This window comes from Streptomyces sp. M-16 (genome assembly GCF_052114405.1).
In the GTDB taxonomy this organism is placed as follows: Bacteria; Actinomycetota; Actinomycetes; order Streptomycetales; family Streptomycetaceae; genus Streptomyces.
Genome location: NZ_JBFRER010000067.1, coordinates 1 through 52,893, shown reverse-complemented (window position 1 = coordinate 52,893; position 52,893 = coordinate 1). Strand labels below are relative to the sequence as shown.

At 73.7% G+C, this 52,893-nt stretch carries 50 protein-coding genes and 1 riboswitch; of the genes, 18 read left to right on the top strand and 32 right to left on the bottom strand.

Annotated features, from left to right (window positions below; translation table 11 throughout):
- Positions 1 to 88 precede the first annotated feature (88 nt).
- Positions 89 to 1,594 (bottom strand): hypothetical protein, encoded by a 1,506-nt coding sequence (locus AB4039_RS26855; RefSeq protein WP_371679560.1) that lies wholly within the window; start codon positions 1,592 to 1,594, stop codon positions 89 to 91.
- 117 nt (positions 1,595 to 1,711) lie between these two features.
- Between AB4039_RS26855 and AB4039_RS26850 the strand changes: the two genes are divergently transcribed.
- Genes AB4039_RS26850 through AB4039_RS26840 form a run of 3 tightly spaced genes read left to right on the top strand, consistent with a single transcriptional unit; the run spans position 1,712 to position 3,986 of the window.
- The gene (locus tag AB4039_RS26850; protein ID WP_266841488.1) at positions 1,712 to 2,491 is read left to right on the top strand and encodes a 5-oxoprolinase subunit PxpA; all 780 of its coding nucleotides are present in this window, start codon (positions 1,712 to 1,714) and stop codon (positions 2,489 to 2,491) included.
- Positions 2,488 to 3,105 carry a 5-oxoprolinase subunit B family protein gene (locus AB4039_RS26845; protein WP_442272000.1) on the top strand — a complete coding sequence of 206 codons (618 nt, stop codon included), beginning with the start codon at positions 2,488 to 2,490 and terminating at the stop codon, positions 3,103 to 3,105. Before AB4039_RS26850 ends, AB4039_RS26845 begins: the two co-directional genes overlap by 4 nt.
- A complete protein-coding gene (locus tag AB4039_RS26840; RefSeq protein ID WP_442271999.1) occupies positions 3,102 to 3,986 on the top strand; it encodes a biotin-dependent carboxyltransferase family protein in 885 nt (294 codons plus the stop codon). Before AB4039_RS26845 ends, AB4039_RS26840 begins: the two co-directional genes overlap by 4 nt.
- Before the next feature lie 14 nt (positions 3,987 to 4,000).
- On the opposite strand, the gene AB4039_RS26835 is transcribed toward AB4039_RS26840, so the two are convergent.
- The 4 genes from AB4039_RS26835 to AB4039_RS26820 form a co-directional block, all read right to left on the bottom strand.
- Complete coding sequence (locus AB4039_RS26835) at positions 4,001 to 4,537, bottom strand: GNAT family N-acetyltransferase (protein ID WP_266837714.1); 537 nt, start codon at positions 4,535 to 4,537, stop codon at positions 4,001 to 4,003.
- A 587-nt stretch (positions 4,538 to 5,124) separates the two neighbouring features.
- Positions 5,125 to 5,595 (bottom strand): DUF2867 domain-containing protein, encoded by a 471-nt coding sequence (locus AB4039_RS26830; protein ID WP_266837716.1) that lies wholly within the window; start codon positions 5,593 to 5,595, stop codon positions 5,125 to 5,127.
- A 667-nt stretch (positions 5,596 to 6,262) separates the two neighbouring features.
- Complete coding sequence (locus AB4039_RS26825; protein WP_266837718.1) at positions 6,263 to 7,660, bottom strand: HEAT repeat domain-containing protein; 1,398 nt, start codon at positions 7,658 to 7,660, stop codon at positions 6,263 to 6,265.
- Between the two features lie 342 nt (positions 7,661 to 8,002).
- Positions 8,003 to 8,470: an ankyrin repeat domain-containing protein gene (locus AB4039_RS26820; protein WP_266837720.1), complete on the bottom strand. Its 468-nt coding sequence runs from the start codon at positions 8,468 to 8,470 to the stop codon at positions 8,003 to 8,005.
- Between the two features lie 329 nt (positions 8,471 to 8,799).
- Between AB4039_RS26820 and AB4039_RS26815 the strand changes: the two genes are divergently transcribed.
- Positions 8,800 to 8,994 carry a hypothetical protein gene (locus AB4039_RS26815; RefSeq protein WP_007262923.1) on the top strand — a complete coding sequence of 65 codons (195 nt, stop codon included), beginning with the start codon at positions 8,800 to 8,802 and terminating at the stop codon, positions 8,992 to 8,994.
- A 50-nt stretch (positions 8,995 to 9,044) separates the two neighbouring features.
- A complete protein-coding gene (locus tag AB4039_RS26810; RefSeq protein ID WP_266837722.1) occupies positions 9,045 to 10,682 on the top strand; it encodes a hypothetical protein in 1,638 nt (545 codons plus the stop codon).
- Between the two features lie 24 nt (positions 10,683 to 10,706).
- Here the strand turns inward: AB4039_RS26810 and AB4039_RS26805 are convergent, their stop codons facing one another.
- Positions 10,707 to 12,209 carry an SCO1417 family MocR-like transcription factor gene (locus AB4039_RS26805; RefSeq protein ID WP_266837724.1) on the bottom strand — a complete coding sequence of 501 codons (1,503 nt, stop codon included), beginning with the start codon at positions 12,207 to 12,209 and terminating at the stop codon, positions 10,707 to 10,709.
- A gap of 205 nt (positions 12,210 to 12,414) precedes the next feature.
- On the opposite strand from AB4039_RS26805, the gene AB4039_RS26800 reads away from it, so the two are divergent.
- The 3 genes from AB4039_RS26800 to AB4039_RS26790 all read left to right on the top strand — a co-directional run bounded on the left by AB4039_RS26800 (position 12,415) and on the right by AB4039_RS26790 (position 15,350).
- Positions 12,415 to 13,185: a glycerophosphodiester phosphodiesterase family protein gene (locus tag AB4039_RS26800; RefSeq protein ID WP_266837726.1), complete on the top strand. Its 771-nt coding sequence runs from the start codon at positions 12,415 to 12,417 to the stop codon at positions 13,183 to 13,185.
- A 66-nt stretch (positions 13,186 to 13,251) separates the two neighbouring features.
- On the top strand, positions 13,252 to 14,619 hold the full coding sequence (locus AB4039_RS26795; RefSeq protein ID WP_442271998.1) for an MFS transporter: 1,368 nt from the start codon (positions 13,252 to 13,254) through the stop codon (positions 14,617 to 14,619).
- 323 nt (positions 14,620 to 14,942) lie between these two features.
- Positions 14,943 to 15,350: an RNA polymerase-binding protein RbpA gene (locus AB4039_RS26790; RefSeq protein WP_442271997.1), complete on the top strand. Its 408-nt coding sequence runs from the start codon at positions 14,943 to 14,945 to the stop codon at positions 15,348 to 15,350.
- Here the strand turns inward: AB4039_RS26790 and fxsA are convergent.
- From fxsA to AB4039_RS26770, 4 genes are all read right to left on the bottom strand, one after another.
- Entirely contained in the window at positions 15,340 to 15,942 is a 603-nt protein-coding gene (fxsA, locus tag AB4039_RS26785; RefSeq protein ID WP_442271996.1) for an FxsA family membrane protein, read from the bottom strand. The genes AB4039_RS26790 and fxsA overlap by 11 nt on opposite strands.
- An 83-nt stretch (positions 15,943 to 16,025) precedes the next feature.
- A complete protein-coding gene (locus tag AB4039_RS26780) occupies positions 16,026 to 16,808 on the bottom strand; it encodes a polyprenol monophosphomannose synthase (protein WP_266837732.1) in 783 nt (260 codons plus the stop codon).
- 351 nt (positions 16,809 to 17,159) lie between these two features.
- Positions 17,160 to 18,800 (bottom strand): amidohydrolase, encoded by a 1,641-nt coding sequence (locus AB4039_RS26775; RefSeq protein WP_442271995.1) that lies wholly within the window; start codon positions 18,798 to 18,800, stop codon positions 17,160 to 17,162.
- A 172-nt stretch (positions 18,801 to 18,972) separates the two neighbouring features.
- Complete coding sequence (locus tag AB4039_RS26770) at positions 18,973 to 19,413, bottom strand: Lrp/AsnC family transcriptional regulator (RefSeq protein ID WP_162793337.1); 441 nt, start codon at positions 19,411 to 19,413, stop codon at positions 18,973 to 18,975.
- 229 nt (positions 19,414 to 19,642) lie between these two features.
- Between AB4039_RS26770 and AB4039_RS26765 the strand changes: the two genes are divergently transcribed.
- Entirely contained in the window at positions 19,643 to 20,083 is a 441-nt protein-coding gene (locus tag AB4039_RS26765) for a hypothetical protein (RefSeq protein WP_266837736.1), read from the top strand.
- An 8-nt stretch (positions 20,084 to 20,091) separates the two neighbouring features.
- Here the strand turns inward: AB4039_RS26765 and AB4039_RS26760 are convergent, their stop codons facing one another.
- Complete coding sequence (locus tag AB4039_RS26760) at positions 20,092 to 21,183, bottom strand: phosphotransferase family protein (protein ID WP_266837738.1); 1,092 nt, start codon at positions 21,181 to 21,183, stop codon at positions 20,092 to 20,094.
- Positions 21,184 to 21,195: 12 nt separating this feature from the next.
- A complete protein-coding gene (locus AB4039_RS26755; protein ID WP_442272002.1) occupies positions 21,196 to 22,272 on the bottom strand; it encodes a hypothetical protein in 1,077 nt (358 codons plus the stop codon).
- Between the two features lie 433 nt (positions 22,273 to 22,705).
- Here AB4039_RS26755 and AB4039_RS26750 point away from each other — a divergent pair, with 433 nt between their 5' ends.
- The gene (locus tag AB4039_RS26750; RefSeq protein ID WP_266837742.1) at positions 22,706 to 22,999 is read left to right on the top strand and encodes a hypothetical protein; all 294 of its coding nucleotides are present in this window, start codon (positions 22,706 to 22,708) and stop codon (positions 22,997 to 22,999) included.
- Between the two features lie 6 nt (positions 23,000 to 23,005).
- Here the strand turns inward: AB4039_RS26750 and AB4039_RS26745 are convergent, their stop codons facing one another.
- From AB4039_RS26745 to AB4039_RS26720, 6 genes are all read right to left on the bottom strand, one after another.
- Entirely contained in the window at positions 23,006 to 23,386 is a 381-nt protein-coding gene (locus tag AB4039_RS26745) for a GNAT family N-acetyltransferase (protein ID WP_266837744.1), read from the bottom strand.
- A 10-nt stretch (positions 23,387 to 23,396) separates the two neighbouring features.
- Positions 23,397 to 24,569 carry an acyl-CoA dehydrogenase family protein gene (locus tag AB4039_RS26740; RefSeq protein ID WP_266837746.1) on the bottom strand — a complete coding sequence of 391 codons (1,173 nt, stop codon included), beginning with the start codon at positions 24,567 to 24,569 and terminating at the stop codon, positions 23,397 to 23,399.
- A gap of 145 nt (positions 24,570 to 24,714) precedes the next feature.
- A complete protein-coding gene (locus AB4039_RS26735) occupies positions 24,715 to 25,416 on the bottom strand; it encodes a TetR/AcrR family transcriptional regulator (protein ID WP_266837748.1) in 702 nt (233 codons plus the stop codon).
- 136 nt (positions 25,417 to 25,552) lie between these two features.
- On the bottom strand, positions 25,553 to 25,711 hold the full coding sequence (locus AB4039_RS26730; protein ID WP_266837750.1) for an SCO1431 family membrane protein: 159 nt from the start codon (positions 25,709 to 25,711) through the stop codon (positions 25,553 to 25,555).
- A gap of 138 nt (positions 25,712 to 25,849) precedes the next feature.
- The gene (locus AB4039_RS26725; protein WP_266837752.1) at positions 25,850 to 26,281 is read right to left on the bottom strand and encodes an SPW repeat protein; all 432 of its coding nucleotides are present in this window, start codon (positions 26,279 to 26,281) and stop codon (positions 25,850 to 25,852) included.
- Between the two features lie 82 nt (positions 26,282 to 26,363).
- On the bottom strand, positions 26,364 to 27,749 hold the full coding sequence (locus AB4039_RS26720; protein WP_442271994.1) for a peptidase C39 family protein: 1,386 nt from the start codon (positions 27,747 to 27,749) through the stop codon (positions 26,364 to 26,366).
- A 125-nt stretch (positions 27,750 to 27,874) separates the two neighbouring features.
- Here AB4039_RS26720 and AB4039_RS26715 point away from each other — a divergent pair, with 125 nt between their 5' ends.
- Together AB4039_RS26715 and AB4039_RS26710 are read left to right on the top strand one after the other, a co-directional pair.
- A complete protein-coding gene (locus tag AB4039_RS26715) occupies positions 27,875 to 28,510 on the top strand; it encodes a uridine kinase family protein (RefSeq protein WP_442271993.1) in 636 nt (211 codons plus the stop codon).
- A gap of 377 nt (positions 28,511 to 28,887) precedes the next feature.
- Positions 28,888 to 30,846, top strand: a complete 1,959-nt coding sequence (locus tag AB4039_RS26710) for an AAA family ATPase (RefSeq protein WP_442271992.1) — start codon at positions 28,888 to 28,890, stop codon at positions 30,844 to 30,846.
- A 41-nt stretch (positions 30,847 to 30,887) separates the two neighbouring features.
- Here AB4039_RS26710 and AB4039_RS26705 read toward each other — a convergent pair whose 3' ends face one another.
- The 10 genes from AB4039_RS26705 to ribD form a co-directional block, all read right to left on the bottom strand.
- Positions 30,888 to 31,931, bottom strand: coding sequence for a hemolysin family protein (locus AB4039_RS26705; RefSeq protein ID WP_442271991.1), 1,044 nt, complete (start codon positions 31,929 to 31,931; stop codon positions 30,888 to 30,890).
- Positions 31,928 to 33,289 carry a hemolysin family protein gene (locus AB4039_RS26700; RefSeq protein ID WP_442271990.1) on the bottom strand — a complete coding sequence of 454 codons (1,362 nt, stop codon included), beginning with the start codon at positions 33,287 to 33,289 and terminating at the stop codon, positions 31,928 to 31,930. The genes AB4039_RS26705 and AB4039_RS26700 overlap by 4 nt, the downstream gene beginning before the upstream one ends.
- Positions 33,290 to 33,489: 200 nt before the next feature.
- Positions 33,490 to 33,954 (bottom strand): PH domain-containing protein, encoded by a 465-nt coding sequence (locus tag AB4039_RS26695; protein ID WP_266837764.1) that lies wholly within the window; start codon positions 33,952 to 33,954, stop codon positions 33,490 to 33,492.
- A gap of 52 nt (positions 33,955 to 34,006) precedes the next feature.
- Positions 34,007 to 34,855 carry an ATP phosphoribosyltransferase gene (gene hisG, locus AB4039_RS26690; RefSeq protein WP_266837766.1) on the bottom strand — a complete coding sequence of 283 codons (849 nt, stop codon included), beginning with the start codon at positions 34,853 to 34,855 and terminating at the stop codon, positions 34,007 to 34,009.
- An 82-nt stretch (positions 34,856 to 34,937) separates the two neighbouring features.
- Positions 34,938 to 35,216: a phosphoribosyl-ATP diphosphatase gene (locus AB4039_RS26685; RefSeq protein WP_030234197.1), complete on the bottom strand. Its 279-nt coding sequence runs from the start codon at positions 35,214 to 35,216 to the stop codon at positions 34,938 to 34,940.
- A gap of 35 nt (positions 35,217 to 35,251) precedes the next feature.
- Positions 35,252 to 35,737, bottom strand: coding sequence for a 6,7-dimethyl-8-ribityllumazine synthase (gene ribH / locus AB4039_RS26680; RefSeq protein WP_007262951.1), 486 nt, complete (start codon positions 35,735 to 35,737; stop codon positions 35,252 to 35,254).
- A gap of 64 nt (positions 35,738 to 35,801) precedes the next feature.
- Entirely contained in the window at positions 35,802 to 37,103 is a 1,302-nt protein-coding gene (locus AB4039_RS26675; RefSeq protein WP_266837769.1) for a bifunctional 3,4-dihydroxy-2-butanone-4-phosphate synthase/GTP cyclohydrolase II, read from the bottom strand.
- Positions 37,100 to 37,753: a nicotinamide mononucleotide transporter family protein gene (locus tag AB4039_RS26670; protein ID WP_266837771.1), complete on the bottom strand. Its 654-nt coding sequence runs from the start codon at positions 37,751 to 37,753 to the stop codon at positions 37,100 to 37,102. Before AB4039_RS26670 ends, AB4039_RS26675 begins: the two co-directional genes overlap by 4 nt.
- The gene (locus AB4039_RS26665; RefSeq protein ID WP_266837773.1) at positions 37,750 to 38,388 is read right to left on the bottom strand and encodes a riboflavin synthase; all 639 of its coding nucleotides are present in this window, start codon (positions 38,386 to 38,388) and stop codon (positions 37,750 to 37,752) included. Before AB4039_RS26665 ends, AB4039_RS26670 begins: the two co-directional genes overlap by 4 nt.
- Positions 38,389 to 39,528 carry a bifunctional diaminohydroxyphosphoribosylaminopyrimidine deaminase/5-amino-6-(5-phosphoribosylamino)uracil reductase RibD gene (ribD, locus tag AB4039_RS26660; protein ID WP_442271989.1) on the bottom strand — a complete coding sequence of 380 codons (1,140 nt, stop codon included), beginning with the start codon at positions 39,526 to 39,528 and terminating at the stop codon, positions 38,389 to 38,391.
- 152 nt (positions 39,529 to 39,680) lie between these two features.
- Positions 39,681 to 39,810, bottom strand: a riboswitch (FMN riboswitch).
- A 301-nt stretch (positions 39,811 to 40,111) separates the two neighbouring features.
- On the opposite strand from ribD, the gene AB4039_RS26655 reads away from it, so the two are divergent.
- Both AB4039_RS26655 and AB4039_RS26650 read left to right on the top strand, forming a co-directional pair.
- Positions 40,112 to 42,493, top strand: coding sequence for a chitinase C-terminal domain-containing protein (locus AB4039_RS26655; protein ID WP_442271988.1), 2,382 nt, complete (start codon positions 40,112 to 40,114; stop codon positions 42,491 to 42,493).
- A gap of 150 nt (positions 42,494 to 42,643) precedes the next feature.
- Positions 42,644 to 43,393, top strand: coding sequence for an SDR family oxidoreductase (locus AB4039_RS26650; protein ID WP_442271987.1), 750 nt, complete (start codon positions 42,644 to 42,646; stop codon positions 43,391 to 43,393).
- 59 nt (positions 43,394 to 43,452) lie between these two features.
- On the opposite strand, the gene AB4039_RS26645 is transcribed toward AB4039_RS26650, so the two are convergent.
- Positions 43,453 to 44,616 carry an ROK family transcriptional regulator gene (locus AB4039_RS26645; protein ID WP_266837779.1) on the bottom strand — a complete coding sequence of 388 codons (1,164 nt, stop codon included), beginning with the start codon at positions 44,614 to 44,616 and terminating at the stop codon, positions 43,453 to 43,455.
- A 54-nt stretch (positions 44,617 to 44,670) separates the two neighbouring features.
- On the opposite strand from AB4039_RS26645, the gene AB4039_RS26640 reads away from it, so the two are divergent.
- The 4 genes from AB4039_RS26640 (at position 44,671) to AB4039_RS26625 (ending at position 48,773) form a co-directional block, all read left to right on the top strand.
- On the top strand, positions 44,671 to 45,897 hold the full coding sequence (locus AB4039_RS26640; protein WP_442271986.1) for an MFS transporter: 1,227 nt from the start codon (positions 44,671 to 44,673) through the stop codon (positions 45,895 to 45,897).
- Positions 45,898 to 45,975: 78 nt separating this feature from the next.
- The gene (locus tag AB4039_RS26635; protein WP_442272001.1) at positions 45,976 to 47,373 is read left to right on the top strand and encodes a uracil-xanthine permease family protein; all 1,398 of its coding nucleotides are present in this window, start codon (positions 45,976 to 45,978) and stop codon (positions 47,371 to 47,373) included.
- Between the two features lie 77 nt (positions 47,374 to 47,450).
- Complete coding sequence (locus AB4039_RS26630; protein ID WP_266837783.1) at positions 47,451 to 48,128, top strand: DUF5995 family protein; 678 nt, start codon at positions 47,451 to 47,453, stop codon at positions 48,126 to 48,128.
- A gap of 9 nt (positions 48,129 to 48,137) precedes the next feature.
- Complete coding sequence (locus AB4039_RS26625; protein ID WP_266837785.1) at positions 48,138 to 48,773, top strand: hypothetical protein; 636 nt, start codon at positions 48,138 to 48,140, stop codon at positions 48,771 to 48,773.
- A gap of 61 nt (positions 48,774 to 48,834) precedes the next feature.
- Here AB4039_RS26625 and AB4039_RS26620 read toward each other — a convergent pair whose 3' ends face one another.
- The 3 genes from AB4039_RS26620 to AB4039_RS26610 all read right to left on the bottom strand — a co-directional run bounded on the left by AB4039_RS26620 (position 48,835) and on the right by AB4039_RS26610 (position 52,151).
- Positions 48,835 to 50,532, bottom strand: coding sequence for an NAD(P)/FAD-dependent oxidoreductase (locus AB4039_RS26620; protein ID WP_266837787.1), 1,698 nt, complete (start codon positions 50,530 to 50,532; stop codon positions 48,835 to 48,837).
- Between the two features lie 59 nt (positions 50,533 to 50,591).
- Entirely contained in the window at positions 50,592 to 51,392 is an 801-nt protein-coding gene (locus AB4039_RS26615) for a carbon-nitrogen hydrolase family protein (RefSeq protein WP_266837789.1), read from the bottom strand.
- 144 nt (positions 51,393 to 51,536) lie between these two features.
- On the bottom strand, positions 51,537 to 52,151 hold the full coding sequence (locus AB4039_RS26610) for a glutathione S-transferase C-terminal domain-containing protein (RefSeq protein ID WP_266837791.1): 615 nt from the start codon (positions 52,149 to 52,151) through the stop codon (positions 51,537 to 51,539).
- Positions 52,152 to 52,893: the final 742 nt, after the last annotated feature.

Sequence of the window (52,893 nt, the reverse complement as noted above, 5' to 3'; positions counted from 1 at the left end):
GGCCCGTCCTCGGCCTGGGCCAGATCCGGGGCCTGGGCCAGGGACGGAGCCAGGGCCGGGCCCCGGACCTCGGCCGGAGCCGGAGGGGTCACGACGCCTCCGCGCGGTCGGCCGCCATGCCGGCGGCGTCCAGGAGGGCCGTGCCGACGATGAGGTCAGCACCGCCGAACTCCGGGTCGTCGAGCTCGGTGCCGTCGTCCACCGCGAACAGCATCCGCTCCTCGCCCTGGCGGTACGCCGTGCCCACCGCCGGGCTCGCGGCGTGGACGGCCAGCAGGGCCACCAGGTAGGGCAGGTCCGGGTCGTCGCGCCGGGCCTCGGCGAGCAGCCCGGACAGCCGGCGCGGGGCGTCGTGCGGGAGGTCCAGGAGCCGGGTCGCGCGGGCGAGCTGCTCCTCGCTGAAGCGGCTGTCGTCGGGGGTGGCGATCAGGTCGGGCTCCGGCATCTCCACGCCGAGGTGCTCCCGCTCCACTGGCGGGGTCAGCAGGATCTCCACCAGGTCGGCGACCCGGACCGAGACGGGGGTGCGCAGCCCGGTGCCCGCGGCGAAGAAGGCGTCGGTGACCCGGGTGGCCCGCTCCAGCGGCAGCGGCAGCAGGGGGGCCACGAGCTGCCCGTAGAGGTCGATGCCGGAGCGCGGGGCGGGCGCGGCGAAGGCCTGGCGGTCCTGTTCGGCGCGGAAGAGCGGGCCGGCGTCGAGCAGCCGGGACTGGAGCTGGGTGTGCCGGCGGATGCAGTCCTTGACGATGTCGACGAGCTCGGCCGCGCGCCGCTTGTTGTCGGGGTCCTCCGCCTCGTCGCGCGCCTTGCGGATGTTGGTGAGGATCGCGTTCTCGTGCCGGTAGCGGTCGGCGACGTGGTCGAGGGCCTCGGCGATCATGTCCGGGACGGCCTGGAGCCAGTCCACGGCGCGGACGTTGCGCCGGGTCGCGTCGAGGGTGCGGCGCAGCGTCTCCGCGTACTGGACGGTGCGGTAGCGGGCCTGCTCGGCGGCGAGCTGCGCGTCCGCGAGCCGGCCGCGGCTGATCAGCACCTCCAGCTTGACCTCGGCGGCGATCTGCGCGCTGGTGACGTCCGTGTCGAGCGCGCCGACGAGGACGTTGACCGCCTCGTCGGTGGTGCGCAGGTACACCGCGCCGCCGTAGCCCGGGACCTCCTCGATCAGCTTGAAGTCGTAGTCGCGCCGGACGTACACGCCGTCCGGGCCGAAGGTGCCGTAGATCGCGCGGAAGCCGCGGTCCACACTGCCCACGTTGATCAGGTTCTCCAGCACCCAGCGCGCGACGCGCTCGTGCTCGGCCGCCGGGCGCGCGGGGGCCTGGGCGGCGACGCGCGGCAGCAGGCGGGCCACTATCTGCTCGTGGTCGGCCCCGGTGTCGAAGTCCATGTTGAGCGTGACCAGGTCGATCGCCGACAGCGCCACCTCAGCCATGGCGTAGACCCCGTACTCGCCGGCCAGATTGGCCTTGCGGACGTCGAGGTCGTGCAGCGGGGCGGTGCAGGCGAGGGCGCGCAGCCGACGGGCCAGGCCCTCGTCGGCGGCGGGGCCCGGCGCCGGGGACGCGAGGGTCTTCGCCGGGGCAGGGAGAGTCACGACGGAAAGACTAGGCGGTGTCACGGACAACATCCCAAACGGCATGGTTCGGCCGGATCGTCCCCGCCGTCGTGGAGGGACGCGCGTGCCCTGTTCTACGCTCGCCGCATGGCTTCCATGATCACATCTCCCGCGGCCCCGATCGACCTCAACGCCGACCTGGGCGAGGGCTTCGGACGGTGGACGCTGACCGACGACGCGGCCCTGCTGTCCGTGGTCACGAGCGCCAACGTGGCCTGCGGCTTCCACGCCGGCGATCCCTCGATCATGCACCGGGTCTGCGAGCTGGCCGCCGAACGCGGCGTACGCATCGGCGCGCAGGTCTCGTACCGCGATCTGGCGGGCTTCGGACGGCGTTCGATGGACGTGCCGCCGGGGGAGCTGGCGGACGAGGTCGCCTACCAGATCGGGGCCCTGGAGGTGTTCGCCCGCGCCGCCGGGTCCCGGGTGTCGTACGTGAAACCGCACGGCGCCCTCTACAACCGGACCGTCCACGACGCGGCCCAGGCGGGCGCGGTCGTCGCCGGGGTCCGGCTCGCGGCCGGGGAGGCCGGGCTGCCGGTGCTGGGGCTGCCCGGGTCGCTGCTCCTCGCCGCCGCCGGGGAGGCCGGGCTGGAGCCCGTACCGGAGGCCTTCGCCGACCGGGCGTACACGACCGGCGGGACGCTGGTCCCGCGCGGCGAGCCGGGGGCGGTGGTCCAGGACCCGGACGCGGTGGTCGCGCGGGCGGTGGGGATGGCCGCCGAGGGCTCCGTGACCGCCGCCGACGGGAGCCGGATCGCCGTGGCCGCCCGCTCGCTGTGCGTGCACGGGGACACCCCGGGGGCGGCGGAGCTGGCCCGGCGGGTCCGGGACGCGCTGGTCGCGGCCGGGGTGCGGGTGGAGGCCTTCGCGTGAGGGCCCTGGTGGTGGGGGCGCGGGCCCTGCTGGTCGAGGTGGACTCGGCGAACGAGGTCGCCGCGCTCCACGCCGAGCTGCTGCGCCGGCGGGACGCGGGCGAGCTGGACGGCGTACGGGAGGTGGTGCCGGCCGCCCGGACCGTGCTCCTGGACGGCGTGCGGCGGCCGGCCGCGCTGGCGGCCCGGATCGCGGGCTGGGAGGTGCCGCCGCTCGCCGAGACCGAGGGGCCGCTGGTCACCGTCCCCGTACGGTACGACGGCCCGGACCTCGCGGAGGTGGCCGCGGCCTGGGGCGTGGCGCGGGACGAGGTCGCGGGGCTGGTCGGCGGCACCGTCTTCCGGGTGGCCTTCTGCGGGTTCGCGCCCGGCTTCGGCTACCTGACGGGGCTGCCGGAGCGGCTGTGGCTGCCCCGGCGCGCCACGCCCCGGACGGCCGTCCCGGCGGGTTCGCTGGCGCTGGCCGGGGAGTACGCGGGGGTCTACCCGCGCTCCTCCCCCGGCGGCTGGCAGCTGATCGGGTCGGCCGACGCGGTGCTGTGGGACCCGGCGCGGGAGCCCGCGGCGCTGTTCGCGCCCGGGGTACGGGTGCGGTTCACGGAGGCGGGGGCATGACGGAGCTGCTGGTGCTGCGGGCGGGCGCCCTGACCACCCTCCAGGACCTGGGCCGCCCGGGGTACGCCCACCTGGGCGTACCCCGCTCGGGCGCCCTGGACACCGCCGCGCACGCCCTGGCCAACCGGCTGCTGGGCAACCCGGCCGGTGCCGCGACGCTGGAGACCACCCTCGACGGGGTCACGCTGCGCGCCCTGTCCCCGGTCACGGTGGCCGTGACCGGGGCTCCCTGCGCGGTACGGGTCTGCGGGCGCCCGGCGGCCTGGGGTGCGCCGGTCCGGCTGCGGGCGGGGGCGGAGCTTGACGTGGGCCGGGCGGAGTCCGGGCTGCGCGGCTACGTCGCGGTACGGGGCGGGTTCGCCGTCCCGCCGGTGCTGGGCAGCCGCGCGACGGACCTGCTCTCGGGGCTGGGCCCGCCGGTGCTGACGGCCGGGACGGTGCTGCCGGTGGGACCCCCGGGGCCCGGCCCGGTGTCCGGGGCGGACGCCCTGCGGGTGCCGGCGGCCCCCGGGGCCCCGGGGGTCCCGGGCGAGCTGGTGCTCCCGCTGCGGCCGGGGCCGCGCGCCGACTGGTTCACGGGGGCTTCGCTTGCCCGGCTGCTGACCGCGCGCTACCGGGTCTCGGCGGCGTCCAACCGCATCGGCCTGCGCACCGAGGCGGGCCCGCCGCTCGCCCGCGCCCGGGGCGGGGAGCTGCCGAGCGAGGGGATGGTGCTGGGCGCGGTGCAGGTGCCCCCGGACGGCCTGCCGGTGGTGTTCCTGGCCGACCACCCGGTGACCGGGGGCTACCCGGTAGTCGGCGTGGTCCCGGAGGGCCCTGCCCTGGACGCTGCGGCCCAGGCGCGTCCGGGGGTGGGGGTGCGGTTCGTGGGAATGGGGTGAGGGGCGGGGAGGGGCTACCGGGGGGCGCCGGCCAGCCGGTAGAGCACGTTGCGGCGCAGCGGGCCCTCGGGGACATCGGGGTCGTCGAAGTCCCCGGCCGGGTCGTACGTCATCCCGACGCGCCGCATCACCGCCTGTGAGGGGAGATTGGTGGCCGCCGTCACCGCGAGGACCTCGGGCAGGGCGAGGACGTCCAGCCCGAAGGACACGACGGCCAGGCCGGCTTCGGTGGCGAACCCCTGCCCCCAGGCGGAACGGGCCAGCCGCCAGCCGGCCTCCACCCCGGTGAAGGGCATGCGCTCGTCGACGGGGTCCAGCCCGGCGAGTCCGATGAACTCCCCGGTGGCCACCACCTCGACGGCCCACCAGCCCCAGCCCCGCCCTTCCAGGCCCGCCTGGAAGCGGGCGGCGGACGCCGCGCTCTGCTCGGGCGTGAGCACGCCGGAAAAGTACCTGCGGACCTCCGGATCGGCGTTCATCGCGGCCCAGGGCCCGATGTCGGACTCCCGCCACCCACGCAGCACCAGACGCTCGGTCTTCAGCTCGTACATCCGGCCAACGTAGCGGGGCGGGTCGGGGGCGGGGGCGGGGGGACTCGACCTGGTCCGGGTCAGGAAGGCTTTGGGGTTTCCCGTCAGTCTCATCGTCCTTCCGTGGCGGGACGGGCCGTCAAGGGCGCTCCTTCGTCGCGTCGCTTCGCGATGGCCTTCGGCCACCCTTGACAGCCCGTCCCGCCACGGAATGCCAAAGACTGTCGGGAAACCCCCAAAAGAACGGTCCACGGGGAAGTGAGGGAGGGGCGGGCATCCCAGAGATGCGCGACCCCTCCCCGCCCGGTCCCGCATCCGGCCCCGAACGGCCATCGGTCCACGGCCCGGGGAATCCAGACCGCATGAAAGGGCGACCAGACCGCCCGGCCACTCCCACACGCACCGGATCGCTACGCGCTTCGCATGTCTCAGCGTCCGGCGGCCGTCCTGGGCCGATACCCGCACCGAAGGACGATCGGATGAGCCTGGAGGCCCGACAGGCGCGTCGGATCGCTACGCGCTTCGCACGGCATGGCGTCCGCCGGCCGTCTGGGGCTGGTACTCGCACGGAGGGACGACCGGATGGACCGCACTCGGCAGGTGAACGGCTAGGAAGCCGCCCGGGCGAGCATGGAGGCGACGATGAGGTGGTGGAAGGGCTCGATGAGCCTGAAGTAGAGGCGGCCGACCGGTCGGTTGAAGCGGACGACCGTGGTGCAGACGCCTTCCAGGCCCGATCCATCGGGCTTGGGCCGCACCGCGAACGAGGCGCGGAAGTTCAAGTGCTTGTCGTCGTCGCCGCAGAGGATCTCGTCCTCGCCGACCTCCAGGACTCTGAAGGGCCCCTTCTTGACTCCCGGCTCGATGCGGGTGTCCTGTGCCGGGCCGCGGTCCTGTGCCCGCAGCCCGAAGGGGGCGACGAGCCTGTCGCGTACGGCCATCAGCCGGCCCGCCCACCGTGGAGAGTTCGACAGCAACAACCGGGTGAAGCCTTCGGCGTTCGTGCCCGGGGGGAGGTCGACGGCCACCGCGTCGACGTGGTCGTACGACCCGAGACTGGCGCCTGCCGCTTGCACCACGGGTACGACATTCCTGCGAACTGCCTTGGTCATGAGCCCATTGGCTCACACGTCTCCCGACCCGCTCACCCCGGGGCTGTTCGCGACCGTTCGCAGTCGGGCAGCTCATGTCCAGCCCCAGACGGGCGGCGGACGCCAAGCCGGGAGAAGCGCGTAGCGATCCGACGCGCCTGCCGGGCCTCCAGGCTCATCCGATCGTCCTTCGGTTCGGGTATCGGCCCAGGACGGCCGCCGGACGCTGAGACGTGCGAAGCGCGTAGCGATCTGACGCGTCAGGGCCTGGGAACGGGTCTGCCGGACGGTCAGGTCGCCCTGTCGGGTGGTCTGGCGGCACCCGGCCCGGAATCCGATGGATATCGGCCCGCATCTCGGGTCTGCCCAGGCGGGGAGGGCTCGCGCATCTCTGGCTGGCCCCCATGCCATTGCTTCCCTCCCGGCCGTTTCCCTGGGGGCTTCCCGGCAGTCTTTGGCATTCCGTGGCGGGACGGTCGGTCAAGGGTGGCCGAAGGCCATCGCGAAGCGACGCGACGAAGGAGCGCCCTTGAGGGACCGTCCCGACACGGAAGGACAGTGGACTGGCGGGACGCCCCCAGCACTCTTCCGACCCGGGCCGAGGGAGCACCGCCCACCCCACCCCGCCCCCCCCGGGGCCAGTCCCCGACCGCCCCTACACCGCCGACTCCGGGGCGATGCGGCTGCGGACCGCCGACTGGACGTCCTCTTCCTCCGCCGGGTCCGCCGCGAGGCGGCGCAGGCGGGGGGCGACGCGGGCGTCGGCCGTCTCCGCGTGGCGGGCGGCCACCTCGCGGGTGGTCTCCTCGCAGTCCCAGAGGCACTCGACGGCGAAGCCGGCCGCGAAGGACGGGTCCGTGCTGGCCAGGGCGCGGGCGGCACGCCCGCGCAGGTGGGAGGAGGCCGTCTCGCGGTAGACGTGCCGCAGTACCGGGGCCGCGCAGCCGATGGAGAGCCGGCCCGCGCCGTCGACGAGGGCGAACAGCCGGACGGTGTCGGGGCCCGAGCCCCGCACGGTGGAGCGCAGGGCGCCGAGGACGAGGCCGGCGTCGTCGGCTCCGCCGCGGGCGGCCAGGAGGGCCGCGGCGGCCGCTCCCAGGGCGTCGGGGCGGTGTACCCAGAGCCGGGCCCGGTCGAGGGCGGCGGGGCCGCACATGCGCTCGTAGGCGGCCACGGCGGGCTCGTCCCCGGCGGCTTCGATGAGGTCCAGGACGGCCGGGTTCTCCGGTTCGGCGAGGACCAGGTGGTGCAGGGCGGTCGCGCGGGCGGCCTCGCCGTCGGCTCCGGCGGCGGCCGCGAGGACGGCGGGGCGGTCCTCGGGTGCGGCCACGGCGGCGAGGCAGCGCGCGGCGGGCACGTGCAACGGGGTGCCGCGGCGCAGGCCGTCGGCCGCCCAGTCGAAGACGGCCTGTACGCCCCAGCCGGGGCGGGGCCCGCTCGGGGTCAGCTGGCGCTGCCAGCGGTCGAAGGAGCCCTGCTGGCGGGCGGCGCGCAGGCGCTCCCCGTACAGCGGGGACTCCTCCCACAGGCACCACGGGCGCGGCTCGTAGGCGTCGCGGACGGCGGCGGCGAGCCGGGCTTCGCCCTCGGGGGTGGAGGGGAACCGGGCGAGGACGGGGTCGGCGAGGGAGCGCAGCCCCTCGTCGTCGTCGCGCAGGGCGAGCTCGTCCAGGGCCCACGCCCAGTTGGCGCCGGAGGCGGCGTAGCGGCGCAGCAGCGCGATCGCGTCGTCGCGGCCGTACGAGGCCAGGTGGCCGAGGACGGACAGGGCGAGGCCGGTGCGGTGGTCCTCTTCGTCGACGAGGTCGTCGGGGCTGAAGAGGTGGGCCTCGATCGCGCCGAGGGGGCCGTCGAGGTCCAGGTACAGGCGGGCGTAGTACAGGGAGCGGTTCTCGACCTGCCAGTCCTGGCGCGGGTCGCGGAGCACGCACTGGTCCAGGGCCGCGAGGGCCTCGGACCGGGGCGCCGCGAGCGCGTGCAGCGTGCCGTCGCCGCGGCCCCGCTGGAGGAGCCCGAGCAGGGTGCCGCTTGGCGCTATGACTGGTTCGAACATGGGAATGGCCTCAAATCAAGCTGGGGACGCAACCGGGAATCGGGATTCACAGAGCCGCGTAACAGCATGTGAGGACGTCCGCCGTCATGTTCCGCTCGATGTAGACCATTGCCTTCTCACTCTCGTCGGTGCTTCGCGACCCTGGCGGCCGGTGCGGCAGGGGGTGGGTGTGGACACCCTTCGTGTCCAGCCCGCTCCTGCCCGTCCGTCATGTCCGCGAATCGAATCCGACGCCATGATGACCCAGGCGGTTTGTGTGCCGCGACCACATTTAAGGCCGCCGTGACCAAGCCGTGAGGTCTCGGCCCGGTCCTGGCCGGGCGCGGCCCGGAAAAAACCGGATTACCGGGCTCCGAAGAGTTCCAGCAGGTCGGCCTTGGCGAACATGCGGGCGGTGTCCACGGCGGAGGGGGTTCCGGCGTGCGGGTCGGCCCCGCCGGCGAGCAGTGCGCGGATGACCGCCTCCTCGCCCTTGAAGACCGCTCCGGCGAGGGGGGTCTGGCCGCGGTCGTTGGCGCGGTCGGCCTCGGCGCCGCGGGCCAGCAGCACCGTGACGGCGTCGGCGTGGCCGTGGTAGGCGGCGAGCATCACGAGGGTGTCGCCGCGGTCGTTGGTGAGGTTCGCGGGCACCCCGGCGTCGAGGTAGGCGGTCAGCGTCCCGGTCTCGCCCTGGCGGGCGAGGTCGAAGATCTTGGTGGCCAGCTCGATGACGTCCGCGTCGGGAACGCCGGCCGCGTCGGCCGCCTGCGCCGCGCCGTCCGCGTTGGCCGCATCGGCCGCGTTGGCCGCGTTTTCGTCGGTGCTGCTCATCACTCGTGCCGCCTTTCACTCGCTACTTGTCGCTCGCCGCTTCGGCAAGAGTTTCCCCAGGCCGGGCGGGCCGTGGGGTGCACGGCACTGCGTCCGTACGGGTGAATCGTCAGGGTAGCGCCCGGTGCGGGACATGAGGGGGCCGGTCCGAGGCAAGGATGCCGGTCGGCGGCGTGCGCACACCCTGCGCGGCGGACGCGCCAGTCAGGGTGGGCCGGTCCGGTGAAAAAGATCAGGATTCACCCGTATGCACCTTTTGTCGCATTGATACTTCCTGTGAGCCTGGAAGAACTGATGGTGACCGTCCCCACCCACCAGGAGAACGTCTCATGGTCCTGTCCATCTCAGGTGTCGTCCTGCTCGGCATCATCTGCTTCCTCTTCTTCAAGAAGGACGGGATGAAGCTGACGCACGCCTTCGTCTGCGCCCTCTTCGGCTTCTTCCTCGCCGGCTCCGCCATCGCCCCCAGCATCACGGCGAGCACTGCGAGCCTCGCGAGCCTGCTCGGCGGGATCAAGCTCTAGACCGCCCCGACCCGCACCGTCCCGCACCACCACAACTCCAGGAGACGACCGTGGCACGGCGCCCACTCCCCCGAATCATCAGCAGCGGCACCGCGTCGCTCGCCCGGGGCCGCGACTTCGCTCGCACGGCCGCCGACAGCGCCACGGACGTCCTCCATCCGCTCCTCACCATCGGGCGCGGTCTGCGCATCCTGGCCGCGGCCGGCCGGCGGAAGTGGACCGCGACCCCCAAGGACAAGCGGGGTCCCGCGCTCTTCCTGGGAGCCGCCTGCGTCCTCGTGGTCGCGCTCCTCCCCTACGGCCCCCTCGCCGCCCTGATCTCCCTCATGGCGGCGGCGGCCTGGCAGGGACGCGACCGCACCCCGGTGAAGACCGGGCCCAGTGACGCCGAGACCGAACGGCTCGGAGCCCTCTACGAGGCCCTCGTGCCGTACTTCTCCCTCCCCGATGACCCGAGTCCGCTCTTCGCCCACGGCGGGAACTGGGACGAGGCCTTCAGCGAATACGCCTTCGACGAGGCCGGCCGGGTCACCCGGCTCCGCATCCGCTACCCCGCCTACTTCACCGACGGCGAGGCCGCCTCCCGGGCCCGGATCGAGGCCCTGCTGCACGCCAAGTCCGGGCGCGGGCGGGAGTACCGCTTCGACTGGGACGAGGAGGCCAACCAGCTCGACCTGCGCGTACTGGCCGCGCTGCCCACCGGTATCGCGGCCCAGCCCTTCGTGACCTCCCCGGGCGAGACCGTCCTCGGCTTCACCGACCCGGCGGGGGTCCGGCGCACCCTGCCCGTGGTCGTGGACGACGACCCCCGCGACGAGCCGCCCGTGGTCTGGCGCACCGGCCCCCGCTCCGCCGAACCGCACCTGCTGGCCGTCGGCCAGCCCGGCAGCGGCACTTCCAGCCTGCTGCGCTCGATCGCCCTCCAGGCCCTGCGCCACGGCGGCGACGTCATGATCGTCGAGGGCGGCGGCAGCGGCGAGTACTCCTGCCTGTCCGGCCGCGCGGGCGTACTGGCCGTCGAGTGCGGGCCGAGCGGGGCGCTGGCCACCGTCGAGTGGGCCGCGCACGAGACCGAACGGCGCCTGATCGCCACCCACCGGGCCCACGAGGCGGGCCTGCCGGCCCCCGAGGACACCCGGCGCCCGCTGTGGATCCTGCTGGACCGGCCCAGCGTGCTCGGACACCTCGCGGCCGCCGAGGGCCGCCCCGACCCCCTGGCGCAGCTCCAGGTGCCGCTGCGGCACGGGCGCGCCGCGCACGTCACGGTGGTGGTGGCCGAGCAGTTCGACCACCTGGAGCTGCTGAACGACGCCGTCTGGCAGCACACCCGGGCCCGCGTGGTCCTGGGGCCCGCCTCCGTCCAGCAGATCACCGACGTCCTCGGGCTGCCCCCGCACACCACCCCGCCGGCGCAGCCGCCGCCTGGCCGCGGGTACGCCCGGCTCGGTACGGGGCCGGTGCACCGGCTCCAGGTGCCCGCGACGCCGGACCCGTACGACGACGGCACGCACCCGGGCCACCGTCAGGCGGTCATGGAGCTGCTCCCGGAGCGGCAGGCGCCGGGTGCGGGCGGCGGGGAGGACCACGTGACCCTGTCCAAGGCGCTCCGGCTCCAGCCCCCCGCGCAGGCGCCGGGTCCGTCGATCGACGCCTCGGAGATCCCGGAGGTGGCGGCGGAGGCCCCGTAGGCCGACACCGACACCCCCGGGCCGCTACGCGACGAACGTGCGCGGGGGCTCCGCGCCGCTGCCGCCCGCTCCGGTGCCGACCAGGTGGGCCGCCGCGGCGAGCCGGGCGGCGGCCTCCTCGGCCACCGGGCCGCCCACGGTGAACGGCAGCCGTACGTACCCCTCGAAGGCCCCGTCCACCCCGAACCGGGGGCCGGAGGGGACGCGGACCCCGACCCGCTCCCCCACCTCGGCCAGCCGGGAGCCGGACAGGCCGCCCGCGCGGGCCCACAGGGTCAGCCCGCCCCGCGGTACCTCGAACTCCCACTCCGGCAGCTCCCGGCGGACCGCGGCGACGAGCGCGTCCCGGTTGTCCCGGGCCTGCTCCCGGCGGATTCCGACGGCCTCCTCCCAGCCGCCGGTCCGCATCAGCCAGTTCACGGCGAGCTGCTCCAGCACCGGCGTGCCGAGATCGGCGTAGGCGCGCGCGGCGACGAGGCTGCGGATCACGTCCGGGGCCGCGCGGACCCAGCCGATCCGCATACCGGCCCAGAAGGCCTTGCTGGCGGAGCCGACGGTGATCACGGTGGAGCCGGCGGGGTCGAAGGAGCAGACCGGGCGCGGCATCCGCAGGTCGGGGTCCAGCCGGAGTTCCGCCATCGTCTCGTCGGCGATGAGCACGGTGCCGGCGGAACGGGCGGCCTCGACCATGGCCCGGCGCTGGTCCTCGGAGGCCAGCGCGCCGGTGGGGTTGTGGAAGTCGGCGACGACGTAGGCCAGGCGCGGGGCGGCGTCGCGCAGCACCTGCCGCCAGACGTCCATGTCCCAGCCGCTCAGGCCGTCCGCCATGGCCACGGGCACCAGGCGCACCCCGGCGGCGCGCATGAGCTGGAGGATGTTGGCGTAGGAGGGGGATTCGACGGCGATCCGCTCGCCCCGGCCCGCGAAGAGGCTGCAGATGGCGTCGATGGCGCCCATCGCTCCGGTGGTGACCATGATCTGCTCCGGCATGGTCGGGATGCCGCGTTCGGTGTAGCGGTCGGCGAGCATCCGGCGCAGCGCGGGCAGTCCGGCCGGGTAGTCGCCGTGGGTGTGCGCGTAGGGCGGGAGTTCCTCCAGGGCGCCCTGGACGGCCTTGGTGAGCCAGGGCTCGGGGGCCGGGAGGGCCGCGCAGCCGAGGTCGATCATCGAGCCGAGGGATTCGGGCGGGAGCGGTTCCAGGCCCCGGGCGGGGAGCGGGTTCCCGGCCGGTACGGAGGTCCAGCTGCCGGCGCCCCGGCGGGATTCCAGGAAGCCCTCCCCGCGCAGGGCCTCGTAGGCGGCGGCGACGGTGGTCCGGCTGAGGGAGAGGGCGACGGCCAGTTCGCGCTCGGCGGGCAGCCGGGCGGCCACGGGGACGCGGCCTTCGAGGACGAGCAGCCGGATGCCGTCGGCCAGGGTGCGGTAGGCGGGTGACTTGCGGGCACCGGGCGCGCCGGGGCGGTCCTGCTGCGAGGTGATGAGACGGGCGAGCTGTGCGGCACCGACCGCTGAGGTCCACTGAGCCATGGCGTCCGGTCCACCTTCATCGAATTGGCCTCGGCGGGCGGGGTCCGGGGCCGGTATTGGATTGGTTCCGCGGCCCCAGACTGCCATGGTGGGGTCCGTCCGGGCCAGAGGGGGTGGGCGGGACCGGCTGCCCGCGGCAGACCCGTTCACCCCGTGGCCACGCGTCCGCTGCCGTCCCGGTGAGCACAGCGGGCATACTGCGCCCGTGACTCACGTACGCCTGCGCCATCCGTATCTGGACCACCCCGCTCCGATTCCCTTCGCCCACCGGGGCGGGGCGGCGGACGGGCTGGAGAACACCGCCGCCGCCTTCCGCCGGGCGGCCGCCGCCGGGTACCGGTACTTCGAGACCGATGTGCACGCGACGGCGGACGGGAAGCTCGTGGCCTTCCACGACGCGACCCTGGACCGGGTCACCGACGGGCAGGGCCGGATCCGCGAGCTGCCCTGGAGCCGGGTGCGCGAGGTGCGGGTCGCGGGGACCGAGCCGCTGCCGCTGTTCGAGGAGCTGCTGGAGGAGTTCCCCGAGGCCCGCTGGAACGTGGACATCAAGGACGAGTCGGCCCTGCACCCGCTGGTGAACCTGGTCGCGCGGGCCGGCGTCTGGGACCGGGTGTGCGTGGGGTCCTTCTCGGAGAGCCGCGTGGCCCGGGCGCAGAAGATCGCCGGTCCGCGGCTCGCGACCTCGTACGGGGTGCGCGGGGTGGTGGGGCTGCGGCTGCGCTCGTTCGCGATCCCGGCGGCGCTGCGCGTGGGCGCGGTGGCGGCGCAGGTGCCGGAGACCCAGGCGGGCATCCGGGTGGTCGACCGGCGCTTCGTACGGACCGCGCACGAACGGGGACTCCAGGTGCACGTCTGGACCGTGAACGAACCGGAACGCATGGAGTCTCTGCTGGACCTGGGTGTCGATGGCATCATGACCGACCGGATCGACATCTTGCGGACGGTGCTGGACCGGCGCGGGGCCTGGGCCTGACGGGCCCGCGGGCCGCCGTGCCCGGTGCGGCGGCCGACGCGTACGGGGACCAGCGAGGGGGCGCTCATGACCGAGCGGACGGAAACACAAGCGGAATCCGGCGAGGACGACGGCAGAGCCGTCGCGCGCCGGCGGGAACAGCACGGCTGGTACTTCTACGACTTCGCCTGCTCGGTGTACTCGACGAGCGTGCTCACGGTGTTCCTCGGCCCGTACCTGACCGCCGTGGCCAAGGCCGCGGCGGACGCCGAGGGCTACGTCCACCCGCTGGGGATCCCGGTCCGGGCCGGCGCCTACTTCGCCTACGCCGTGTCGGCCTCGGTGATCGTGGCGGTGCTGATCATGCCGCTGGTCGGGGCCGTGGCGGACCGGACGGGCCGCAAGAAGCCGCTGCTGGCGGCGGCCGCGTACACGGGGGCCACGGCGACGGCCGGGATGTTCTTCCTCGGCGGCGACCGCTACCTGCTGGGCGGGCTGCTGCTGGTCGTGGCGAACGCCTCGCTCTCGCTGTCGATGGTGCTCTACAACGCCTACCTGCCGCAGATCTCCACCCCGGACGAGCGGGACACCGTCTCCTCGCGAGGCTGGGCCTTCGGCTACACCTCGGGCGCGCTGGTGCTGGTGCTGAACCTGGTGCTGTTCCAGGGCCACGACTCCTTCGGGCTCTCCGAGGGCACGGCCGTCCGGATCTGCCTGGCGTCCGCGGGGCTGTGGTGGGGCGCCTTCACGGTGATCCCGCTGCGCCGGCTCCGGGACCGGACGGTGGTGCGGGAGGCGGGCGCGGGTCCGGCCGTCAGCGGGTGGAAGCAGCTGGTGACGACCTTGAAGGACATGCGGCGCTATCCGCTGACGCTGTCCTTCCTGCTGGCGTACCTGATCTACAACGACGGCGTGCAGACCGTGATCTCCCAGGCGTCGGTGTACGGCTCGGAGGAGCTGGAGCTGGAGCAGTCCACGCTGATCGTGGCGGTGCTGCTGGTCCAGGTGCTGGCGGTGGCCGGCGCGCTGGCGATGGGCCGGCTGGCCGTCTCGTACGGGGCGAAGCGGACGATCCTCGGCTCGCTGGCCGCCTGGGCCCTCACGCTCGCGGCGGGATACTTCCTGCCGGCCCGGACGCCGGTGTGGTTCTTCGCCCTCGCCGCGATGATCGGGCTGGTGCTGGGCGGCAGTCAGGCGCTGTCGCGCTCGCTGTTCTCGCACCTGGTGCCGGCGGGCAAGGAGGCCGAGTACTTCTCCGCCTACGAGATGAGCGACCGCGGGCTGAGCTGGGTGGGACCCCTGGTCTTCGGCCTGACGTACCAGCTCACCGGCAGCTACCGGGACGCGATCATCTCGTTGGTGGTCTTCTTCGCACTGGGTTTCGTGCTGCTCGCGCGGGTGCCGGTGCGGCGCGCGGTGGAGGCGGCGGGGAATCCTGTTCCCCTGCGCGTCTGAGCGCGCTCCGGGGCCGGATCCGGCCCCGGAGGGCCCCGGACCCACGAACGAATTCCGAACGAATTTCGACGTTGAAGCAAAGGGCCGGTAGTGTACGCCTTTGGCCTGCCAGGCGGACCGTTACTGCGCACGCGCACAGCGTGGACGTTGGGTGACATCTGCTGCCAGATGTGACAAAACGGGCATTGGTGGGTACAACAAGGGGCGGCACGACGGGCGACGCATGACCCGGAGCGGGAATCTATACCGCCGACCGGACGTTGACCGGATGACGACGACAGCGACACCTGTCCTGTGGGCGACAAGCCCGGGAGGCACGATTCATGAGTGAGCGAGCTCTCCGCGGTACGCGGCTCGTGGTTACCAGCTACGAGACGGACCGCGGCATCGATCTGGCCCCGCGCCAGGCGGTGGAGTACGCATGCCAGAACGGACATCGATTTGAGATGCCGTTCTCGGTTGAGGCAGAAATTCCGCCGGAGTGGGAGTGCAAGGCGTGCGGCGCCATGGCACTCCTGGTGGACGGGGACGGGCCCGAAGAGAAGAAGGGCAAGCCTGCGCGAACGCACTGGGACATGCTCATGGAGCGACGCACCCGCGAGGAGCTGGAGGAAGTGCTGGCCGAAAGGCTGGCGGTCCTGCGTTCCGGCGCCATGAACATTGCCGTGCATCCGATGTGGCGGGGCCCCTCGGCTTATTGCGTGTTCCTGGTCTCTCCCGTCACGGGGTGAGCGGCGGTCGCCGGTCGGCGTCCGGGCCGCCCGAGGGCCGGTCCTCCCGGATGACCTCGCCCTGGACGACCTTGCCGTCGGGGTAGTGGATCCGGGCCTGCGTGAAGGCGTCGCCGAAGCCGCCGGGGGCGGCCGCGGCCATCCTGCGCTCCAGGCTGCGCCCGGCCCTGCGGGCCACGAAGGCGCGTACGGGCGGCAGCAGCAGGAGCAGGCCGGCCACGTCGGAGAGCAGGCCGGGCACGATCAGGAGCAGCCCGGCCAGCATCATCAGGCCGTTGCCCGAGCCCTTGGGCGTCTGCGGGGTCGGCACCTCGCCGGCCATCGCCTGCGCCTGGGCCTGCTGGAAGGTCTCGGTGAGGTTCTTGAAGGCCCGCCGCCCGGCGCGCTTGATGACCACCACGCCGAGCACCAGCCCGCCCGCGAGCAACGCGGCGACGGTCACCCCGCCGGCCGCTCCCGCGACCAGGCCGAGCAGCCAGATCTCCAGGATGAGCCAGGCGGCTACCGCCAGGGGAAGGAAGGTACGGGCGGGTGAGCGCCGTCGAGGGGCCGTAGATGTGCCGGTCCTCAAAGAACCAGTGCCGGTCGTCATACCGTCCAGTGTGCCCGGTCCGGGTTAAAAGCGGCCTCAGTCGGAGGTACCGGACATCCCCTAGGGGGTCCGGGGCCGGCGGGTCAGTGCCCGGCGGGTCGGACGGGGCGCTTGCCGGTGAGCCTGGCGGCGCGTTCCCGCAGGCCCCACTGGGTGACCCGCCACAGGGCCTCGACCACGATGTCCTTGCTCATCTTGCTGTCGCCGAGCTCGCGCTCCACGAAGGTGATGGGCACCTCCACCACGCGGAAGCCCTTGCCGACGGCCCGGCGGGCCAGATCGACCTGGAAGCAGTACCCGGCCGACGCCACCTCGTCCAGGCCCAGGCCCTCCAGGGTCTCCCGGCGGAAGGCGCGGTAGCCGCCGGTGACGTCGCGGATCGGGACGCCCAGCATCAGGCGGGAGTAGGTGGAGCCGCCGCGGGAGAGGAACTCGCGGCTCTTGGGCCAGTTCACGACCCGGCCGCCCGGCACCCAGCGGGAGCCGAGCACGAGGTCGGCGCCGGTCAGGGCGGTGAGCAGGCGGGGCAGTTCCTCGGGCCGGTGGGAGCCGTCGGCGTCCATCTCGACGAGGACCCCGTAGCCGTGCTCCAGGCCCCAGGCGAAGCCCGCGAGGTAGGCGGCGCCGAGGCCTTCCTTGCCCTCGCGGTGCATGACGTGCACGTGGTCGTCGGCGGAGGCCAGCCCGTCGGCGAGCTTGCCCGTGCCGTCGGGGCTGTTGTCGTCGGCGACGAGGATGTGCGCCTCGGGCACGGCGGCGCGCACCCGGCCGACGATCAGGCCGATGTTCTCGGCCTCGTTGTACGTCGGAATGATCACCAGCGTGGTGCCGAGCGGTCCGTAGCTCCGCTGTCCGCCGTCGCTCACTGGGTCCCCTTGCGTGTTCCTCGACCGGTCGGCCTCGTCCGTCCCGTCACAGCAGGACGATTTTAGAACAGCGATCGGGGCCGGCGGTCCTTCGGGCCGGACCGGCTCCCGCTGGCTGCGGGCCGCCGTGACCGTTGTCTACTGGACAGCCGGGCCCCGATCCGGGACCACCCTCTCCCGAGCTCGCGCGGAGTACGGGACCGCCGTCCGGCCTCCCATCCCGGCGAAACCTTCCCTCGCCCCCGAGGCGCGGGTGCGGTGAGCCGGATCCGGCCGGCCCGGACGTCCTGTGGTGGACCCGGCCGAACCTATCCGGGTCCGGCCGCCCGTACCGAGCCGAGGCCGGGGGGATCACCCCTGTGGCCGTACGAATACCTCCCGGCCGCCGACCACCGTCGCCAGGCACACCGGCAGCTCACGGCCGGGGCTCAGATCGGGCAGTCCGGGCGTGCCGGAGCGCGGGTCGGTGGACCAGCGGGCGACCCGGTCGTCGGGGGCCTGGACCACGAGTTCCCCGGTCTGCCAGACGGCGTAGTCGGCGGGGGCGCCGGGTACGAGGGTGCCCGCGTCGTCCCGGCCCAGGGCCCGCCAGCCGCCCCGGGTGTGGGCGGCGAAGGCTGCCCGTACGGAGATCCGGTGCCCGGGGGTGCGGTGGAAGGCGGCCGCGCGGACGGTGCCCCAGGGGTCGAGCGGGGTGACGGGCGCGTCCGAGCCGAAGGCCAGCGCGACCCCGGCCTTGAGCATGGCGGCGTACGGGTTGAGGGTGCGGGCGCGCTCGACGCCGAGGCGGTCCGCGTACATGCCCTCGTCCCCGCCCCAGGCGGCGTCGAAGGCGGGCTGCACGGAGGCGGTCAGGCCCAGCTCCGCGAAGGCGGCGATGGTGTCCGGGGTCATCATCTCGGCGTGCTCGACGCGGTGCCGGGCGGCCCGGACCCGTTCGAGGCCGACCTTCCCGGCGGCGGCCCGGACCCCTTCGACGACGGCGGAGACGGCGGCGTCCCCGATGGCGTGGAACCCGGCCTGGAGCCCCGCCTCGGTGCAGCCGGCCACGTGCTCGGCGACGGCCCGCGCGTCCAGGTACTCGGTCCCGGTGTGGGCCGCGTCGGCGTACGGGGCGTGCAGGCAGGCGGTGTGCGAGCCGAGCGCGCCGTCCACGAAGAGGTCGCCGGCGGCGCCGACCGCGCCGAGTTCCCGGGCGAGGCCGAGGTCCCGGTCGGCCCAGTAGCCGAAGACGCGCGGTCCGGGCCGCTGCCCGGCCAGGTCGAGCAGGGCGGTGAAGTCCTCGGCGGAGGAGATGTCCGGACCGCCGCACTCGTGCACGGAGCCGATGCCGAGGGAGGCGGCCCGGTCCAGTGCGGCCCGCTGGGCCTCGGCGCGCTGGGCGGGGGTGACGGCGTCGAAGGCGGCCCGCCGCACGGCGTGGTGGTCGTCCCGGGTGAGCGGCTCGTCGCCGCGCGCGCGGACGGCGGGGACGAGGTCCAGCAGGGCGGTGGTGACCACGGCGGAGTGGACGTCGACGCGGCTGAGGTAGAGCGGCCGCCCCCCGGCGGCCTCGTCCAGTTCGGCCCGGCGCGGGGCCCGCCGCTCGGGCCAGCGGGCCGCGTCCCAGCCGTGGCCCAGGAGCACCCGGTCGGCGGGACGGCGGGCGGCGTACGCGCGGACCAGCCCCAGCGCCTCGGACAGGGTGCGGGCACCGGTCAGGTCCAGGCCGGTGAGGGCGAGGCCGGCGGAGGTGGTGTGGATGTGGGCGTCGGTGAAGGCCGGGGTGACGAGCGCCCCGTCGAGGTCGACGACCTCGTCCACGCCCCGCGCGAAGGCGTCGGCGGCCCCTTCGGAGCCCACCCAGGCGACGTGTCCGCGTTCGACGACCATCGCGGTGGCGAAGGGGTCGGCGGGGCTGTGCACCTCTCCCCCGCGCAGCAGGACGGTACGGGCGGGGGCGGCCTCGGGGGCTCCGGCGGCGTCGGCGGAGCGGGCGGTGCGGTCGGTCATGGGCCCTAGTCTCGCCCCTGCGGCCGCCGCGCCCGGACGCGGGTCGGCCGCGGGGCGCCGCTCCCCACGCCGCCGGACGCTCCGGGAAGCCGCCGGACGGAGTCCGGAGCAGCGGCGCGAAGCCGGGGAGGGGCCGCCTGTGGCCGAGCCGCGCGAGCGGCGCGTCAGGAGGTCAGATGCGCGGGGGGCGCGCCTCGTAGGGGGTGGAGAGGACCACGGTCGTGCGGGTCGAGACGTGGGCCAGGGCGCGCAGGCGGCCCAGCAGGTCCTCCAGTTCGAGGGGCGTGGCCACCCGTACCTTCAGGATGTAGTTCTCGTCTCCGGCGACGCTGTGACAGGCCTCGATCTCGGGTACCCCGGCCAGCCGCTCGGCGATGTCGTCGGGGGCACTGGGGTCGAACGGCTTGACCGAGATGAAGGCGGTCAGGGGCAGCCCGACGGCCTCGGGGTCGACCACGGCCGCGTAGCCGCGGATCACTCCGCGCTGCTCCAGCCGGCGTACCCGCTGGTGGACGGCCGATGTGGACAGTCCCGTGGCCTTGCCCAGGTCCGTGTAGCTCATCCGACCGTCCCGCACCAGCAGATCCACGATCTGGCGGTCCAGCTCCTCCATTGCGCTCATAGCCGCTCAACCTATTGCCCAGAGCCGCTCCAGGCACAGCGGTGTCCACGCCGAAGTGCCACGGGAACCGGCACCTGCACCGGGCATGTGACCAAAGCCACAGGGGTGGAGGGGCGTACGGCGGGCCGTCGTGGTTACTCGTGCCGCGCGGCGGGAAGTGCTTGGTGTGGCCGTGGCCGAAGAACCTGCCCGCCCGGCCCACCCAAGGGGGAGTACATCCATGCTGAACACCAAGCGCGCCGGTCGCACCGAACCGGAGCCCCTGGAACTGATCGAGACCGCGTACGCGGACGACGAGGAGTACCTCGACGAAGCGGAGGGGTTCGAGATCCACCACGCGATCTGCCCCGACTGCGGGCAGTCGATCGCACTCGTCGCGGACGAGGAGCACCTGCCGCAGCACGCGCTGTGCCTGAGCCCGTGGAACCCGTTCGGGCTCACGGTGTGCGCCGGCACCGGCCGGCCGGTCGCGGACGCGCTGCCGACGGTGGGCGTGCTCCAGCCCGAGGGGCCGGAGCTCGAAGTGGTCCACTTCGACCTGCCGCAGGGTCTCGACTGGCGGACGCAGCCCTTCTCGCACGTCGGCGGTCCGGGCTCGCGTCCCGTCCGGGCGGCGGCGGCCCCGCTGCCGCAGATGCGTCAGCACGCGCAGGCCGCCTGAGACACCGGCTACCAGTAGGTGCCCTGCACCATGGCGGCGAGGCTGCCGTGGTGCAGGATCAGGCCGTCCGGATCGGCGGGGACCTCGACCTCCCCGAAGTGCGCCTGCCGGTAGGCGATGCGCAGCATGACGATCCCGTGCCGCAGGGCGGCGTAGAGGGTGTGGAACTCCATGTCCCGCGGGGTGTGCCCGGTGAGTTCCGCGTACCGGCGTTCCAGGTCTTCGCGGCGCAGGAAGTCCGGCAGGCCGCTCTGGCCGAAGCCGACGGTCAGGTCCTGGAAGAAGCGGTGCAGGTAGACGGTCCAGCCCAGGTCGACCTCGCGGGGGGCGTAGGCGGCCATTTCCCAGTCGAGGACCGCGACCGGCTCGAAGCCGTCGTAGACGACGTTGCCGATGCGGGCGTCGCCCCAGTTCAGGACGGGTTCGCCCTCGTCGGCCGGCCAGAGTTCCTCCAGCCGGTCGAAGGCGCGTTCCAGCAGGGGTGAACGGGACAGTCCGGACACGACCCAGGTGTAGTAGGCGCGCTGGGCGTCGACGTGGCGGCGCAGCGGGCTGCCCTCGCCGGCCGGGAGCAGGAACTCCGCCTCCTTGGCGGGGAACTGGTCGTGGAGCCGGGCCAGCAGGCGGACGCTGGCGTCCTGGAGCGCGGCGCGTTCGGCGTCGGTGGCGGCGTGCAGCCAGTTCCCCTCGTAGGTGTAGGGCATGACGTCGGGCGGTACGCGCCCCTCGGCGCGGGCCATGACGAAGAACGGCGCCCCGAGCGGGGCCGGGTCCTCCTCCAGCCACAGCACGCGCGGTACGGGCAGGTCGGTGTGCGCGGCGACCAGGCTCATCACGCGGTGCTGGCGCGGCATGTCGTAGGAGGGGAAGACCGTGTAGGCGGCCGGGTCGGCGGCCAGGCGCAGGGCGCAGCCGCGGACGGGCGCGTCCGGGTGCTCGATGTCGAAGAGCAGGGTCTCGCTGGACATGCCGTTGGAGGCGGGGACGGAGGCGTGGGTCACCTCCGCCCCGGGCAGGTGGCGGTCGAGCCAGGACGCGAGGCGGCGGCCGAGTTCCGCGGGTTCGCGGGTGGAGGTGCGCGGGCGTGGTGCCGTGGCCATGGGCGGGCTCCTTCAGTGCGGGGCGACGGAGGAGTAGTCGGCGAAACCGCTGGGGTCGTGGCGRCCGAAGCTGCCGTGTTCGAAGATGCCGAATCCGGTGCGGCCCTCCAGGGTGAAGCGGGCCGCGTGGTCGGTGACCCCGAAGGCGGCCATGGGGTGGGCGGCGGGGTCGGTGAGGTCGTAGACGCGGCGGTCGGTCCAGCCGCGGCCCTGCCAGCTGCCGTGCTGCCAGTCGGTGGCGGGCGGGTAGCCGGCGCCGACGGCGAGCGGGGAGGAGGCGAGGATCTCCACGCCGAGTTCCAGGGGCTTGCGGGAGGGGTCGGTGAGGTGGACGACCGCGCTCTCGGGGTGGCGGGTGCCGGGCCGGTAGCGGATCTCCGTCTGGGGCCAGCCGAGCTGGACGTCGTGGCGGCCGCTGTCCTCGGGGAAGACCTGGACGGCCTCGTTCAGGGTGCGGTGGCCGTCGGCGTCCTCCTGGGCGATGACCATGAGGAAGCGGTCCTCGAACCGGACGGGGATCCAGAGCCAGTGGAAGCCCTCGGGGCGGTGTTCCTCGGCGGCCCGGCCGCCGTCCTCGCCGGGGATGGGGCGCACGCCCCAGCTGCGGTCGCGGGTTCCGGTCCATTCGCCGGGGGTGAGGGTGAACTCCTCTCCCCCGGCGCGGAGGGTGCCGGTGACCTGGCCGGCCTGGACGAAGCGGCGGCCCTCCAGCATGAGGCGGTCGCCGCGGCGTTGGATGTGGTGGGGTTCCCAGACGGCGGGGAAGGCCGCGGTCCAGGTGAGGTCGTACGAGAGTCCGTGCGGGTCGTCGGGGTCGGGGTCGCAGCGCAGGGTGAGCCGGCGGAGGGGGGCGTCGACGGTGATCGACAGGGGTCCGACGGAGAGGTTCATCCGGTCGTCGGTGAGGGCGTCGGAGGCGCGGACGGCGAGGAGTTCGCCGCCGAGGCGGAGGGTGGCGTAGGCGTCGATGACGCCGGTGTTGGGGTAGACGCCGAGGCCGAGGATGAGGACGGCGCGGCCGGTGTGGTCGAAGACGTGGAAGATGCAGCGGTCGTAGGCGTTGCGGTCGCCGGTGACGAGGTGCTTCATCGACAGGGGGGCCTGGTGGATGGGGTATTCGTCGAGGGGAACGGGGCGGTCCGCGGGCACGGCAAACCTCCTGGGCGCAGGGGTGGGCGGCGGCTGAGCGGATATGACGGTACGTCAGAAACTGGGTGTGCGACCAGGGTTGTGGCACATCCTGACAGCTCGGCACGCCGGGCCACGCCGCGGGCCCCGGGCACGGCCGGATCCACTCCCGCCCCCGCAGGGCGGCGCGGACGGCCTTGACGGACTCGCCGGCGAAACAGCCGGTGAGGGCGAGGAGCGCGGTGGCGGCCGGGGCGACGGGTACGACGTGGCGCGTACGCATCAGGACCTGGTCTCCGGCACGCGCGGGATCACTCAGACCGTGGGAAGGATCGAACGGATGGGCGCGGGCGGGAGAGGGTTACTCGCACTCCCGGTGCCGCGTTGGCCGTGCATGACCACTGTGGAGACGCCCGCGTCGAGAGTGGGGCGCCGGCGGCGCCCCACTCCCCCCGGCGCCGAAGAATCGGTTCAGCAGTTCGACCGGCCGGCCGACCGGCCCTCCGAGCGGACGACGGAGCGGCAGCAGCCCCCGCGGCAGCGGCATCCCGACCCGCCGATCTACGACGCCCTGCTCGCGCGCTGGGCCGCCGACGGCCGGACGCTGCCGGGGCGGCGCGACCCGGAGTGGTCCCGGATCGCCTCCTCCCCCATCTGGCCGAACGGCCCCCTCTACGGCAGCCCCTGAGCGGGTTCAGAGCGCCAGCAGCCCCGCCGCGGTCGGGCGGAAGCCGCAGGCCGCGTAGAAGGGTTCGAGGTGCGGTTCGTAGTCGACGTGCAGCCACTGCGCGCCGCGCTCCCGCGCAGCGTCGGCGGCCGCCCGCACCAGGCGGACCCCGAGCCCGGACCGCCGCAGGTCCGGGTGCACCGTGGTGTCGAGGACGAAGGCGTGCACGCCTCCGTCCCAGGCGACGTTGACATAGCCGACCAGGCGGCCGTCCTCACGGGCGGCGACCCAGGCCAGGCTGCGTTCCAGCACCGGCGCGAAGGACACGGTCCGGTGTCCGGGCCAGGCGGCGGCGAACAGGCCGTTCAGCTCGGCGTCGGTCAGGACCGGGCGGACGAGGAACTCCACACCGGGCCGTTCAGCGGCTCTCGGGGCCGGCCAGGTGGCGGGCGATGACCATGCGCTGGATCTGGTTGGTGCCCTCCACGATCTGGAGCACCTTCGCCTCGCGCATGAGGCGCTCCACCGGGAAGTCCGCCGTGTAGCCGTAGCCGCCGAGCACCTGCACCGCGTCCGTGGTGACGGCCATGGCCGCGTCCGTGCAGAACAGCTTGGCCATCGCCGCCTGCCGGGAGAACGGCTTGCCCGCGTCCCGCAGCCGCGCCGCCGCGAGGTACAGCGCCCGGCCCGCCTCGATCTTGGTGGCCATGTCGGCCAGCATGAAGCGCAGGCCCTGGAAGTCGGCGATCGGGTGGCCGAACTGCTTGCGGCCGAGGGCGTAGGCGAGGGCCTCGTCGAGGGCCGCCTGGGCCACTCCTATCGCGCAGGCCGCGATCCCGAGCCGGCCGGCGTCGAGGGCGGCGAGGGCGATGGTGAAGCCCTGGCCCTCCTCGCCGATGCGCCGGGTGTCGGGGACGCGCACGCCGTCGAAGTGCAGCTGGGCGGTGGGCGAGCCCTTCATGCCCATCTTCTTCTCGGGGACCGCGGCCGTCAGACCCGGGGCGTCGCCCGGGACGAGGAAGGCGGTGATCCCCTTGGCGCCGGGGGCCCCGGTGCGCGCGAGGACGGTGTAGAAGTCGGCGACCCCGCCGTGGGTGATCCAGGCCTTGGTGCCGGTGATCAGCCAGTCGTCGCCGTCACGGACCGCCTTGGTGGTCAGCGAGGCGGCGTCGGAGCCGGCCGCCGGCTCGGACAGGCAGTACGCGCCGAGCAGCCCGCCGCCGAGCATGTCGGGCAGGTGGGCGGCCTGCTGCTCCTTGGTGCCGTACGCGGCCAGGCCGTGGCAGGCCAGCGAGTGCACGCTGACGCCGAGCCCGACGGTCAGGCGGGCGGCCGCGAGCTCCTCCAGGACCTGGAGGTAGACCTCGTAGGGCTGGTCACCGCCGCCGGACTCACCCGCGTAGGGAAGTCCCAGCAGCCCGGACTCCGACAGCAGGGTGAAGACCTCGCGGGGGAACCGGCCGGTCTCCTCCTCGTCGGCGGCCCGGGGACGGATCTCGCGCTGGGCGATCTCGCGTACGAGCATGAGGAGGTCCCGGGACTCCTCGGTGGGCAGCTGACGGTCCACCGGCTGCGGGGCGCGGTCGGTCATGGCGGCGCTCTCCTCCCTCGTCGGGCACGGCGACGACGCGTGAGGTGTGGGACGCGCCGCCGGGTCTCGGTACTCACAGCCGATGCTGCCCTCCCGGATCACGGAAGGGCTCGATCAGAGGCTGCGGCGGGTTGAGTATGCCCGATCAGGCGCTTTCCGTCACCGGGACCCGATCGCGATGATCGTCGGGCGGGCTCGTGGGCCCGTCGGAGGCGGCCGGAGGCGCGGTGCACTCCGGGACGAACTCCTCGATCACCGTCAGTGTCGCGCGCAGCTGCCGCACCAGCAGCGCGGCGAGCGCCGGCCGCTCGGGCTGCCCCTCGGCGCCGGCCGAGCCGATCCAGTCGAGGGTGGCGCCCTCCACCCCGGAGAGCCAGCCGACCAGGGCGAGGCGGGCGAGCGGCGGGACCGTGCGGCGCCCGTACGCGCCCTCGGCGATCGCGGCCACGAGCTCCTCGCGGACCCCGTCCCGGATGGCCAGCACCTCGGCGTCGGAACCGACCCCGCCGGTGACGATGGTCCGGTAGGCGGCGTGGTGGTGCTCGGCGTAGTGGAGGTAGCCGTCGATCGTGCGGCGGACCCGCTCGGCGCCCGGCAGGTCCGGCTCGCCGGTGGCGCGGGCGACGAGTTCGGCGACCGAGTCCTCGACGATCGCGAGGTAATAGCCGCGCTTGCTCTTGAAGTAGTAGTAGATGAGCCCCTTGGCGACGCCCGCCTGCTGGGCGATGTCGTCCACGGAGAGGGCGTCGTACGAGGTGTCGGCGAACAACTTCCGCCCGATCGCGATGAGTTCGGCCCTGCGGACCTGCGAACGGCCGGTGGCACCACGCTGTTGACTATGATTCAAATCCGGCCCCAGCCTCGAACTGCCACAGGATCGCAGTATGGCAGAGCCGCCCGGCGGGCTTCCGGGGCGGACTGCCGCCGAGGATGGCGGCGGCGAGCGGGGCGGGGGGCGCGGATGGCGCGAGCGGGACGGGCGGTCAGAACCAGCCGAGCCGGGTGACGAGCATGGCCACGACGACCACGAGGATCCAGCCGAGCACGTGCTCCAGCCAGGAGGAGTCTCCCTTGGGCCCCCCGGTGCCGACGAGGCTGCGGGCCCGAGCGCGGGCGGACAGGGCGGCGGTGTGTGCGGTCATACCGTCCAATGTGCCAGCGTTCGCGGCATTCGCGGTAGATGACGAGGGTCACCGGTGGCACGCGTCACACCGCCGGGCCCGGAACCCTCCTCGGTGCGGAGCGGTCCCGGGGCCCGGCGGTGCGTGGCTCGCCTGCGGTCAGGTGTCGCGGGTGCGCCGGTCACCGGCCATGGCCATCATGGCCAGGCCGAGGCAGAGGGCGACCGCGCCGGTGATCACGTTGCTGACGATGGTGCGGGGGACGTCCATCGGTCCGGCGATGACCCAGGGGGCCACGATCGTCCAGGCGCCGATCGCCACGGCCGTCCAGGCCATCGCGTGCGTGCGCTCGTACGCCGATCCCAGCCCGCCCATGCACAGGCAGAAGGCGAGGCCGGCGATCAGGTTGTTGACGGCGATCGGGCCCAGCACGCTGAACCCGGCGATCCACGGCGAGGCCGCCAGGTACAGGCCCGTGATCAGGGCCAGCGCCTCCACGGCCTGCGCGGCGGGGGTGCTCGTCACCCGCTCGAACCGAGTCCGCATCTCGGCAAGGTCCGGGTGATGTTCGATGCTCGAATGGGTGGTCATGGTGGGCTGCCTCCTATGAGAAGCCTTATATGGCCCTTATGCCCAGATTCGACCCGTTAAGCCCTGCCGAGCGGCGGGATTTTCACAGCACGCCCACCGCCTTCAGAGCGGCGACCCGGTCGCGGCCCGGCGCCGCCGGCCCGTAGAGGTAGCAGATGCCGCCGCTGCCGGACACGGTCTTCCCCGCGGCGTCGTGACGCTTGGTGCGGAGCCAGATGTCCTCCCATTCGCGGCGCCGGTAGACCCGGCGGACGCCGGCGTTGTCGGCCGAGTTGGGGTCGTTGGCGATCACGTCCCCGGCGGCGGTGAAGCCGATCACCGTCATGAGGTGGCCGGCGGTGCCGTAGCCCGCGCCGGTCAGTTCCTCCGCGCGGAAGGACTGCGACGTGATCACCGGGATGCCGGCCCGGACCAGGGTCTCCAGGTCGGCCAGGGAGCCGAGCCGGGTGACCACCCCGGCGAGGCCCGGGTAGGTGGCGGCGTAGGCGGCGTTGAAGGGCCAGTTGCCGCACCCCTTGTAGGCGGCGTCGTAGGTGGAGCGGGCGGCGTGGCAGACCTGGGGGTCGGCGTACGCGGGATCGACCCAGGACAGGGAGGCCGCGCCGGGTTTCCCGCCCCAGAACTCCACGGTCATCTGCGAGGACGTGGGGCTGCACCAGGCCTCGCCGCCGTTGTCGTACTCCGGGTACTGGCCCGCGTGGACCTCCTGGGAGTAGCGCGGCACCTTCAGTTCGTGGGCGGTGCCCGAGGGGGTGGAGGCGGGGACCGTGAAGCGGTCGGGGACGTCCGAGGCCATGGCCCCGGCCAGCCAGACCGTGGGGCCCCGGCTCGCGCCCGGCTCGCGGTACAGGGTGACGCGCAGCTGCCAGGCGGTGATGCGCGGTCCAGTCCCGGGGTGGTCCACGGCCAGGGTGTCGGTCCACACGGTGCTGCGGCCGTCGGTCTGGCCGTCGACGGAGGTGCGGCGGACGTCGCCGTCCCCGGAGGCCCAGCGGCCCATCACGTACCAGGGGGTGACGGTGCCGTCGGTGTAGGTGCCGCGCAGCTCGGTCTGGATCCAGGTACCGGCCGGGGTGCGGGCGTTCCAGGAGGCGATGACCTCGGTGGCGGGGACGGTGGAGCGGTGCACCGGAGAGGTCCAGGTGGCGTGCTCCCAGACGGCCCGGCGCCCCGTGTGGGGGTCGGTGTACTCGGTGCGGCCCGCCGCGGCGGCGATCTCCAGGCCGGGGCGGGTGCCCGGGACGGCCGTGGTGCCCCCGTGGGTGCCGGCCTGCCAGTGCCCGTACGCGTACCAGAACCGGTTGTCGACCGGCCGGCCCGGAGCCCCTCCGCCGCCGGGGAGGGAACCCGCTCCGGAGCCGGGGCGGGGGTCCGGAGCGGCGGTGGCGCGGCCCGTGGGCAGGGTGGCCGCGGTGGCGGCGGCGAGGGCGACGGCCAGGAGGGCCCGGCGCGGGGTGGGTGCGGTCATCTGCGGGGCCCCCAGGGGTCGGAACGGTGGATCGACTCGTCCACCCTTCCAGTTCCCGGCCGTGCGGCGGCGAAGCCCCGGGTCCGTGTCGTGGGCGACTCGGGGGCGGGCCGTACGCTGGCCGGGTGGAGCCACAGCAGTCACTCGAATCGCTCGCGCGGGAGCTCGCCGCCCTGTCCCCCTCCCTCGGACCGGTCCGGCTGATCGGGATCGACGGGCACGCCGGCTCCGGCAAGAGCACCTTCGCCGGGCGCCTGGCGGGGGCCCTGGGCGGGGCGCCGGTGCTGCGGCTGGACGACGTGGCCACCCACGAGGAGCCGTTCGGCTGGCCGGGGCGGCTGCGCTCCCAGGTGCTGGAGCCGCTCGCCGCGGGCCGGGCCGCGCACTGGACCCCGTACGACTGGGTGGAACGCCGCTTCGGGCCCCCGCGGGTCCTGGAACCGGCGCCCGTGCTGCTCGTCGAGGGCGTCGGGGCCGGCCGGCGGGCGCTGCGGCCGCACCTGGCGCGGCTGCTGTGGATGGAGACCCCCCGGGAGCAGTCCTGGGGCCGGGGCCGGCAGCGGGACGGGCGCGAACTCTCCGACTTCTGGGACGGGTGGGAGCGCGCGGAGCTCGCGCACTTCTCCGGCGACCCTTCGCGCCCCTTCGCGGACACTCTGGTACACCAGAGTGGTACGGGATACGAGTGGACTTCCGGGGCCCCTGCGACCTCCGGAACCGGCCTGTCCGTCACCGAACGTGACGGACTCCCCCAGGCCTGAGCGCCCTCGCGCAAGGACCCGCGCGGGCCTGCTCCGAGCCGCTTGACCGGGCCCCGCGAACGGCCTTACGTTCTGAATGCGCGGTCTGCGAAGGCCGCCGCGGACGCGGAGCCCCCGATTGTTCCCCCGTGATCGGGGGCTCCGCTCTGCCCCGTTCCGGCTCCGGAGGGGCCCGGAGCGCGCCGCCCCACCCGCCCTCCTTCACCCTGAGTCACCCCGCGCCCCGGGGGCTCACCCACGACCCGTGCCCACCGCACCCTGGGTAAGGTGCGTCCCCGCGGGTACGATGCAGCCCTGATTTCATCGGCGGGGTGGACAACTCATGTGCGCGGCACGGAGTGTTCCGCGCACCACGGGGCTGGCTTGTGGGGGATGTGATGGACTTCGGCATGCCGGGCAGCGCACACGCCCCGGCCGAACTCGCCTGGCTGCGCGGGGTGGACGCCTGCACGATGGGCGCGTACCCGCAGGCCGAGGAGGAGTTCCGGGCGGCCGTCAGGCTCGATCCCGCCATGGCCGACGCCTGGCTGGGCCTGCACGCGCTGCGGGTGGACACGACCAACGCGTTATTGCGGATGTACGCCCACCGCGACCGCTTCGGCGAGCAGCGGGCCCGGCACCGGAGGACCATCAACTCCTGGTACTGGCTGGGCTGGTGGGTACAGCCGGTCCTGGAGAGCCGACGGGACCTGCTGCTGGCCCACGCCTCGCACTGGCTGGACGGGCGGCACGTCCCCGAGCTGGACCAGGCGCTGGCCGCCCTGCCGCCGGTGGACACCGACCCGCAGGTCCGGTTCCTGCACGCCTGCCGCGCCTACCTGGTCAAGGACTGGGAACAGCTCGTACGGCAGACCGAGCCGCTGGTGGACGATCCGCTGCTGGGGATCGAGGCGGGGCTCTTCGGCGGGATGGCCCGGGTCCGGCTGGAGATGTACGGGCAGGCGGAGCCGATGCTCTCGGCGGCACTGATGCGCTGCCGCAGCGAGCAGCCGCAGCGCAAGGAACTGCGGTACTGGCTGGCGCGGGCGCACGAGGGGACGGGGCGCAGCGCGGCGGCCCTGCCGCTGTACCGGGCGGTGCACCGGGTGGATCCGGCGTTCATGGACACGGCGGCCCGGCTGACGGCCATCGCGGACAGCAGCGACCCCGACGACATGGCCGGGTACGCCGGCTACGGCGGGCACAGCGCCGAGGGCTTCGCCGGGCACGGGCTGTCCTCCCTCGGCGGGGACTACACGGCGGTGGCGCTGGGCGGCGGGGGCGGCGGGCCCGTGCAGGACATCGCCGCGGACGGGCAGGTGGATCCGGATCCGCCGACGCCCGGGGAGCCGGTTGACCAGCGCTTCGGCCCGGTCGGCGGGGGCTCGGGGCGGCCGGACGGCGTACGGCACAAGGTGTCCCTGCCCGCGCAGGGTTCCCCGTCGGGGCTGCCGACCGGGCCCGCCGACCCGCGGGCGCTGGCCGAGGCGCTGGCCGAGCTGGAGCGGATGGTGGGCCTGGAGCCGGTGAAGCGGCAGGTGAAGGCCCTGTCGGCGCAGCTGCACATGGCCCGGCTGCGGGCGGCCCAGGGGCTGCCGGTACAGCCGCCGAAGCGGCACTTCGTCTTCTCGGGACCCTCGGGCACCGGCAAGACCACGGTGGCCCGGATCCTGGGCCGGGTGTTCTACGCGCTCGGGCTGCTGGGCGGCGACCATCTGGTGGAGGCGCAACGGGCGGATCTGGTCGGGGAGTTCCTGGGGCAGACCGCCGTCAAGGCGAACGAGCTGATCGACTCGGCGATCGGCGGGGTGCTGTTCGTGGACGAGGCGTACAGCCTGTCCAACTCGGGCTACAGCAAGGGCGACGCGTACGGGGACGAGGCCCTCCAGGTGCTGCTCAAGCGGGCCGAGGACAACCGGGACCACCTGGTGGTGATCCTGGCCGGCTACCCGGCGGGGATGGACCGGCTGCTGGCCGCCAATCCGGGGCTGTCCTCGCGGTTCACCACCCGGGTGGACTTCCCGAGCTACCGTCCCGCGGAGCTGACCTCGATCGGCGGGGTGCTGGCCGACGCGAACGGGGACCGGTGGGACGAGGAGGCCCTGGAGGAGCTGCGCAGCGTCAGCGGGCACGTGGTGGAGCAGGGCTGGATCGACGAGCTCGGCAACGGGCGGTTCCTGCGGACGCTGTACGAGAAGAGCTGCGCGTACCGGGACCTGCGGCTGGCGGGGTTCTCCGGTGAGCCCTCGCGGGACGACCTGGCGACTTTGCGGCTGGCCGACCTGATGCAGGCGTACGGGGAGGTCCTGTCGGGGCGCGGACCCGACGGCCCGGGACGGTCCGAGCCCCCGGTGTAGGGGGCCCGGACCGTGCTCCGGACGGTGGTGCGCGCGGCTCGCTAGGCGCTGCGCGCGTAGGTGCGGTGGGCGGGGTCGCGGACCTCGCCGACCAGCATCTCCAGGACGTCCTCCAGGGCGACCAGGCCCAGGACCCGGCCGGCCGGGTCGGCGACCTGCGCCAGGTGGGTGGCGTCGCGGCGCATGACGCTGAGGGCGTCGTCCAGCGGGAGGGTGGAGCACAGGACGGTCATCCGGCGCCACACCCGCTGCGGGACCGCCCGCTCGCGGTCCTCCAGGTCGAGGACGTCCTTGACGTGGAGGTAGCCCATGAAGGCACCGGCGTCGGAGCGGACCGGGAAGCGCGAGTAGCCGGTGCGCACGGTCAGCTGTTCGATCTGGCGCGGGGTGACGGCCGGGCCGACGGTGACGAGCCGGCCGGGGGCCAGCAGGACGTCGGTGACCGGGCGGCTGCCCAGTTCGAGGGCGTCCTCCAGGCGTTCCTGCTCGACCGGTTCGAGGAGTCCGGCCTGCCGGGAGTCCTCGACGAGCCGGCCGAGCTGGGCGCTGGTGTAGACGGCCTCGACCTCGTCCTTGGGCTCGACCTTGAACAGTCGCAGGACGAGCGCGGCGCAGGCGCCCAGGGCGCTGGTCACCGGCCCGCAGAGGCGGGCGAAGGCGACCAGGCCGGGGCTGAACCAGAGGGCGGTCCGCTCGGGGGCGGCCATGGCGAGGTTCTTCGGGACCATCTCGCCGATGACCAGGTGCAGGAAGACCACGGCGGCGAGGGCGAAGGCGTACCCGAGGGGGTGGACCAGGCCCTCCGGCACGTGGACGGCCTGGAAGAGGGGTTCCAGGAGCCGGGCCACGGTGGGCTCGGCGACCGCGCCGAGGGTGAGCGAGCACATGGTGATGCCGAACTGGGCGGCGGCCATCATGCGCGGCAGGTTCTCCAGGCCGTGGAGCACCTGGCGGGCCCGCTTGGAGCCGGCCGCCAGGGGCTCGATCTGGCTGCGGCGTACGGAGACGAGCGCGAACTCGGCGCCGACGAAGAATCCGTTGGCCAGGACGAGGAGCAGGGCGAAGAGGAGCTGGAGGGCGTTCACCGGCGGCCCGCCGGTTCCGGTTCGGCCGGGGCCGGGACGGCTCCGAGCGGGGCGGTGCGCACCAGTCGGACGCGTTCGGCCCGGTAGCGGCGGACCTGGCGGACGGACAGCTTCCAGCCGGGCAGCTCCGCGCGGTCCCCGGGGGCGGGGATCCGGCCCAGCAGGTCGGCGACGAGGCCGGCGACGGTCTCGTAGGGGCCCTCGGGGACCTCCAGGCCTATGCGGCGCAGGGTGTGGACGCGGCAGCTGCCGTCGGCCTCCCAGGAGGGGCGGCCGTCCTCGGCGGGCACGGCGGCCAGTTCGGGGCTGCCGTCCTCGGCGAGGTCGTGCTCGTCGCGGACCTCGCCGACGAGTTCCTCCACGATGTCCTCCAGGGTGACCACCCCGGCCGTGCCGCCGTACTCGTCGACGACCACGGCCATGGGCTGTTCGCTGCGCAACCGTTCCAGCAGGGGCTGCACCGGCAGGGAGCCGGGGACCAGCAGCGGGGTGACGCAGATGCGGTTGACGGTGGTGCGGGAGCGTTCCGCCTCGGGCACGGCGAGGGCGTCCTTGAGGTGGACCACGCCGGTGATCTCGTCGATCCGCTCGCGGTAGACCGGGAAGCGGGACAGACCGGTGGCGCGGGTCAGGTTCAGGACGTCGGCCGCGGTGGCCGTGTGCTGGAGGGCGCTGACCTTCACCCGGGGGGTCATGACGTGCTGGGCGGTGAGCTCGCCCAGCGAGAGGGTCCGTACGAAGAGGTCGGCGGTGTCCTGTTCGAGGGCGCCGGCCTGGGCCGAATGGCGGACCAGGGAGACCAGTTCGCCGGGGGTGCGGGCGGAGACCATCTCCTCGGCGGGTTCGACGCCGAGCGCCCGCACGAGGCGGTTCGCGACGGCGTTGAGGGCGGCGATGACGGGCCGGAAGGCCCGGGAGAAGACCTGCTGGGGGCCGGCCACGACGCGGGCCACCTGGAGCGGACGGGAGACCGCCCAGTTCTTCGGGACGAGTTCGCCGACGACCATCTGGACGGCGGAGGCGAGCAGCATGCCGAGGACGACGGCCGCGCCGGGGACGGCTCCGCGGGGCAGGCCGGTCGCGGCGAGGGGCCCCGACAGGAGTGCGGCGAGGGCCGGTTCGGCGAGCATGCCGACGACGAGCGAGGTGATGGTGATGCCGAGCTGGGTGCCGGAGAGCTGGAAGGACAGCTCCCGGAGGGCTTCGACGACCGTGCGGGCACGGCGGTCGCCTTCGGCCGCGGCGCGTTCGGCCTCGGGTCTCTCGACCGTGACGAGGCCGAACTCGGCCGCCACGAAGAAACCGTTGGCGAGGATCAGGGCGAAGGCCGCCACGAGCAGGAGTAGCGGGATGGTCATGCCGCCGCCTCCGCGGGGAGGGCGGCGCGGGTACTACCGGACGATCCGTCCATTGCTGGAGGGAGTCACTCCTCTGGTCGAAGGTGCCCACGGGCCACGGGGTCCCGGGGCGTGTGGGAGGGCGCACGTGCGCGCCCCGCCACCAGGGTAGTCATTGAGATCGCGGCCGCAATGGGACGCAGCGACGAGACCGGGCGGGCTCAGCGGCCGGTGGCGCCGGTTCCCCTGGTCTCGGCGAGGGCGCGCAGGGCGCGGGCGTCGTCGATCGCGCGCGCCCTGGCGATGCCGGGCTGGATGCCGAGGACGGGCAGGCTGGTGCCGTCGCTGAGGTCCAGGAACACCCACGGGTCGCCGGGGCGGAGGTTGACCCGCAGGATCTGCGGCCATTCGAGGCGGCGGGTGGTGGTCAGGTTGACCACGGTGACGCCCGTCTCGTCCGCGACCACCTTGGGGCGGCTGAGCAGGACGAGGACGGAGGACATCAGTGCGGCGGTGACGACGAAGCTGACCCGTTCGCCGGGGCTGAGGCTCTCCAGGAGCAGCGCGATCGCGGTGATCGTGGCGAACATGGCGAGCCCGACGCCCAGCAGCACCGCCCGGGTGCGGGTCGGCCGGAAGGTGACCGGCAGGGCGGGCGGGGCGGACGGGGCGGCGGACTCGCTCATGGTGCTGGTGATGCCTTCTGGAGGGGGCGTACGGATCGGGACGGCGTACGGGTCAGAGCCGGCAGGCGTGGATCGAGGTGGTGAGGATCGCACGGGCGCCGAGCTCGTACAGGTCGTCCATGATCCGCTGGGCTTCCTTGGCGGGGACCATGGCGCGGACGGCGACCCAGCCCTCGTTGTGGAGCGGGGAGATCGTCGGCGACTCCAGGCCCGGGGTGAGGGCGACGGCGCGCTCCAGGTGCTCGGCGCGGCAGTCGTAGTCCATCATCACGTAGCTGCGGGCCACGAGGACGCCCTGGAGGCGGCGCAGGAACTGCGCGACCTTGGGCTCGTCGGCGCCGGCGCCGGTGCGGCGGATGACGGTGGCCTCGGACTTGAGGATCGGCTCGCCGATGACCTCCAGGCCTGCGTTGCGCAGGCTGGTGCCGGTCTCGACGACGTCGGCGATGACCTGCGCGACGCCCAGTTCGATGGCGGTCTCGACGGCGCCGTCCAGGTGGACGACGGAGGCGTCGATGCCCTGGTCGGCGAGGTGCTTGGCGACGATGCCCTCGTAGGAGGTGGCGATCGTCATGCCGCCGAAGTCCTCGGGGCCCTTGGCGGTGCCGGGCTTGGTGGCGTAGCGGAAGGTGGACCGGCCGAAGTTCAGCGGCAGGATCTCCTCGGCGTTGGCCCCGGAGTCGAGCAGCAGGTCGCGGCCGGTGATGCCGATGTCGAGCTTGCCCGACGCGACGTAGATCGCGATGTCCTTCGGGCGGAGGTAGAAGAACTCGACCTCGTTGTCGGGGTCGACCGTGACGAGTTCCTTCGACTCCTTGCGCTGGCGGTAGCCGGCCTCATGGAGCATCGCCGACGCCGGTCCGGAGAGTGAACCCTTGTTGGGGACGGCGATGCGCAGCATGGGGCTTCCTTTGGTGCGTGGCGTGGATGCGAAAGGTGTGCGTGTGCGTGCGGGCGCGGGACCCGGGGCGAGGAGCTCCGGCCTAGAGGTGCGCGTAGACGTCGTCGAGGGAGATCCCGCGCGCCACCATCATCACCTGAACGTGGTACAGCAGCTGGGAGATCTCTTCGGCGGCGGCTTCCTTGCCCTCGTACTCGGCGGCCATCCAGACCTCGGCGGCCTCCTCGACGACCTTCTTGCCGATGGCATGGACGCCCTTGCCGACGAGCTCGGCGGTGCGCGAGGTGCTGGGGTCGCCGTTGGCGGCCTTGAGCTGGAGCTCGGTGAAGAGCTCCTCGAAGGTCTTGGGAGTGTTCGCCATGATGGTCCTCAGAATAAGGGGTCCCGCGCCGACGCTCAGCGCCAGGGTTCGCTGACGGTCCGCAGGGTCATGGCGGTGGAGACGGCGGCGGTGACCGCTTCGTGCCCCTTGTCCTCGTTCGACCCTTCGAGTCCGGCGCGGTCCAGCGCCTGCTCATCGTTGTCGCAGGTCAGGACGCCGAAGCCAACGGGGACTCCGGTGTCGATCGACACCTGTACCAGGCCTTGGGTGACGCCCTGGCAGACGTAGTCGAAGTGCGGGGTGCCGCCGCGGATGACCACTCCGAGGGCGACGATGGCATCGTAACCGCGACCGGCGAGTACCTTCGCCACGACCGGCAGCTCGAAGCTGCCGGGGACGCGGAGCAGGGTGGGCTCGTCGATGCCCAGCTCGTGCAGGGCCCGCAGGGCGCCGTCGACGAGTCCGTCCATGACCTTCTCGTGCCACTGGGCCGCGATCACGGCCACCCGGAGGTCTCCGCAGTTCTTCACGCTCAGTTCAGGTGCGCCCTTGCCGCTCACAGCTCTGCTCCTCGGTTCTTCGTGGTGGTGGTAGGGGTGTGTGTGACGGGTGTGTGTGACGGGGTCACTGATTGCCGCAGGCGGAGGTGGGGACGGCCCCCTCCAGCCAGGGCAGGTCGTGGCCCATCCGGTCGCGCTTGGTGCGCAGGTAGCGCAGGTTGTGCTCGCCGGCCTCGATGGGCATCTGCTCCCGGCCGCTGACGGCGATGCCGTGGCGGACGAGCGCGTCGGACTTGTCGGGGTTGTTGGTCAGCAGCCGGACGCTGCGCACGCCGAGGTCGGCGAGGATCTGGGCGCCGGCCCCGTAGTCGCGGGCGTCGGCGGGCAGGCCGAGTTCCAGGTTGGCGTCCAGGGTGTCGCGACCGCGCTCCTGGAGCTCGTAGGCGCGCAGCTTGGACAGCAGGCCGATGCCCCGGCCCTCGTGGCCGCGCAGGTAGACGACCACGCCGCGGCCCTCGGCCTGGATGCGGGCCATGGCGGCCTGGAGCTGGGGGCCGCAGTCGCAGCGCTGGGACTGGAAGATGTCGCCCGTGAGGCATTCGGAGTGCATCCGGACCAGGACGTCCTCGCCGTCGCCGACCTCGCCGTGGACGAGGGCGACGTGCTCGACGCCGTCGACGGTGGAGCGGAAGCCGTACGCGGTGAACTCGCCGGCGGCGGTCGGCAGGCTGACCTCGGCCTCGCGGCGGACGGTCGGCTCGGCGGAGCGGCGGTAGGCGATCAGGTCCTCGATGGAGATGATCGTCAGGCCGTGCTTGCGGGCGAAGGGGATCAGCTCGGGCAGGCGCAGCATGACGCCGTCCTCGCCGGCGATCTCCACGATGGCGCCGGCCGGGCGCAGGCCCGCGAGGCGGGCGAGGTCGACGGCGGCCTCGGTGTGGCCGTTGCGGACCAGCACGCCGCCGGGCTTGGCGCGCAGCGGGAAGACGTGGCCGGGGCGGACGAAGTCCGCGGCCTCGGAGGTGCCGTTGGCGAGCAGGCGCAGGGTGGTGGCGCGGTCGGCGGCGGAGATGCCGGTGGTGACGCCGTGGGCGCCGCTCGCGTCGACGGAGACGGTGAAGGCCGTCTGCATCGACTCGGTGTTGTGCCGGACCATCTGCGGGAGTTCCAGGCGGTCCAGCTCCGGGCCCTCCATGGGGGCGCAGATCAGGCCGCGGCACTCGCTCATCATGAACGCGACGATCTCGGGGGTGGCCTTCTCCGCGGCGATGACGAGGTCGCCCTCGTTCTCGCGGTCCTCGTCGTCGACGACGACCACGGGGCGGCCGGCGGCGATGTCGCGGATGGCCTGCTCGACGGGGTCGAGGAGGAAGGTCTCCTGCGGGCCGGATTCGGGGACGTCGGGCACGGGCTTGAGGGGGGTCATGCCGTTGCTCCTTCGAGGGCCGGGGCGGGGGTGGTGCGCGAGCGCTGGTACCAGTCGTAGGCGCCCCAGAGCACGAGGGCTCCGTAGATCACGTAGACGAAGGCGGAGAAGGCGTAGCCGCTGGTGAAGGCGAGGGGGACGCCGACCGCGTCGACGAGCAGCCAGGCGAACCAGAACTCGACGAGCCCCTTGGCCTGGGCGTACATGGCGACGACGGTGCCGACGAAGATGTAGGCGTCCGGCAGCGGGTTCCAGGACATCCACGGGTAGAGGGTGAACAGCCCGGTGACGGCCAGCGTGCCGACGGCGGCGGCGCCGAGGAGCAGGCCGCGCTCGCGCCAGGTGGCGAAGCGGACGGCCAGGGAGGCGTCCTGGGCCTGCCGCTTGCCGCGGCTCCACATCGTCCAGCCCCACAGGGCGACCACCATGACGACGACCTGCTTGCCGGCGTTGCCGGAGAGGTGCCCTGCGGCGAACGCGACGAAGAGGATGGCGCCGGAGAGGAACTGGGTCGGCCAGGTCCATAGGGAACGCCGCCAGCCGAGGGCGAGGGCGGCCAGGCCCATGGTGTTGCCGATCGCGTCCGACCAGATGATCTTCTGGCCGAAGGCGGTGAAGGCTTCGGAGTTCAGCCAGGTCAGGGCGCTCACCGGTCTGTTTCCTCCGTGTCGTTCGGGGTCGCTGCCAGGGGGTCCACGCCGGCCGCGAGGAGGCGCTCGACGTACTTCGCGAGGACGTCGACTTCGAGGTTGACCGGCTCACCGGGCTGCTTGATGCCCAGGGTGGTCAGCGCGAGGGTGGTGGGGATGAGGCTGATGGTGAAGGAGTCGGCGGCGGCCTCGACCACGGTGAGGCTGACGCCGTCCACAGTGATAGAGCCCTTCTCTACGACGTACCTTGAAAGGTTCTCCGGGAGCGCGATCCGGACGAGCTCCCAGTGCTCCGAAGGGGTGCGGGAGAGGATCTCGCCGGTGCCGTCCACGTGGCCCTGGACGAGGTGGCCGCCGAGGCGTCCGCCGAGGGCCATGGGGCGCTCCAGGTTGACCCGGGAGCCCGCGGTCAGCGCGCCGAGACTGGAGCGGTTGAGGGTCTCCTGCATGACGTCGGCGGTGAACTCGCCGTCGGCGGTCTCCACGACGGTCAGGCAGACGCCGTTAACGGCGATCGAGTCGCCGTGCTTGGCGTCCTCGGTCACGACGGGGCCGCGCAGGCGGAAGCGGGAGGCTTCGGCGAGCTGCTCGACGGCGGTGACCTCGCCCAGTTCTTCGACGATTCCGGTGAACACTCAGTGCTCCTTGAGGGGCGTGTGGACGGTGGGGACTGCGGTGATGCGGAGGTCGGGGCCGACGCGGACGGCCTCGGTGAGGTCGAGGCGCACCGCGTCGGAGATGGTGTCCACGCCGGCGCCGGCGAGGGCGGCGGGGCCCGCGCCGAGGAGGGCCGGGGCGAGGTAGCCGATCACCCGGTCGACGGCTCCGGCCCGCAGGAAGGTGCCCGCGAGGGTGGGTCCGCCTTCCAGGAAGAGGGAGCGCACGCCGCGGGCGTAGAGCCGGCCGAGCAGGTCCTGGACGCCGATGTGGCCGTCGCGCAGCGGCATGCGGAGGAGCTCGACGCCGGGCAGGTGCCGGGTGTCGGCGTCCTCGCCGACGACGATCAGGGTGGGCGCGGCGTCGTCGAGGATGCGGGCGGTGGGCAGCACGGTGGCGTGGGTGTCGAGGGCGATCCGCAGGGGCTGGGTCGCGCCCTCGACGCCGCGGACGGCGAGGTGCGGGTCGTCCTCGCGCAGGGTGCCGCCGCCGACGAGGACGGCGTCGCACTCGGCGCGCAGCCGGTGGACGTCGGCCCGGGACTCGGCGGAGGTGATCCACCGGCTGGTGCCGTCCGCGGCGGCGCTGCGGCCGTCGAGGGTGGCGGCGTACTTCCAGGTGACGTGGGGGCGGCCGAGCCGTACGGAGGTCAGCCAGGCGGCGTTGCCCGCCTCGGCCTCCGCGCGGAGCAGTCCGCCCTCGGCGGTGATCCCCGCCGCGCGGAGGGTGGCGCCACCGCCGCTGGCCTGCGGGTTCGGGTCGGCCACGGCGTAGAGCACGCGGGTGACGCCGGCCGCGATCAGGGCCTGGGCGCAGGGGCCCGTACGGCCGGTGTGGTTGCAGGGTTCGAGGGTGACGTACGCGGTGCCGCCGCGGGCCGCCGCGCCCGCCTGGCGCAGGGCGTGGACCTCGGCGTGCGGGCCGCCGGCCCGTTCGTGCCAGCCCTCGCCGACGACGGCGCCGTAGGGGTCGGTGATCACGCAGCCGACGACCGGGTTGGGGCTGGTGGAGCCGAGGCCGCGGGCCGCGAGCTCGATGGCACGCCTCATGGCGGGCACGTCGGTGCCGTGCACTGCGTTCGCGTCGGCGTGGTCCGCCACCGGGTCCTCCTGCCTCATCGGGCACGGACTCCGGGGCCTGTCGGGATACGACAGATGAAGCGGGTGAGCACACGCGGGAACGCCGAGGCCGGAAACACGGTCCGTCCGACACGTGTCCGCTGGGGAAACGCCGATGGACCGCCGACGGCGGCGTACCGGTGACTGGCCCGCCGCGCACTGCCTCCCATCCGGACTTTAACCGTCGGTCCAGGAATTTCACCTGGTCAACCGGCCGCTGGATGCGGACGGGTCGCGGACTATACCGCCGGTTCGGAATTACACCGACCCCGGAGTGCGCTGCTACTGGTACTACGGCCAGTGTGCCACGGGGGATCGGGGGCCATGCGGGTGAAGCGCTGTGGCCTGGGTCACAAACCAGCCGTTCTTGAGCGTCGCTCTCGCGCCACCCGCACCACGGACGCCCCACGGCTCCGCTTTGGTCCAGACCTATTGACGGGTTGGTCTAGTCCTCTTAACGTTCCCTTCATCTTCCCCGGGGAACCGGCCTGCCGACGTGCGCACGTCACGGGCCAACCAGCGCCACGTTCCTGCTTGTTGCCGCACGTCGTGTCCTGCCATCCTCCCCTCCCCAGGAGGCACCATGCCGTCCCCCACACGTACGAGAGCCATGCTCCTGGCATCCGGCGCCGCGATCGCCGGCCTGCTGGTCGGCGGGCTCTCGGCGGGCGTCTCCCATGCCGCCGACAACGAGAGCTGCCGCCCCGACGGTCTGTACAAGACCGCCGGGGTGGACGTCCCGTACTGCTCGGTCTACGACTCCGAAGGCCGCGAGAAGATGGGCGCCGACCACCAGCGCCGCGTCATCGGCTACTTCACCGGCTGGCGTACGGGCAAGGACGGCACCCCCGCCTACCTCGCCAACAACGTCCCGTGGTCCAAGGTGACCCACCTGAACTACGCCTTCGCCCACGTCGGGGCCGACAACAGGATCTCGGTCGGCGCGGACAACGCGAACAACGCCGCCACCGGGATGACCTGGCCCGGCGTCGCCGGCGCGGAGATGGACCCGGCCCTCCCCTACAAGGGCCACTTCAACCTCCTGAACAAATTCAAGAAGCAGTACCCGAACGTCAAGACCCTCATCTCCGTGGGCGGCTGGGCGGAGACCGGCGGATACTTCGGCGACGACGGCAACCGCGTCGCCTCGGGCGGCTTCTACTCGATGGCCACCAACGCCGACGGCTCCGTCAACCAGGCGGGCATCGACACCTTCGCGGACTCCTCCGTGGAGTTCATCCGCACCTACGGGTTCAACGGCGTCGACATCGACTACGAGTACCCGACCACCATGAAGGACGCGGGCAACCCGCTGGACTGGCAGCTGTCCAACGCCCGCCGGGCCGGTCTCGTCAAGGGGTACGCGGCCCTGATGAAGTCGCTGCGCGAGAGGCTCGACCGCGCGGGCGCCACCGACGGCAAGCACTACCTGCTCTCCGTCGCCGCCCCCTCCTCGGGATACCTGCTGCGGGGCATGGAGACCTTCCAGATGCAGCAGTACCTGGACTACGTCAACATCATGTCCTACGACCTGCACGGCGCCTGGAACGAGTACGTCGGCCCCAACGCCTCGCTCTTCGACGACGGCAAGGACGGCGAGCTGGCCGCCGCGGGCGTCTACTCCACCTCCCAGTACGGCGGCACCGGCTACCTGAACACCGACTGGGCCTACCACTACTTCCGCGGGTCGATGCCGTCGGGCCGGATCAACATCGGCCTGCCGTACTACACCCGCGGCTTCAAGAACGTGCAGGGCGGCACGGACGGCCTGTGGGGCAGGGCCCCGGCCACGACCTGCCCGGCCGGCGCGGGCCTGACCAAGTGCGGTGACGGCGCGGTCGGCATCGACAACCTCTGGCACGACCTGGACACCAACGGGATCGAGTCCCCGGCGGGCTCCAACCCGATGTGGCACGCGAAGAACCTGGAGAAGGGCGTCGTAGGCGACTACGTCACGAAGTACGGCTTCCCCGCGAACACCACGCTGACCGGCACCTACGCCCGCAAGTACGACTCCACCCTGGTGGCGCCGTGGCTGTGGAACGCGCAGAAGAAGGTCTTCCTGTCGACGGAGGACGAGCAGTCCGTCGCCGCCAAGGCCGACTACGTGGTGGGCAAGGGCATCGGCGGCACGATGGTGTGGGAGCTCGCGGGCGACTACTCCTACAACGCGGCCAAGGGCCAGTACGAGATGGGCGACACGCTCACCTCCCTGATGTACGACAAGTTCAAGGCGGCCACCCCGTACGGCGCGAAGAAGGCGGGCGCGGCCCTGCCGGCGCAGGCCGTCGACATCAAGACGGAGTTCACCGAGTTCAAGCTGGGCGACTCCAACTATCCGATCACCCCGAAGCTCAAGATCACCAACAACACGAAGAGCACGCTGCCCGGCGGCACGGAGTTCCAGTTCGACTACGGGACCTCGGCCCCGGCCAACGCCTCGGACCAGTCCGGCTTCGGTACGAAGGTGATCTCCACCGGTCACAGCGGGAGCAACGCCGGCGGCCTGAAGGGCGACTTCCAGCGGGTCTCCCTGAAGCTGCCGGCCTGGCAGACGCTGGCCCCCGGCGCCTCGGTCGACCTGGCGTTCAACTACTACCTGCCGGTGTCCACCCCCTCCAACTGGACGGTGAACATCTCCGGCACCACGTACGCCCTGGCCGGTGACCTGGCGCGCGGCACGACGGTCGTGGAACCGGGCACCACCACGCCCCCGACCACCCCGCCGACCACGCCTCCCACCACCCCGCCGACCACTCCCCCGACGACGCCGCCGACCACTCCTCCGACCACTCCTCCGGGCGGGACCTGCGCGAGCCCGGCGTACGTGGCGGGCACGGTCTACACCGGCGGCAGCCTCGTCTCCCACAAGGGCCACACCTGGAAGGCCCAGTGGTGGACGCAGAACGAGGAGCCCGGCACCACCGGCGACTGGGGCGTCTGGAAGGACCAGGGCGCCTGCTGATCCCCCCGCGTGACACATGAGGACCCGGTGGCCCGGCGGCCACCGGGTCCTCGCGCGTTCCGGCTCCTCCCCCGGCGCGGGGTGTCACGTTCCGGCGCGCCCGACTGTCCCCTGGGGGAGAGCACTCCCGACGGGAAGGACCCGCACACCATGAGCACCATCGTCGTCACCGGCGGCACCGGCACCCTGGGCGCCCCGCTCGCCGCCCGGCTACGGGAACAGGGCCACGAGGTCCGGGTCCTGAGCCGGCACTCGGACCACTTCCCGGTCGACCTGCGCGACGGCCGGGGGCTGAACGCGGCCCTGGCGGGCGCGGAGGTGGTCGTGCACTGCGCGAGCAGCCCGCGCGGGGGCGACGAGGAGGCCGCCCGGCACCTGATCGGGGCGGCCCGCCGGGCCGGGACCGTCCGCAACCTCGTGTACATCTCGATCGTCGGGGTGGACGTGGTCCCCTTCGGCTACTACCGGACCAAGCGGGCGGTGGAACGGCTGCTGGAGGGGTCTGGGCTGGGCGTCACGATCCTGCGCACCACCCAGTTCCACGAGCTGGTGGCCGGGGTGGTGGCCACCGCCGCGAAGCTGCCGGTGGTGCTGCTGCCCCGGGGCGTACGGGTACAGCCGATCGCCGTCGGGGAGGTCGCGGACCGGCTGGCGGAGCTCGCGACGCCGCGGCCCTCGGGCCGGGTCCCGGACATGGGCGGGCCCGAGGTCCGCCCCCTGACGGACTGGGCCCGGACCTGCCTCGCGGCGACGGGGAGCCGGCGACGGGTGGTGGGCGTCCCGCTCGCGGGCAGGACGTACGCCGCCTTCGTGCGCGGCGGCCACCTGGCTCCGGCCCGCGCCGTGGGCCGGGGCACGTTCGAGGAGTTCCTGCGCGGGCGGACGGCGGCCCGGGGCTGAGGGACCCGGGGCGCGGCGAACGGGTCCGCCGGTCGTCCGTCCGTGGGAAGCGGGGCCCTTCAGGGGCCGAAGAGGACCGACTGGGCCGCTTCGCGGGCGGCCAGGCGGGCGCCCTCCAGGACGGCCGGGTCGCCGAGGGCGGTGGCGCGGACCTCGGTCGGTACGGGTGTGAGGGTGGTGAGGCGGCGCTCCACGCGGGCGGCCAGGGCCTCGCCGCCCGCGTGGCCGAGTCCGCCGCCCAGGACCACGCAGCCGGGGTCGAGGATCGCGGCGACGGCCGCCGCCCCGAGCGCCAGCCGGTCCGCGAGCGCGTCCAGGAAGGCCTCCCCGGCCGCCCCGGCGACGGCCTCCTCGACCGGCCCCCGGAAGCCGTGCTCGCGCGCGAGGGCGCCGACCGCCGACCGGCCCGCCAGGGCGTGGAAGCCGCCGGCGCATGCGGTGGCGGAGGGCAGCCCGGCCGTTCCGGGGACCGGGAGGAAGCCGATCTCACCGGCCCCGCCGGAGGCACCCCGGCGCAGCCGCCCGTCGAGGAACACGGCGGCGCCCACGCCGTCGCCGAGCCACAGCAGGACGAAGGAGTCCAGGTCCCGGGCGGCTCCGGCGCGCTGCTCGGCCAGGGCCGCCAGGTTGGTCTCGTTCTCCACCACCACCGCGGCGGGCAGCCGTCGCCGCAGGGCGGCGACCAGGTCCCGGTGCCAGACGGGCAGGGCGCCGGTGCCGCGCAGCTCGCCGCCGCCCGGGGCGACCAGGCCGGGGGCGCCCACGACCACGGTGTGCAGGGTCCCGGCGCCCGTCCGCGCGGTCAGGGCCTCCAGCCGGTCCACGGCCTCCTCCACCGCGTCGACGGGCAGCGCGGTCCGGCCCAGCGGGCGGCCCAGCAGGTCGGTGACCACGGCGGTCGCGCTGTCGGTCCGTACGTCCAGGGCGGCGAGGTGGGCCCGGCGGGCGACGATCCCGTAGAGGCGGGCGTTGGGGCCGCGGCGCTGTTCGCCGGACTCCCCCACGACCTCGATCAGCCCGGCCTCGGTGAGCCGCTCGACGAGGTCGGCCACGGAGGGGCGGGACAGTCCGGTGAGCTGCTTGAGCCGGCTCGCCGTCAGCGGGCCCTCCTCCTGGAGGAGTTCGAGGGCGAGGCGGTCGTTGATGGCCCGGGCGGTGCTCGGGGAGGCGGGGGACTTGGCGGCGGCGGGGGTCAGCACCTTGGCAGGGGTCACGGCGCCCATCTTAGGGAGGGGAATCCATTAACTATCAGGCAGGGTACCTGATAGTTTACGCCCATGACACGGCCCACGACCGGGGAACGCGACCCCAGCCCGGCGCGCCTGCGCCACGCCCGCTTCGCCATCGCCGCGGTCTTCTGCACCCACGGCGCCGTCACCGGATCCTTCGCCACCCGCATCCCCTGGATCCAGGAGCACGCCGGGCTCAGCGCGGGCGCCCTGGGCCTGGCCCTCGCCTTCCCCGCGCTCGGCGCGGCCCTCGCGATGCCGCTGGCCGGCCGGATCAACCACCGGTTCGGCGCCCGGAGCGCCCTGCGCGGCCTGCTCGCACTGTGGACCCTCTCCCTGATCCTGCCGAGCCTGGCCCCGGACTTCGCGGTGCTGTGCTGCGCGCTGTTCGTCTACGGAGCCACCGCGGGCATGGCGGACGTCGCCATGAACGCGCTCGGCGTGGAGACCGAGAACCGTCTCGGCCGCTCGATCATGTCCTCCCTGCACGGCATGTGGAGCGTGGGCGCCCTGCTCGGCTCGGCGGCCGGGACGGTCGCGGCGCACGCGGGGGCCGACGCCCGGCTGCACCACCTGATCGCCGCGCTCTTCCTGACGGCGGCCGGACTGCCGGCCGTACGGGGCGTGCTGGACCTGCGCGGCGACCGGGACGCCGAGGCGCCCGCGCACTTCGCGCTGCCCCCGAGGTCCGCCCTGCTGATCGGCCTCGTCGGGTTCTGCGCGGTCTTCGCCGAGGGCGCGAGCCTGGACTGGTCGGGCGTGTACCTGCGGGACGTGCTGCACACCGACGCGGGCCTGGCCGCCGCCTCGACGACCGCGTTCGCGCTGACCATGGCCCTGGCGCGGCTGGCCGGGGACCGGGTGGTGGACCGGTTCGGGGCGGTGCGCGCGGTCCGGGCGGGCGGCGTCCTGGCCACTGCGGGCGGGCTGCTGGTGGTGACGGTCCGCCATCCGGCGGCGGCCGTGGGCGGTTTCGGGCTGATCGGGCTCGGCATCGCGGTGGTGGTGCCCCTGGCGTTCGCGGCGGCGGCGCGCAGCGGGCCGGCCCCGGCGCAGGCCATCGCGGGGGTCGCGACGATCACGTACACCTCGGGGCTGATCGCGCCGTCGGCGATCGGCGCGGTGGCGGACGCGACCTCGCTCGTGGTCTCCTTCGCACTGGTCACGCTGCTCGCGTTCGCCCTGATCGCGGGCGCGGCCGTACTGCGGGGCAGGGAGGCACCGGGGGCGGCTGGAGCAGCGAATCAGGACGAACCAGCCTCTATGCGCCCGTAACATAACAGCTGGTCGTCACGTCGTACCGGCGCGCCGGCCACGATGTTTGACGACCCGGTGGAACGGAAGTGGTGGGACATGGGCTTCGGCGTGCGCTGGACCCTGCACGGAGACGGGCGGACCCCCGCCCCCGGCGCGGTGGTGCGGCCGGACGAGCGGCTGTCGTGGCCGCGGACCGCCGGGCTCGGCGCCCAGCACGTCGTGGCGATGTTCGGCGCCAGTTTCGTCGCGCCGGTCCTCATGGGCCTGGACCCGAACCTGGCGATCATGATGTCGGGCATCGCGACCGTCATCTTCCTGCTGGCCACGCGCGGCCGGGTGCCCTCCTATCTGGGCTGCTCGCTCTCCTTCGTCGGCGTCGCCGCGGCGATCCGGGCGGGCGGCGGCGACAGCGCGGTCGTCACCGGCGCGGTGTTCGTGGTCGGCGTGGCGCTGTTCCTGGCGGGTCTGGCCGTCCAGCGGTTCGGCGCGCGGATCATCCACGCGGCGATGCCGCCGGTGGTGACGGGCGCGGTCGTGATGCTGATCGGCTTCAACCTGGCGCCGGTGACGGCCTCGACGTACTGGCCGCAGGACCAGTGGACCGCACTGCTGACCATGCTGTTCACCGGCATGGCCGTGGTCTGCCTGCGCGGGTTCTGGTCGCGGATCGCGATCTTCCTGGGCCTGGTCTTCGGGTACGCGATCTCCTGGATCTTCGACCTGGTCTTCGGCATGATCCACTCGACGACGGGCGGGCCCGAGGCGGTGGACCACTGGCGCCTCGACCTCTCGGGTGTCGGCAAGGCCGACTGGATCGGGCTCCCGTCCTTCCACGCCCCGCAGTTCGAGTGGTCGGCGATCCTCATCGCGCTGCCGGTGGTGATCGCGCTGATCGCGGAGAACGCCGGTCACATCAAGGCCGTCGGCGAGATAACCGGCGACCCGCTCGACGACAAGCTCGGCACCGCCATCGCCGCCGACGGCGCCGCGTCCATGCTCTCCACGGCGGTCGGCGGCCCCCCGAACACCACGTACTCCGAGAACATCGGCGTCATGGCCGCCACCCGGGTGTACTCTACGGCGGCCTACTGGGCTGCGGCCGGCTTCGCCCTGCTCTTCGGCCTGTGCCCCAAGTTCGGCGCGGTCGTCGCCGCGATCCCGGGCGGGGTGCTCGGCGGCATCACCGTCATCCTCTACGGCATGATCGGCCTGCTCGGCGCGCAGATCTGGATCAACGGCGGCGTGGACCTGCGCAACCCGCTGAACCTGGTGCCGGCCGCGGCGGGCATCATCATCGGCATCGGCGGCGTCAAGCTGCAGTTCACCGACACCTTCGAGCTCGGCGGCATCGCGCTCGGCACGATCGTGGTGATCACCGGCTACCACACGCTGCGCTACTTCGCCCCGGCACACCTCAAGCAGCAGGAGCCCCTCCTCGACTCGGGCACCTCCGCCTACGACGACGGCCAGGACGGTCCGGACACGCCGCGTTGACGCCCGCTTCGCCCGAACCGGCGAAGCGTACGGCCAAGTTCCCCGCTCGCGGCGTCCCGGCTGCGACGCTGCCTGGCATGGAAGCGGTACTCGCGCGGATGCGCGCCCTCGACGAGCGGCTCCCCGCGCAGGACGGCGTGGCCGTCTTCAACCGGGTCTACCTGACGGTCACGCAGGCCCTGCACCACCGGATCGGCCACGGCGGTTTCCCCGCGCCCCGCCGGGCCGAGACGCTCGGCGTGCGGTTTGCGGAGCGGTACCTGACAGCGGTGGAGACGGACGGGCGGGCACCGGCCTGCTGGCGCCCGCTGCTCCAGTACCGCCGCCACCCGGGCGTGCGGCCGCTGCAGCACGCACTGGCCGGGATCAACGCCCACATCGGGCACGACCTGGCCCTGGCGGTGGTGTCCTCCTGCCACTCCCTGGACTGCCCGCCCGCGGCCCTCGAAGCCGACTTCCACCGGGTCGGCGAGACCCTGGTCTCGCTGGAGGAACGCATCCGGGAGGACCTGATGCCGGGCCCGGACCTGCTGGAGGTCGCCGACCCGCTGACGCACCTGATCGGCTCCTGGAGCCTGGAGCGCGCGCGGGCCGGGGCCTGGGCGGCGGCCCGTCTGCTGTGGGCCCTGCGGCACGCCCCCGACCTGGCCGAGGAGTTCACCGAGTCCCTCGACTCCGGCGTCGGCCTGGTCGGCCGCTGCCTGCTCACCCCCTCGCCCCTGAAACCCCGTGCGATCCCGGCATACGCCCCCTAGCCTCGGCGGATGACCAGCTTCGCCACGCACCGGCTCCGGGTGCACGACGCCGGCAGGCCGCCGTACCGGAGGCTGTCCGCGCTGCGCACCTGCCTGACGGAGTTCGCCCCGTACGGCTTCTACGCCACCTACCACCACCTGTGCCGCAGCGCCGGGATCCCGCGCGACCTGGACGAGGACCCCGGGTCGCTGGTGCGGGCGGTGGAGGAGCTCGACGAGGCGCGGCGGCTGTGGCTGGCGGAGCTCGCCTCCTGGAAGACCGGGCGTCGGGCGCAGAAGCGGGCCGGGGTGCGCCGGCCGGACCCGCCGCAGCCGTCGCAGGGGCTGTTCTGGCCGGACCCCGGGTTCCATCCCGGCGGCCGGCTCGTCGAGGTGATGCCCGCCGTGATGCGCGGGCGGCCGGACCTCGAAGGCCACCAGGGCCGGGACGGCGCCTGCCCCGTGTGCGGGGCAGGCCGGGGAACGGTGGAGTGGGACGGGGACGGGTACGGGAGGTACACCCTGTGCGCGGGCTGCGGCCTCGGGCTGGGCCGCAGGCCGCCCGGCCTGCCGGACGTGCGGGAGCGCGTCGAGGTGCGCTCCGCCTTCCGTCTCCGCCTGCACCTGATCTGGACGCGCGCGGAGGAGGACCGGCGGCGGACATGAGAACGGGCCGCCGCCGCGCTCGTGCGCGGGGGCGGCCCGTGGCCCTGGTTCCCGGGGAGGATCAGTCCTCGGGGAGTTCGACCGGGGCGATCTCGTCGTAGACGTCGCCGGGGCCGGGGTTGCTCGCGTCGGTGGAGCCGCCCAGGTGGTGCATGACGCCCCAGACCGCGTTCAGGGCGGTCTGGACGGCGCCCTCGGCCCATCCGGCCGTCCAGGAGATGTCGTCGCCCGCGAGGAAGATGCCGCGCTTGTCCTCGGGGAGGCGGTCCTGCATGAAGTGGGTGAACAGGCGCCGCTGGTAGCGGTAGTGGCCCGGCAGGTTCGCCTTGAACGCGCCCATGAAGTAGGGCTCGTTCTCCCAGGACACGGTCACCGGGTTGCCGATGATGTGGCGGCGGATGTCGACCTTGGGGTAGATCTCGCCGAGGGACTTCAGCATGACCTCCATCCGCTCGTTCGCGGACAGCGGCAGCCACTTGAGGCTGTCGTCGCACCAGGTGTACGAGAGGCAGATGACGGCCGGCTGGTCCGGGCCGTTGTCCAGCAGGTAGGTGCCGCGGGTCATGCGGTCGGTGAGGGTCATCGACATGACGTCGCGGCCCGTCTCCTCGTCCTTGTCCAGCCAGAACGGCCGGTCCACGGGGATGAAGAGCTTGCTGGACTCCATGTAGTGGGTGCGCTCGATCGCCGTCCAGTGGTCGATCGGGAACAGCGTGTCATCGCACTCGATCTTGGACAGGAGCATCCAGGACTGGGCGGTGAAGATCGCGGCGCGGTACGTGCGGATGTCGCCGGACGCGTCGGTGACCGTGATGCGGTTGCCGGCGGTGCGGTGCAGGCGGGTCACCGCCGGGCGCGGGGCGCCCTCGTGCAGGGAGGACAGGGACGTGCCCTGGGCCCAGTGCAGGATCTTCTCGGGCTCGCGCTCCCACAGCCGCAGCGGCAGCTGCTGCGAGCCGCCGACGATGCCGCGGTGGTGGTCGTCCGCCTCGGTGTAGACGACGCGCAGGATCTCCAGGATGGAGTTCGGGAAGTCGGTGTCCCAGCCGCCGGTGCCGAAGCCGACCTGGCCGAAGATCTCGCGCTTGCGGAAGGACTGGAAGGCCTCGGACTTGCAGAGGAAGCCGTAGAAGGTCTCGTCGTCGAGCTTCTCGACGAGCTTCGCCCAGATCTCGCGGATGCGCGGGACGTCCCGCTCGCGCATCGCGGTGTTCATGTCGGAGAAGTCCGCGCCCTCGTCCAGGCAGGCGTTCCACGCGGCGGACACGTCGCGGTAGACCTGCGGGAGGTCGGCGATGGTCTCGGCGTAGTGGGTCTCGCCCTTGAGGTCGACGACCGTGGAGGGGGTGGACTCGGCGAGCGGGTTCGGGAAGGGCTCCGTGACCAGACCGACGAGGTCGATGTAGTGCTGGAGGGCGGTGGAGGACGGCGGGAAGCGCATGGCGCCCATCTCCGCGGTCAGACCCTCGGTGCCCGCGCCCTCGAAGCCGACGGTGCGCAGCCGGCCGCCGATCTGGTCGGCCTCGTAGACGACGGGCTTGAGGCCCATCTTCATCAGCTCGTAGGCGGAGATGATGCCGGACAGACCGCCGCCGATCACGGCGACCTCGGTGCCGTGCTCGGTCGCCGGTATCTGACCGAGGCCCGCCGGGTGGGCGAGGAAGTCGTCGTACGCGTACGGGAAGTCCGGCCCGAACATGGTGATCGGGGGCTGACCGTCGCTGTGCGGGACGGCGGTGGTGGGCACCGTGGACGTCATGGGGGTACGTCTCCTTGCGGGGTGGGGCAGGGGCGGCGGGACGGGGCGGCGGGGCGGGCTCAGACGAGGGAGGCGTAGAGCCCGGGGCGGCGGTCGCGCAGGTACGGGTTGGTCTCGCGCGAGGCCCGGAGGAGCTCGGGGTCGGCCTCGCCGAACACCATCTCCTCGCCGCGTCCGGCCCGGGTGCGGGTGACCCCGTCGGGACTGGCGAGGCAGCTGAGGCCGACGAACTCGAACTCGCCCTCGGGGCCGGTCCGGTTGACGTACGCGATGTACATCTGGTTCTCGAAGGCGCGGACGGGCACCAGCTGCTCGGCCACGAACTGGAACGGGTGCATCTGGGCGGTCGGGACCAGGAGGAGGTCGGTCCCGGCCAGCCCGTGGGCCCGTACGTTCTCGGGGAACTCCACGTCGTAGCAGATCATGATGCCGATGCGCAGGCCGTTCAGGTCCGCCTGGACGACGGGGGTGTCGCCGGGGGTGAAGGCGTCCTGCTCGAAGCAGCCGAAGAGGTGGGTCTTGCGGTAGTTGGCGAGCGCGGTCCCGTCGGGGCCGATGAGCTGCGCCGAGTTGAAGACCGCGCCGTCCGCCTTCTCGGGGTAGCCGTACAGGACGGCGATCCCGTGGCGGCGGGCGGTCTCGCCGATGGCGACGGCGGACGGGCCGTCGGCCGCTTCGGCGAGGCCGGGGACGTCCTGGAGGTCCAGCGCGTAGCCGGTCAGGAACATCTCCGAGGTCACGAGGAGCCCGGCCCCGCCCTGTGCGGCGCGCGCCGCGGCCTCGTCGAGCCGCTTCAGGTTCTCGGCGGTGTCGCCGAGCCGTCCGGAGCTCTGGAGGAGTGCGGTGCGCAGCGGGGGCATGGGCGTACCTCTGTGACAGATGGGGTGGGGGTCGTAAAACGGTACGTTCGGGCGTTCGACTGGGACAAGCCGTGAGCGTTGCGCTGGGCGCATCGATTCGTTGCGCGTTCTGCCGCGTGCGCGGCGATTCGTTGCGCCGGTGCCTCAGGAGGCCGCCCCGAAGGCCGGATGGGCGCGCAGGCGCCGGACGTACGCCCGCAGGTGCGGGCCGGCCGCGGGCAGGACGGCGGGGTCCAGCAGGGCCACCCACAGGTCCGCGTCGGCGACGGTCGGACGGTCCCCCAGAGCGTACGGGCGGACGGCGAGCCGGCGCTCCAGCAGGTCCAGGGCGGCGGACCGCCCGGCGTGCGGAGCGTTCGGGTCGAGCAGGGCGCGGACGGCCGAGGAGAAGGCGGGCGGGGCGGGCGGGGCCAGGTCGGGGCGGCCGGCGAGGCGGACGGCGAGGTCGTCGAGGATGTCGGGGGTGTGGTTGCTGACGACCCGGCCGCTCCAGGTGTCGCAGAGGGCGGGAACGGCGAGGGTGCCGTCGTAGTGGTGCCCGGCGGCCTCGTAGGCGCGGCGCAGGGCGGCGTTCGAGGCGGGCGCGGCGAGCACGGTGGTCCCGACGGAGCCGGCGAGGCCGAGCAGGGCGACGGCGGTGCGGACGCGCCGGGACCGCGGACAGCCTTCGGCGAGGTAGAGGTGGTACCGGTGCGGCACCGGGAGGAACCCGGCCCCGATCCGGCCGCGGGGAGCGGGGACGGGGGCGGTGCGGGGCATGACGGTCGGAACCACGGTGACTGACCCTCCGGGGGTGTGGACGATGGCGGACGGTTCCCCTGGCCGGGGGGACGGGTGGATCCGGGGCGGCGCCCCCACCCGGCCAGGTGGAGACCCCTGAACGACGGCCCGACGGGGCCGCCCCCGGCGGGGACGGCCGCCGACCGTACGGCGGACCGGCAGGCGGGCAGGCCGACCCGCGCCGGAGGCCGCCGGCCTGAGCACCCCGCCCGGCCGGGACTCGGCCCGCACTGGCCGCCCCTGGCGAGGGCGGGACAGCGGCACGAGCAGCCCGCACCCGGGCCGGGAACGGGCCCGGACGGCCCAGCCGGGACTGCCCGGTCCCGCCCGCCCTGGAGGGCGGGACCGTGGGCACGAGCAGCCCGCACCCGGCCGGGACCGGAACGGGACGGCCCGACCCGTGGCGGCGGGCGAGGGGGCCCCGGCCGGGCGGGACCGGCGGAGCGGCCCCGGGCCGCCCGCCCCTGGCGGGGGCAGGACAGCCGGCAACACGTGGGCCGGGCCACCTCCGGACCGGACGGTCCGACCCGCCCCGGCAGGGCCGCAACCGGCCGGACCCGCCCCGGCGGAGGCCGGCGCCCGGCCCCGTCGGAGGCCGGCGCCCGGCCCCGTCGGAGGCGGACGAGCATGACCGCGCGGCCACCCCGGCGGTGCAGCCACCGGCCTCACCGGCCCGGACCCGGCCCCCGCTCCGGCAGGACAGCCGGTCCGGGTTCCCGGC

Excerpts from the sequence above, each read along its gene's own strand:
- AB4039_RS26850 (WP_266841488.1), top strand. The coding sequence starts at position 1,712 with ATGATCACATCTCCCGCGGCCCCGATCGACCTCAACGCCGACCTGGGC.
- AB4039_RS26840 (WP_442271999.1), top strand. The coding sequence starts at position 3,102 with ATGACGGAGCTGCTGGTGCTGCGGGCGGGCGCCCTGACCACCCTCCAG.
- AB4039_RS26835 (WP_266837714.1), bottom strand. The coding sequence starts at position 4,537 with ATGTACGAGCTGAAGACCGAGCGTCTGGTGCTGCGTGGGTGGCGGGAG.
- AB4039_RS26825 (WP_266837718.1), bottom strand. The coding sequence starts at position 7,660 with ATGTTCGAACCAGTCATAGCGCCAAGCGGCACCCTGCTCGGGCTCCTC.
- AB4039_RS26820 (WP_266837720.1), bottom strand. The coding sequence starts at position 8,470 with ATGAGCAGCACCGACGAAAACGCGGCCAACGCGGCCGATGCGGCCAAC.
- AB4039_RS26815 (WP_007262923.1), top strand. The coding sequence starts at position 8,800 with ATGGTCCTGTCCATCTCAGGTGTCGTCCTGCTCGGCATCATCTGCTTC.
- AB4039_RS26805 (WP_266837724.1), bottom strand. The coding sequence starts at position 12,209 with ATGGCTCAGTGGACCTCAGCGGTCGGTGCCGCACAGCTCGCCCGTCTC.
- AB4039_RS26795 (WP_442271998.1), top strand. The coding sequence starts at position 13,252 with ATGACCGAGCGGACGGAAACACAAGCGGAATCCGGCGAGGACGACGGC.
- AB4039_RS26790 (WP_442271997.1), top strand. The coding sequence starts at position 14,943 with ATGAGTGAGCGAGCTCTCCGCGGTACGCGGCTCGTGGTTACCAGCTAC.
- fxsA (WP_442271996.1), bottom strand. The coding sequence starts at position 15,942 with ATGACGACCGGCACTGGTTCTTTGAGGACCGGCACATCTACGGCCCCT.
- AB4039_RS26775 (WP_442271995.1), bottom strand. The coding sequence starts at position 18,800 with ATGACCGACCGCACCGCCCGCTCCGCCGACGCCGCCGGAGCCCCCGAG.
- AB4039_RS26770 (WP_162793337.1), bottom strand. The coding sequence starts at position 19,413 with ATGGAGGAGCTGGACCGCCAGATCGTGGATCTGCTGGTGCGGGACGGT.
- AB4039_RS26765 (WP_266837736.1), top strand. The coding sequence starts at position 19,643 with ATGCTGAACACCAAGCGCGCCGGTCGCACCGAACCGGAGCCCCTGGAA.
- AB4039_RS26760 (WP_266837738.1), bottom strand. The coding sequence starts at position 21,183 with ATGGCCACGGCACCACGCCCGCGCACCTCCACCCGCGAACCCGCGGAA.
- AB4039_RS26750 (WP_266837742.1), top strand. The coding sequence starts at position 22,706 with ATGACCACTGTGGAGACGCCCGCGTCGAGAGTGGGGCGCCGGCGGCGC.
- AB4039_RS26740 (WP_266837746.1), bottom strand. The coding sequence starts at position 24,569 with ATGACCGACCGCGCCCCGCAGCCGGTGGACCGTCAGCTGCCCACCGAG.
- AB4039_RS26730 (WP_266837750.1), bottom strand. The coding sequence starts at position 25,711 with ATGACCGCACACACCGCCGCCCTGTCCGCCCGCGCTCGGGCCCGCAGC.
- AB4039_RS26725 (WP_266837752.1), bottom strand. The coding sequence starts at position 26,281 with ATGACCACCCATTCGAGCATCGAACATCACCCGGACCTTGCCGAGATG.
- AB4039_RS26720 (WP_442271994.1), bottom strand. The coding sequence starts at position 27,749 with ATGACCGCACCCACCCCGCGCCGGGCCCTCCTGGCCGTCGCCCTCGCC.
- AB4039_RS26710 (WP_442271992.1), top strand. The coding sequence starts at position 28,888 with ATGGACTTCGGCATGCCGGGCAGCGCACACGCCCCGGCCGAACTCGCC.
- AB4039_RS26700 (WP_442271990.1), bottom strand. The coding sequence starts at position 33,289 with ATGACCATCCCGCTACTCCTGCTCGTGGCGGCCTTCGCCCTGATCCTC.
- AB4039_RS26695 (WP_266837764.1), bottom strand. The coding sequence starts at position 33,954 with ATGAGCGAGTCCGCCGCCCCGTCCGCCCCGCCCGCCCTGCCGGTCACC.
- hisG (WP_266837766.1), bottom strand. The coding sequence starts at position 34,855 with ATGCTGCGCATCGCCGTCCCCAACAAGGGTTCACTCTCCGGACCGGCG.
- AB4039_RS26685 (WP_030234197.1), bottom strand. The coding sequence starts at position 35,216 with ATGGCGAACACTCCCAAGACCTTCGAGGAGCTCTTCACCGAGCTCCAG.
- AB4039_RS26675 (WP_266837769.1), bottom strand. The coding sequence starts at position 37,103 with ATGACCCCCCTCAAGCCCGTGCCCGACGTCCCCGAATCCGGCCCGCAG.
- ribD (WP_442271989.1), bottom strand. The coding sequence starts at position 39,528 with ATGAGGCAGGAGGACCCGGTGGCGGACCACGCCGACGCGAACGCAGTG.
- AB4039_RS26655 (WP_442271988.1), top strand. The coding sequence starts at position 40,112 with ATGCCGTCCCCCACACGTACGAGAGCCATGCTCCTGGCATCCGGCGCC.
- AB4039_RS26650 (WP_442271987.1), top strand. The coding sequence starts at position 42,644 with ATGAGCACCATCGTCGTCACCGGCGGCACCGGCACCCTGGGCGCCCCG.
- AB4039_RS26645 (WP_266837779.1), bottom strand. The coding sequence starts at position 44,616 with ATGGGCGCCGTGACCCCTGCCAAGGTGCTGACCCCCGCCGCCGCCAAG.
- AB4039_RS26640 (WP_442271986.1), top strand. The coding sequence starts at position 44,671 with ATGACACGGCCCACGACCGGGGAACGCGACCCCAGCCCGGCGCGCCTG.
- AB4039_RS26635 (WP_442272001.1), top strand. The coding sequence starts at position 45,976 with ATGGGCTTCGGCGTGCGCTGGACCCTGCACGGAGACGGGCGGACCCCC.
- AB4039_RS26630 (WP_266837783.1), top strand. The coding sequence starts at position 47,451 with ATGGAAGCGGTACTCGCGCGGATGCGCGCCCTCGACGAGCGGCTCCCC.
- AB4039_RS26625 (WP_266837785.1), top strand. The coding sequence starts at position 48,138 with ATGACCAGCTTCGCCACGCACCGGCTCCGGGTGCACGACGCCGGCAGG.
- AB4039_RS26620 (WP_266837787.1), bottom strand. The coding sequence starts at position 50,532 with ATGACGTCCACGGTGCCCACCACCGCCGTCCCGCACAGCGACGGTCAG.
- AB4039_RS26615 (WP_266837789.1), bottom strand. The coding sequence starts at position 51,392 with ATGCCCCCGCTGCGCACCGCACTCCTCCAGAGCTCCGGACGGCTCGGC.
- AB4039_RS26610 (WP_266837791.1), bottom strand. The coding sequence starts at position 52,151 with ATGCCCCGCACCGCCCCCGTCCCCGCTCCCCGCGGCCGGATCGGGGCC.